The organism is Longimicrobiales bacterium, assembly GCA_028823235.1.
Lineage (GTDB): Bacteria > Gemmatimonadota > Gemmatimonadetes > Longimicrobiales > Gaopeijiaceae > UBA2589.
Genome location: JAPKBW010000002.1, coordinates 173015 through 230685, shown reverse-complemented (window position 1 = coordinate 230685; position 57671 = coordinate 173015). Strand labels below are relative to the sequence as shown.

General features: G+C 61.7%; 55 protein-coding genes, 1 tRNA gene and 2 pseudogenes (2 of these 58 running past the window's edge). 13 read left to right on the top strand and 45 right to left on the bottom strand.

Features of this window, described 5'->3' with window-relative positions:
* Together OSA81_01875 and OSA81_01870 are read right to left on the bottom strand one after the other, a co-directional pair.
* Positions 1-24, bottom strand: a tRNA-Ile gene (locus tag OSA81_01875); it reaches 50 nt to the left of the window's first position.
* A gap of 351 nt (positions 25-375) precedes the next feature.
* The gene (locus OSA81_01870) at positions 376-1887 is read right to left on the bottom strand and encodes a serine hydrolase (protein MDE0897741.1); all 1512 of its coding nucleotides are present in this window, start codon (positions 1885-1887) and stop codon (positions 376-378) included.
* Between the two features lie 201 nt (positions 1888-2088).
* Between OSA81_01870 and OSA81_01865 the strand changes: the two genes are divergently transcribed.
* Both OSA81_01865 and OSA81_01860 read left to right on the top strand, forming a co-directional pair.
* Positions 2089-3390 carry a Xaa-Pro peptidase family protein gene (locus OSA81_01865; protein MDE0897740.1) on the top strand — a complete coding sequence of 434 codons (1302 nt, stop codon included), beginning with the start codon at positions 2089-2091 and terminating at the stop codon, positions 3388-3390.
* A 45-nt stretch (positions 3391-3435) separates the two neighbouring features.
* Positions 3436-4056: a hypothetical protein gene (locus tag OSA81_01860; GenBank protein MDE0897739.1), complete on the top strand. Its 621-nt coding sequence runs from the start codon at positions 3436-3438 to the stop codon at positions 4054-4056.
* A 267-nt stretch (positions 4057-4323) separates the two neighbouring features.
* On the opposite strand, the gene OSA81_01855 is transcribed toward OSA81_01860, so the two are convergent.
* The 4 genes from OSA81_01855 to OSA81_01840 are packed head-to-tail and all read right to left on the bottom strand — an operon-like array spanning position 4324 to position 10048.
* The gene (locus OSA81_01855; GenBank protein ID MDE0897738.1) at positions 4324-4911 is read right to left on the bottom strand and encodes a YigZ family protein; all 588 of its coding nucleotides are present in this window, start codon (positions 4909-4911) and stop codon (positions 4324-4326) included.
* Positions 4912-4943: 32 nt separating this feature from the next.
* Positions 4944-6470 (bottom strand): pyridoxal-dependent decarboxylase, encoded by a 1527-nt coding sequence (locus OSA81_01850; protein ID MDE0897737.1) that lies wholly within the window; start codon positions 6468-6470, stop codon positions 4944-4946.
* Positions 6467-7252 (bottom strand): rhomboid family intramembrane serine protease, encoded by a 786-nt coding sequence (locus OSA81_01845; GenBank protein ID MDE0897736.1) that lies wholly within the window; start codon positions 7250-7252, stop codon positions 6467-6469. Before OSA81_01845 ends, OSA81_01850 begins: the two co-directional genes overlap by 4 nt.
* A 45-nt stretch (positions 7253-7297) precedes the next feature.
* Positions 7298-10048 carry a M14 family zinc carboxypeptidase gene (locus tag OSA81_01840; GenBank protein MDE0897735.1) on the bottom strand — a complete coding sequence of 917 codons (2751 nt, stop codon included), beginning with the start codon at positions 10046-10048 and terminating at the stop codon, positions 7298-7300.
* Positions 10049-10204: 156 nt separating this feature from the next.
* Here OSA81_01840 and OSA81_01835 point away from each other — a divergent pair, with 156 nt between their 5' ends.
* On the top strand, positions 10205-11533 hold the full coding sequence (locus tag OSA81_01835; protein ID MDE0897734.1) for an amino acid permease: 1329 nt from the start codon (positions 10205-10207) through the stop codon (positions 11531-11533).
* 9 nt (positions 11534-11542) lie between these two features.
* On the opposite strand, the gene OSA81_01830 is transcribed toward OSA81_01835, so the two are convergent.
* Positions 11543-11752: a hypothetical protein gene (locus OSA81_01830; GenBank protein MDE0897733.1), complete on the bottom strand. Its 210-nt coding sequence runs from the start codon at positions 11750-11752 to the stop codon at positions 11543-11545.
* A gap of 199 nt (positions 11753-11951) precedes the next feature.
* Between OSA81_01830 and OSA81_01825 the strand changes: the two genes are divergently transcribed.
* The 5 genes from OSA81_01825 (at position 11952) to OSA81_01805 (ending at position 21701) form a co-directional block, all read left to right on the top strand.
* Positions 11952-14036: a M3 family metallopeptidase gene (locus OSA81_01825; GenBank protein MDE0897732.1), complete on the top strand. Its 2085-nt coding sequence runs from the start codon at positions 11952-11954 to the stop codon at positions 14034-14036.
* A gap of 36 nt (positions 14037-14072) precedes the next feature.
* Entirely contained in the window at positions 14073-15080 is a 1008-nt protein-coding gene (locus OSA81_01820; protein MDE0897731.1) for a DUF4837 family protein, read from the top strand.
* A gap of 547 nt (positions 15081-15627) precedes the next feature.
* Positions 15628-19212 carry a DNA polymerase III subunit alpha gene (gene dnaE / locus OSA81_01815; protein MDE0897730.1) on the top strand — a complete coding sequence of 1195 codons (3585 nt, stop codon included), beginning with the start codon at positions 15628-15630 and terminating at the stop codon, positions 19210-19212.
* An 81-nt stretch (positions 19213-19293) separates the two neighbouring features.
* On the top strand, positions 19294-20853 hold the full coding sequence (locus tag OSA81_01810; protein ID MDE0897729.1) for an aldehyde dehydrogenase family protein: 1560 nt from the start codon (positions 19294-19296) through the stop codon (positions 20851-20853).
* A complete protein-coding gene (locus OSA81_01805; GenBank protein ID MDE0897728.1) occupies positions 20850-21701 on the top strand; it encodes a carbon-nitrogen hydrolase family protein in 852 nt (283 codons plus the stop codon). The genes OSA81_01810 and OSA81_01805 overlap by 4 nt, the downstream gene beginning before the upstream one ends.
* Before the next feature lie 3 nt (positions 21702-21704).
* Here the strand turns inward: OSA81_01805 and OSA81_01800 are convergent, their stop codons facing one another.
* The 7 genes from OSA81_01800 to OSA81_01770 form a co-directional block, all read right to left on the bottom strand.
* Positions 21705-22613: a DUF4340 domain-containing protein gene (locus OSA81_01800; GenBank protein MDE0897727.1), complete on the bottom strand. Its 909-nt coding sequence runs from the start codon at positions 22611-22613 to the stop codon at positions 21705-21707.
* Complete coding sequence (locus OSA81_01795) at positions 22610-24829, bottom strand: Gldg family protein (protein ID MDE0897726.1); 2220 nt, start codon at positions 24827-24829, stop codon at positions 22610-22612. The genes OSA81_01800 and OSA81_01795 overlap by 4 nt, the downstream gene beginning before the upstream one ends.
* A complete protein-coding gene (locus OSA81_01790) occupies positions 24826-25758 on the bottom strand; it encodes an ATP-binding cassette domain-containing protein (GenBank protein ID MDE0897725.1) in 933 nt (310 codons plus the stop codon). The genes OSA81_01795 and OSA81_01790 overlap by 4 nt, the downstream gene beginning before the upstream one ends.
* 11 nt (positions 25759-25769) lie before the next feature.
* The gene (locus OSA81_01785) at positions 25770-25898 is read right to left on the bottom strand and encodes a hypothetical protein (protein ID MDE0897724.1); all 129 of its coding nucleotides are present in this window, start codon (positions 25896-25898) and stop codon (positions 25770-25772) included.
* Positions 25899-26044: 146 nt separating this feature from the next.
* The gene (locus tag OSA81_01780; GenBank protein ID MDE0897723.1) at positions 26045-26470 is read right to left on the bottom strand and encodes a hypothetical protein; all 426 of its coding nucleotides are present in this window, start codon (positions 26468-26470) and stop codon (positions 26045-26047) included.
* Positions 26471-26573: 103 nt separating this feature from the next.
* The gene (msrA, locus tag OSA81_01775; GenBank protein ID MDE0897722.1) at positions 26574-27122 is read right to left on the bottom strand and encodes a peptide-methionine (S)-S-oxide reductase MsrA; all 549 of its coding nucleotides are present in this window, start codon (positions 27120-27122) and stop codon (positions 26574-26576) included.
* On the bottom strand, positions 27122-29062 hold the full coding sequence (locus OSA81_01770) for a S9 family peptidase (GenBank protein MDE0897721.1): 1941 nt from the start codon (positions 29060-29062) through the stop codon (positions 27122-27124). The genes msrA and OSA81_01770 overlap by 1 nt, the downstream gene beginning before the upstream one ends.
* A 293-nt stretch (positions 29063-29355) precedes the next feature.
* Here OSA81_01770 and OSA81_01765 point away from each other — a divergent pair, with 293 nt between their 5' ends.
* Positions 29356-29637 carry a hypothetical protein gene (locus OSA81_01765; protein MDE0897720.1) on the top strand — a complete coding sequence of 94 codons (282 nt, stop codon included), beginning with the start codon at positions 29356-29358 and terminating at the stop codon, positions 29635-29637.
* 244 nt (positions 29638-29881) lie between these two features.
* On the opposite strand, the gene OSA81_01760 is transcribed toward OSA81_01765, so the two are convergent.
* A complete protein-coding gene (locus tag OSA81_01760; protein MDE0897719.1) occupies positions 29882-30937 on the bottom strand; it encodes a threonine aldolase family protein in 1056 nt (351 codons plus the stop codon).
* Positions 30938-31083: 146 nt separating this feature from the next.
* Between OSA81_01760 and OSA81_01755 the strand changes: the two genes are divergently transcribed.
* Entirely contained in the window at positions 31084-31761 is a 678-nt protein-coding gene (locus tag OSA81_01755; GenBank protein ID MDE0897718.1) for a peptidylprolyl isomerase, read from the top strand.
* Between the two features lie 7 nt (positions 31762-31768).
* Here the strand turns inward: OSA81_01755 and OSA81_01750 are convergent, their stop codons facing one another.
* From OSA81_01750 to OSA81_01665, 18 genes are all read right to left on the bottom strand, one after another.
* Complete coding sequence (locus OSA81_01750) at positions 31769-34369, bottom strand: M14 family zinc carboxypeptidase (protein ID MDE0897717.1); 2601 nt, start codon at positions 34367-34369, stop codon at positions 31769-31771.
* Positions 34370-34436: 67 nt separating this feature from the next.
* A complete protein-coding gene (locus OSA81_01745) occupies positions 34437-35216 on the bottom strand; it encodes a hypothetical protein (GenBank protein MDE0897716.1) in 780 nt (259 codons plus the stop codon).
* Positions 35217-35260: 44 nt separating this feature from the next.
* Positions 35261-35431 carry a hypothetical protein gene (locus tag OSA81_01740; protein ID MDE0897715.1) on the bottom strand — a complete coding sequence of 57 codons (171 nt, stop codon included), beginning with the start codon at positions 35429-35431 and terminating at the stop codon, positions 35261-35263.
* On the bottom strand, positions 35428-35637 hold the full coding sequence (locus OSA81_01735) for a hypothetical protein (protein MDE0897714.1): 210 nt from the start codon (positions 35635-35637) through the stop codon (positions 35428-35430). Before OSA81_01735 ends, OSA81_01740 begins: the two co-directional genes overlap by 4 nt.
* A gap of 13 nt (positions 35638-35650) precedes the next feature.
* Positions 35651-36004, bottom strand: a complete 354-nt coding sequence (locus OSA81_01730; protein MDE0897713.1) for a hypothetical protein — start codon at positions 36002-36004, stop codon at positions 35651-35653.
* Positions 36001-36249: a hypothetical protein gene (locus OSA81_01725; GenBank protein MDE0897712.1), complete on the bottom strand. Its 249-nt coding sequence runs from the start codon at positions 36247-36249 to the stop codon at positions 36001-36003. Before OSA81_01725 ends, OSA81_01730 begins: the two co-directional genes overlap by 4 nt.
* A gap of 123 nt (positions 36250-36372) precedes the next feature.
* On the bottom strand, positions 36373-37308 hold the full coding sequence (gene mmuM, locus OSA81_01720; GenBank protein ID MDE0897711.1) for a homocysteine S-methyltransferase: 936 nt from the start codon (positions 37306-37308) through the stop codon (positions 36373-36375).
* The gene (locus tag OSA81_01715; protein ID MDE0897710.1) at positions 37301-37888 is read right to left on the bottom strand and encodes a DinB family protein; all 588 of its coding nucleotides are present in this window, start codon (positions 37886-37888) and stop codon (positions 37301-37303) included. The genes mmuM and OSA81_01715 overlap by 8 nt, the downstream gene beginning before the upstream one ends.
* A 40-nt stretch (positions 37889-37928) precedes the next feature.
* Entirely contained in the window at positions 37929-38579 is a 651-nt protein-coding gene (locus tag OSA81_01710; GenBank protein MDE0897709.1) for a peptidylprolyl isomerase, read from the bottom strand.
* A gap of 268 nt (positions 38580-38847) precedes the next feature.
* Complete coding sequence (locus OSA81_01705; GenBank protein ID MDE0897708.1) at positions 38848-39243, bottom strand: cupin domain-containing protein; 396 nt, start codon at positions 39241-39243, stop codon at positions 38848-38850.
* A 7-nt stretch (positions 39244-39250) separates the two neighbouring features.
* Entirely contained in the window at positions 39251-39823 is a 573-nt protein-coding gene (locus OSA81_01700; GenBank protein MDE0897707.1) for a cupin domain-containing protein, read from the bottom strand.
* Entirely contained in the window at positions 39820-40704 is an 885-nt protein-coding gene (locus OSA81_01695; GenBank protein ID MDE0897706.1) for a creatininase family protein, read from the bottom strand. The genes OSA81_01700 and OSA81_01695 overlap by 4 nt, the downstream gene beginning before the upstream one ends.
* Positions 40701-41090, bottom strand: a complete 390-nt coding sequence (locus tag OSA81_01690; GenBank protein MDE0897705.1) for a hypothetical protein — start codon at positions 41088-41090, stop codon at positions 40701-40703. The genes OSA81_01695 and OSA81_01690 overlap by 4 nt, the downstream gene beginning before the upstream one ends.
* Positions 41091-41168: 78 nt before the next feature.
* A complete protein-coding gene (locus tag OSA81_01685) occupies positions 41169-42494 on the bottom strand; it encodes a hypothetical protein (protein ID MDE0897704.1) in 1326 nt (441 codons plus the stop codon).
* Positions 42491-43636, bottom strand: a complete 1146-nt coding sequence (locus OSA81_01680; GenBank protein ID MDE0897703.1) for an NAD-dependent epimerase/dehydratase family protein — start codon at positions 43634-43636, stop codon at positions 42491-42493. The genes OSA81_01685 and OSA81_01680 overlap by 4 nt, the downstream gene beginning before the upstream one ends.
* Before the next feature lie 128 nt (positions 43637-43764).
* Positions 43765-44397 (bottom strand): outer membrane beta-barrel protein, encoded by a 633-nt coding sequence (locus OSA81_01675; protein MDE0897702.1) that lies wholly within the window; start codon positions 44395-44397, stop codon positions 43765-43767.
* Between the two features lie 5 nt (positions 44398-44402).
* A complete protein-coding gene (locus tag OSA81_01670) occupies positions 44403-44927 on the bottom strand; it encodes a GrpB family protein (GenBank protein ID MDE0897701.1) in 525 nt (174 codons plus the stop codon).
* Positions 44924-46156 (bottom strand): serine hydrolase, encoded by a 1233-nt coding sequence (locus OSA81_01665; protein MDE0897700.1) that lies wholly within the window; start codon positions 46154-46156, stop codon positions 44924-44926. Before OSA81_01665 ends, OSA81_01670 begins: the two co-directional genes overlap by 4 nt.
* A gap of 131 nt (positions 46157-46287) precedes the next feature.
* Here OSA81_01665 and OSA81_01660 point away from each other — a divergent pair, with 131 nt between their 5' ends.
* The gene (locus OSA81_01660; GenBank protein ID MDE0897699.1) at positions 46288-46911 is read left to right on the top strand and encodes a hypothetical protein; all 624 of its coding nucleotides are present in this window, start codon (positions 46288-46290) and stop codon (positions 46909-46911) included.
* Between the two features lie 117 nt (positions 46912-47028).
* Here the strand turns inward: OSA81_01660 and OSA81_01655 are convergent.
* The 5 genes and pseudogenes from OSA81_01655 to OSA81_01635 all read right to left on the bottom strand — a co-directional run bounded on the left by OSA81_01655 (position 47029) and on the right by OSA81_01635 (position 50008).
* Positions 47029-47322 (bottom strand): annotated as a pseudogene (locus OSA81_01655) (hypothetical protein).
* A 53-nt stretch (positions 47323-47375) separates the two neighbouring features.
* Positions 47376-47930 (bottom strand): GNAT family protein, encoded by a 555-nt coding sequence (locus OSA81_01650; GenBank protein ID MDE0897698.1) that lies wholly within the window; start codon positions 47928-47930, stop codon positions 47376-47378.
* Between the two features lie 10 nt (positions 47931-47940).
* Positions 47941-48819 (bottom strand): 5'/3'-nucleotidase SurE, encoded by an 879-nt coding sequence (gene surE / locus OSA81_01645; GenBank protein ID MDE0897697.1) that lies wholly within the window; start codon positions 48817-48819, stop codon positions 47941-47943.
* Positions 48813-49640 (bottom strand): carboxypeptidase-like regulatory domain-containing protein, encoded by an 828-nt coding sequence (locus tag OSA81_01640; GenBank protein ID MDE0897696.1) that lies wholly within the window; start codon positions 49638-49640, stop codon positions 48813-48815. Before OSA81_01640 ends, surE begins: the two co-directional genes overlap by 7 nt.
* Entirely contained in the window at positions 49640-50008 is a 369-nt protein-coding gene (locus tag OSA81_01635; GenBank protein MDE0897695.1) for a DUF805 domain-containing protein, read from the bottom strand. Before OSA81_01635 ends, OSA81_01640 begins: the two co-directional genes overlap by 1 nt.
* A 348-nt stretch (positions 50009-50356) precedes the next feature.
* On the opposite strand from OSA81_01635, the gene OSA81_01630 reads away from it, so the two are divergent.
* Both OSA81_01630 and OSA81_01625 read left to right on the top strand, forming a co-directional pair.
* The gene (locus OSA81_01630; GenBank protein ID MDE0897694.1) at positions 50357-51340 is read left to right on the top strand and encodes a N(4)-(beta-N-acetylglucosaminyl)-L-asparaginase; all 984 of its coding nucleotides are present in this window, start codon (positions 50357-50359) and stop codon (positions 51338-51340) included.
* Positions 51341-51382: 42 nt separating this feature from the next.
* Positions 51383-52057: a hypothetical protein gene (locus OSA81_01625; GenBank protein ID MDE0897693.1), complete on the top strand. Its 675-nt coding sequence runs from the start codon at positions 51383-51385 to the stop codon at positions 52055-52057.
* 131 nt (positions 52058-52188) lie between these two features.
* On the opposite strand, the gene OSA81_01620 is transcribed toward OSA81_01625, so the two are convergent.
* The 7 genes and pseudogenes from OSA81_01620 to OSA81_01590 all read right to left on the bottom strand — a co-directional run.
* On the bottom strand, positions 52189-54126 hold the full coding sequence (locus OSA81_01620; protein ID MDE0897692.1) for an amidohydrolase family protein: 1938 nt from the start codon (positions 54124-54126) through the stop codon (positions 52189-52191).
* A gap of 1 nt (position 54127) precedes the next feature.
* Complete coding sequence (locus OSA81_01615; protein ID MDE0897691.1) at positions 54128-54472, bottom strand: hypothetical protein; 345 nt, start codon at positions 54470-54472, stop codon at positions 54128-54130.
* 127 nt (positions 54473-54599) lie between these two features.
* Positions 54600-55274, bottom strand: coding sequence for a hypothetical protein (locus tag OSA81_01610; protein ID MDE0897690.1), 675 nt, complete (start codon positions 55272-55274; stop codon positions 54600-54602).
* A gap of 166 nt (positions 55275-55440) precedes the next feature.
* Positions 55441-55818 (bottom strand): annotated as a pseudogene (locus tag OSA81_01605) (redoxin domain-containing protein).
* Between the two features lie 15 nt (positions 55819-55833).
* Positions 55834-56085, bottom strand: a complete 252-nt coding sequence (locus OSA81_01600) for a hypothetical protein (GenBank protein MDE0897689.1) — start codon at positions 56083-56085, stop codon at positions 55834-55836.
* Positions 56086-56163: 78 nt separating this feature from the next.
* Positions 56164-57177 (bottom strand): cyclase family protein, encoded by a 1014-nt coding sequence (locus tag OSA81_01595; GenBank protein MDE0897688.1) that lies wholly within the window; start codon positions 57175-57177, stop codon positions 56164-56166.
* A 46-nt stretch (positions 57178-57223) separates the two neighbouring features.
* Positions 57224-57671, bottom strand: the 3' portion of a protein-coding gene (locus OSA81_01590; protein MDE0897687.1) for a metallophosphoesterase family protein. 44 nt of this gene lie beyond the right edge of the window; only the last 448 of its 492 coding nucleotides appear in the window; its start codon lies beyond the right edge, outside the window; its stop codon occupies positions 57224-57226.

Genomic DNA, 57671 nt, shown 5'->3' with positions numbered 1-57671 from the left:
TCTAACCAACTGAGCTACAGGCCCTGCAAGTCAGTACCGCAACCATCCCACGACACCGAGCCGCCAAAGCTACTCAGGGCTCAGCGGCGGTTCAACCGCTGCTCTGTCTCAATATTGTCGGGATACAGGGCCTGCTCATCCCACACGCACACACCCTCATGAAACCATCGAAACGCAAGATCGCTGGGGCATCAGAACGTCTCGGGCGACGTGCTGCAGCATTGTATCTACCGAGTCCGACCGCCAACAATGCCACCTGTCATGACCCCGATCCTCACTACTCCTCCCCCGACACGGTCCCTAGAACTCGTGCCTTAGCATGCAAGGCCCATGAGGGTCCCCCGCCCCCCTTATATCATTGAGTACCACTTAGGCTCAACGCGTCGGCGGCACCGCATCCATCAAGATAGCGAAGGCCGCATTCAGAGCATCGCCGCCTGCGCCTGCGCCGGTGTACTTCCCGATCCGCACGACCACGAGGTCGTGCGTCGGGATAATCGTCGTACTCTGACCACCTGCGCCGCGCATGCTGTACGCCGTCTCGGGGAGTCCACTGCCTCCCTCGCCATTCACCCAGAAGAACGCTCCTCCGTATACTCGGCGGCCGTCTGCGTCCCATGCCGGCGCTACGGACGACGCGTACTCGACGAAGCCCTCGGGCAACAATCTCTCACCGTTCCAGACGCCATCCTGGAGGTAGAGATTTCCGAGCCGAGCCCAGTCACGGACTGGCATGAAGGCGAGCCCCTGACCAAGGAAGTTCCCGTGGGGGTCGGTCTCGATGAGTCCGTCACGAATGCCGATCTTGTCGAAGAGCGCCCGCTGCGGGAACGAATGGTAGTCCTGGCCAAGCGTCTCGGCGCCGAGACGGACAAGGTAGCTGCCCAGGACAGGGTCGGTGTTCCGATAACGCCCAATCGTATTGGGAGGCCACTGCTGCGGGCGTGTTGCCGCGTACTCGTATGAGTTTGTCGTCCCGGTGTAGAGGTAGTAGTGATCCGCGTACATGCTCTCGTCGTAATCAGGATCGGCAGGCGCGTTGATCCGCAGCCCGCTCGACATCCGCATGATGTCGCCAATCCTGATTTCAGCGCGCGCGTCACCCTCTCCCTGCCATTCGGGAATCGGTGCGGGATCCCACAGGTCGTAGGCACCTTTCTCGATGAGCGTGCCCACCAGCGTGCCGGTCAGGCTCTTCGTCATCGACCAGCTCTCGAGCGGAGTGTGGATGTCGATTCCATCTCCGTAGCGCTCGCCGAGGATCCGACCCTTGTAGGTCACGATGAGGCCGAGGGTACGCGAGTCCGAAGCCCCGAACCCGACATCCAGGGCCGCCTGGACCTTCTCCATGTCCAACTCCGCCGGCCATGCATCATCCGTGAGCACGTCGCCCATGGGCCACGGCGTCGTCGCTGCGGGCGGCAGCTGCCGTTCAACGTCACTCGGAGTGAAGTAGATCTCGTCTTCGCCGATCGGGTGCGCCACACACCCTTGGTTGCCGTACTTCCTTGCAGAACGGACCACACCATCTGGCAAGGTCAGCGACACCATTTGCCGGTCGTAATCGATGACCGTGTCCACGACATGGTGGCGTTCCTCGAAAGGGCTGATAAAGCCTCCGACATTCGCCGCCGCATCGCGCGCTTCCAGTCCGGTGATGAATACCGCTGAGCAGAGAATTTTCGCGAAGCCTGCCGTCTGGTGATGCAGCGCTTCACCGGGTGGGGGCGTGTACTCCGTGTCTAATTCAAACGACGCTGCTCGCGCGAGCAGAGCTTCGAGCGGTCGATCTTCATCGGTTGAAAGCACTTCTGATTCACCTCCACCACACGCAGAAAGCACCACGACGGTGCAAATGGAAAGCAAGTAGCGTGAGAACTGCGACATAGATCCTCCTGAGAACACGGTCCATCATCCCCCAACCCAGCAACAACGTGGGAATTCGTAGGGCCCCGCGACAGGGTCCTGATCCTCCGATCTTTCAAATTTTGTGTACTCTGAGGCGTGGTGGAGTCCGGAAGTCCAGCGTATGATGCCCGGCTCGACCCACGCTGGCGCCCGGGTGCGCCTGAATTACGGAGTAATCACATGATCTCGCGACGCCACTTCCTCGGAACTACCTCGGCCGCAGCAGCCGGCGCTACTCTCGGCTGCGCGGAGCCCGGCGCTCAGGCAGCGCCGCATACCCAGGGCGACGACCTTCCCCCGTCGATCGCACGACTGACCTCATGGGCCGATCGAGCAAGTCCGATTACGATGGCGGAACGTGCGGGGCGCATTGAGAAAGCGAAGAGGCTGATGAGGGCGAACGACCTCGATGCCATCTTCCTGACGGGCGGCACGTCGATGTCGTATTTCACCAACGTCCGCTGGGGCGGGGGCGAGCGGCTCTTTGCCGTGGTGATCCCGGTCAACGGAGACACCTTCGTAGTGTCGCCCGCTTTCGAGGAGGACCGAGCGCGCGAACAACTCGCCCTCGGGCCGCTCGGAGATTCGGAGATCCGGACTTGGGAGGAACACGAGAGCCCATACATGCGTGTCGTGGAAGGTCTTCGGGATCGTGGTCTCGCAGCGGGCCGTATCGGTGCCGAGGAAACCATGCAGTTCCGGTTCAGCAACGGTGTCGCCGAAGCCGGGCCAGCCCTTCAGGTCGTGAGCGCGACTCCGATCAGCGCCGGCTGCCGTGGCGTAAAAGACGCGCACGAGATCGAATTGATGAAGCTCGCGAATGAGGTCACCCTGACCGCATACAAGGCCGCCTACGAGGCCATGGAAGAGGGGATGACCCAACGCGATGTCGGCGGGCTCATCAGCACTGCGCACAGCCGCCTCGGCTTCCAGGGCAGCGCGAGCGTGCAGACCGGCCAGTGGGCGGCACTGCCTCACGGGTCGATCACCCCTCAGGTCATCGAGCAGGGTACGATTCTCCTTCTCGACGGCGGCTGCGGGGTAGAAGGATACCGCTCCGACATTAGTCGCACGTTCGTCCTGGGTACGCCGACGGACAAAATGAAGCAGGTCTTCGACATCGAGTTCGAAGCTCAGACCGCGGCCTGGAAGGCTGCTGGCCCTGGCAAGACTGGCGAGGACGTTGACGCGGCGGCCCGGAAAGTCATCGAGGACGGCGGATACGGACCCGGCTACACGTACTTCACCCACCGTGTCGGCCATGGGATCGGCATGGACGGGCACGAATGGCCCTATCTGGTGAAGGGCAACCACGAGCCGCTGGCAGTTGGGAACTCGTTCAGCGATGAGCCGGGGATCTATATCCCGGGTGAGTTTGGCGTCCGGCTCGAGGACATCATGGTCATCACAGAAGACGGGGCCGATCTACTGACCCCTCAGAGTCCGTCTCTCGAAGATCCCTTCGGGAATTGGCCCCACTAGAACCGCGTATCGAATCCAACGTTCGGCGTCCCAAACGGAGTTCCCATGCATTTTAGATGTACAATTTTTCGCGGCTCGGCCGCAGCGGCCGCAGCCCTCTTCATCTCCGTCACGGCTCCCCTCGCGGCCCAAACACCGCCAGCCTCCGAGCAGATGGTGGGTGCGTTGCAGGCGGCGCCCGCAGGCGATCGGGCCGATGCGACCGTGTTCGGGTTTGCTGACGACGGCTCGATGACCACCCTTCGTAACGGGACGAACTCGCTGATCTGCCTGGCGGATGATCCGAATCGCGAGGGATGGAACGTCGCCTGCTATCACGAGTCGCTCGATCCGTTCATGGCACGAGGCCGAGCGCTCCGAGCCGAGGGCGTGACCGACTCCGGCGAGCTCGCGACCCGACGCTGGGCCGAAGCGGACGCCGGCACCCTTTCGATGCCGAAAACACCCGCGACCCTCTACGTGCTGATGGGAGACGAATTCGACGCCGCTTCTGAGGCGGTGGAGAATTCGTTCCTCCGCTGGGTCGTGTACACGCCCTGGGCCACCCCCGAGAGCACGGGTCTTTCCCCGGCTCCTTCTGGTCCTGGCGCGCCCTGGCTCATGTTCCCGGGCACAGCCGGCGCACACATCATGATCACGCCACCGCCGCCAGGTAGCGAGAACTAAGAAGCTTTTTGCAGACCCGTCTTGAATTTGTTCGCGCCCTGCCCTCGGGAGTTGTGACTGTCATGGCGGTGCGGCCGACGGCGTGCTGACCCGGGAGGACCTCACAGGCCTCCCGGACAGCAGCTGGAGATCTATGACATGGTGCGAGAGGTCCCCCACAAAGGTCGCCCCGTATTCCGTGGCATCGCTCTCGTGGTTGAAGTCGACCGCTCCGCCGCGACAGAGCGGATCTGCAAAGGAATACGAGCTGGTGCAGAGCGGATCCGGCTAGCCATCCATCTCTTCCAACTGGCCTGAGCCCCGCGTGAGGTCGCCGACCCGCCGGCGCAGTTCGTCAGCCTCCGTGGTCGGGACCCCAAGTTCATACCGAACCTCAGCACCGAACTCTTCGACCAGGACGATCAACTCCATCTCGTCGATCAGACGGTGCATCCCATCGACCTCAGCGTAGCTCACCGTAACACGAAGACTCACACGCTCGACTTTCACGTCGGTGGGAAGATCCTTGAGCGCGAGCACCACCCCACCTGAGTACGCTCGACTAAGTCCGCCCGTGCCCAGTTTCACGCCCCCGTAGTACCGGCTGCTCACTGCCACGACCTCCCCTAGGTCCGCGTGCAGAAGCGTCGTGAGCATCGGGCGACCCGCGGTGCCGTGAGGTTCGCCGTCATCACTCATGCCAATGTGGGCAGTACTCCCCGGAGGGCCGGCGACGAAAGCCCAGCAATGATGCGTCGCGTCGGGATACTCGTTCCTTACCATCGCGATAAACGCGTGTGCAGCGTCGGCATCGGGCGCGTGTGCGAGTGTCGTAATGAAGCGACTACGCTGAATGGTCTCCTCAACCCGATGCACACGCCCGGGAACCGGAAACTGCGACGGATCGCTTATCGCAGCCCGTCCGGGCGTATCTCGGCGTCGGCGTCGCGACCGAGCCGCTCGCTGATCTCAGTGAGCGCGACCACGTCCTCCAGTGTCGTGCGGAAGTTCACGACGCACATACGCAGCGCGTAAACCTCTCCGAGCACGGCGTTCGACACGAACGCCTCACCACCAAGTTCCATTCGCCCCTGAATCGCTTCGTTCAATTCATTGAGGTATGCCAGCACCGGCGGCTCGCTCACACGTGTGGCCAGATCGCTCGGCACGAACCGATACGTCGCGATGCTAAGCGCCGTGCCGAACACTTCGAGTTCGTCGCAGGCAGCAGCAATCTCGACAAATCGTCGGGCAAGCTGGATATCCTCGGAAATCATCCGCACATAGCCTGCTCGACCCACGTGCTTCAGTTGCATCCAGACCTTGAGCGCCCGGAAGCCGCGCGAGTTCTGGATGCCGCGCTCGAAAAAGTTTTTGGCGTCGGCCTGGAAGTAGTAGTAGTCCGGCCGATATGAGAACGTGTTCATCAGCGCGTCGGGGTCTCGCACCAGGATGCACCCGACTTCGAGAGGTGCGTACAACCACTTGTGGGGATCGAGCGCAACGGAATCGGCAAGCGCGAGGCCACGCAGGTCTTCCGGAACGTCTGACGCGGCGGCGGCTGCGAACGCACCGTATGCTCCATCCACGTGGAACCACGCATCGAATCGGTCGCAGATCACTCGGATCCGGGGTAGCTGATCGACTGCCCCTGTGGAGACCGACCCTCCTGTACCCACGATCATCAACGGACGATCACCTGCAAGAACGTCCTCTTCGAGACATGTCTCGAGCTCGTCGATCAAAATCCGATCCTGATCGTCCGTGTCGATCCATCGGATCGAGTCAGACCCCAGCCCACTCAGATCCGCAGCCTTCTGCACCCAGGTATGCGTACCCCTGGCACAGTAGATCCGAAGCGGGCGAGCCTGTGGGTCATCCATGCCACCTCGGCGCACATCCCACGGGGCCTTCGCCGCCCGGGCCGCCCAGAAGCCAAGCATGTTAGCGACATTTCCACCGCTGGTCAGTACGCCATCGCCGCCTGAGGGGAAGCCGACAAACTCTGCGATCCATCGGGTGGCCTGATCTTCGATCTCGCTCGCCATCGGAGAGAGAATCCACCCCCCGAGATTCGGATTAACTGCGGAGGCCAACAGGTCTGCCAAGATGCCTACTGGCGCGGCAGGACCCTGGATGTATCCGAAGAACCGAGGGTGCGAATTGTAGAGAGAGTGATCGATCAGAAGGTCTGTCGTTTGCTTGATCAGCGCAGCGGCGTCCGTGCCACCTTCAGGTAGCGACGCCTCGGCGCGCAGCGCAGCGCGAACGACCTCAGGAGACTCTCCCTTCCCGAGCGGCCGGTCTCGCACACCGTCAATGAGTGCCGCCAAGTCGTCGACGAGCTGATGTCCGATCTTAGCGAATTCCTCACCACTCATGTTGAGGGGTGTAACGCGGCCTTCCAGATGCCCGCCCGAGTTCTTCAGGCTCACGAAGCCGCCATCCGGTCGAGGTACTCCCGCTCACCGGCGGAGAGCTCTCCCGGTCCCTCGGCCAACGCTTTTGCGACCAGCCGTTCGACTTCCTCTCGATTCAACGAGTGCATCCCCGCTGTGGAGATCCCCTTCCATCGCGCGAGCGCCACGCGGTCTCCGACGAAGCCGCTAGGACTCGAATCCGGCCGCATCTTCGACTGGAAGTCGCGGTTGGACGCCCCTCTGCGCCACTCCCACCACTTGATGAACGCGAAGCCCGCCGCCGCACCTCCCAGATGGGCGAAGTGCGCGACGCCGTCGGAAGCTCCGGCCACTCCTTGATAGACCGACATTCCGACATAGCCTGTCGCAAGCACCCACGCTTTGACGGGAATCGGAATCGGAAAGAGAACAAGGACTTCGTGAGGCCAGTAATACGCGAAGCCGACGACGACGGCATAGACCGCGGCAGAGGCTCCGATCATCAGAGCGGCCGGGGCGAGTACGGTCTGGGCAACGGCGCCACCGATTCCGGCCGCTAAGTACAGATACAGGAAGGGTTTCGCTCCCATCTTCGTCTCTAGCCTGGGTCCAAAAATAAGGATTCCCAGCATGTTGAAAAAGAGATGGCCGAAGTCCGCGTGCAGGAACATGTAAGAGACGATCGTCCACGGTCGGAAGAGAGCGATCGGCGGGTAATACGCGAGATCGTTCGCCAGACCAGGACTGGTCCCAGTCACGACAAACACGATCACGTTTGCGATCAGCAGACGCTGAACCCATGGCGACATCATGAACATGCCGAGCCCTACCCCCTTGAGCCCCGTATGTGTTTCAACAGAGCCCTAGCGTCCATCCCGGACTTCTCTCTCCTCTGATTCCTCTTCTTCCTCGGGCGCCGTCCAGAATTCTGTGTTGTCCGGCGTCTGAGCGGCCACCGCGCCTGTGTAGAGTGACGCGTTGAAGAGGATCTTAAAGGTCCCGAAGGGCTGCCCTCTCCACTGAGGCTTCATGCCGATGAGGACGACACGGCCAGCGCCATGTGTGACCTCGAGGGCGGATGCGAAGCCCGACACGTGCTCCTCGCCGAGGAAGTAACCTGACAGCAGGGGGGAGCCCTGATGCGGATATTTCGCCAGAACTCGTCCCGCAAAGTCTTCCTCCGTACTGAAGACGGGGCTGCCGCCGACAAAAATCTTGGCATGCTCCGGCATACCACTCATGACCGGGTGGCTGGCATCAACCATCATCTCCACAATCGCCCCGCCTGCGAAGTACTCGGACCGCGGAATCCCGCGAACCACATTCTTCACTGGAAGATGAAGCTGGTCGATGGCGAAATCGCTGGACCCGTTGAGCGTGACGAGTGTTCCTCCGCTTCGCACGAAAGCGTCCAACTCACGAACGCCTTCAGCTCCCACACCGCCCGCGTACCGAGCCGGAACAGAGCCTGGAGTGCTCCCGTTCAGGATGCTATTCGCCCTGATGTCCGCGAGAACGATGACGTCGTAGCGAGACGCGAGATCCCCCGCCCGCACATCTGCGTTCCTCAGACTGGTGAAGTCCAGCTCATACATCTCGTAGAGCCAGCGCGTAATTCCCTCGTCCATCGAGGGATTCCAGGGCCGATAGAGCGCAACCCTCGGCTTGGCCACCGGGGTCGGAGATGAAGACCCTGCGGTCGCCTGCAACCGGAGGTCGTTCACGAGGCTCTGTCGCTGTGATCCGCTCAGTCCATCGATGACCCACGAGCCGGTGTTTCCAGCAGCGCCATCCGCGCCCGCCGCGCCCGCGACGAAACCGACTCGGCCGCCCATCGCCCAGGCGCGGTTAAGTGCCTTGTAGCCGTTGTTCTCAGCCGCATCGAGGATGAGGGAAGAGCCGCTACCGCTCGCCGTCCCCACCGGAGGCACGATGCCACGCGCGACAGGATTACTGTCGAACCCCACGTCCGGAGGTGTATCCCACGGCTGCGCATCGCCTGGTGCGTCCCAGGGGAGCGGTTCCGTTGCCAGATCGCTCATCGCACTCCGGACGTCGTCGCCCAGAGGCGTGCGAGCCTCGACGACACGCACGTCGAACAGATAGGGGAGTGTCCAACCTGACACGTCGTACGGCTGCTCCGGCGGCCCTTCCGGATACTCGCGCAGATCTGGGTACTCCTGCACGGCAAAAAGCTGCTTTACGAAGTTGGCGTTGGGTTGGCCCATGGGGATGACCCAGGTGCCCGCGGCATGCGTGACGCGGTCCACAGTCACCGGAGATGCGAGTTGCTTCACGTCGATGCCGTTGAAGGCGAGGCGTCGAAGCATCTCGACCGCAGCGACCGGGTCACGCTGATCTTCAGAGATGAAGTAGGCATACGGCGGCGCAGCGCGATGCTCGGCGATCACGTCACGCGCGGCCTGATAGCGGTTGTAGAGTAGGTCGTACTTGTACTTCGCCGCGACATCGAGCACGGACACGGACGATGTAAGCATGTAGGAAACTGCGTCTCCGATTCTCCACCAGCCGCCTTCCCAGGGCGAGGCATAGAGGGATTCGGGGCGGAGATCACGTCGATTCTGCGGGAAATCGTTCAGCGTGTAGAAGTGAGGGGTCGCGTACCGGTAGAGTGCAGTCTCCGTGAGGAGCGAAGCCACGTTGTGGAAGCTATTCGCGTGGTCCGCAAATCCCGGATACCAGTTGTCAAAGCCCGTCCCCATGTGGACGGCACCCTTCTGGCCGCGCTCCTCAAGGGCCGCCGCCATCGACATGCCGATCAGGTTCACGGTCCTCCACATGAGTGGATGAACGTTTGGGCTGATCGGTTCCGCGAACGGCGGAATCCAGATGCGCGTCGGGAAGGGTGACGACTGGTGGTGGTTGTAGACGATTTGAGGTTCCCAGTACCGATCCATGCGAGTGATCGTGCGTGTCTCGATCTGGTTGATCATGTATCCGTCACGGTTGTTGTCGTGACCGACGTACTTCTGATAAAGAAACGGCGTGCCTGCCACTTCGTACTGCGTGCCAACGTTCGAGTAGTACCAGTCCGAGACCATGGTCTGGCCGTCGGGGTTTATGCTGGGCCAGAGAACCAGAATGACATCGTCGAGAATGGTCGCGATCTCCGGGTCATCGTCCCCGGTGACCAAGTCATACGCCAGTTGGATCGTGTGCTGAGCGTGCGCGACCTCACTCGCGTGCATGCCGCCATCGATGTGCACGATCGCCTTCCCTTCCCGGGCGAGAGCCTGCGCATCTTCGTCGGTCATGTCGTCCGACGGATAAGCGAGTTGCTGCGCGATCTGCCGATACCGCTCGGCGTCGCGAAGGTTTTCGGCGGACGAAATCAGTGCGATGTACCAAGGTCGCCCAAAGCTCGTGACCCCGACCTCCCGCATCTCGATGCGGTCCGAGGCAGCGTCGAGAGCCTGGAAGTACTCCATCGACTGCTCGTAATTGGCGAGCTCGAAATCTGCGCCCACCTGATAACCGAGCACGGATTCAGGCCTGGGCACCTGGGCTGAGAGGCCGAGCGCAGGTGCCAGAAACAGCACGAGAGCGAACAGGCCAGGTGCGATGATCGAGATCGGGACGCGAGTTCCGCGCATCAGAGATTCCAAGGCTATGATGTGGAGCTTAAAAGGTCGGGAAAACTGCACCTGCGCAGGCGATCGGGCCACCCCGGGCGCAGGCACGGGCACTGCATCCAAAGCGGCTCCGCGCCTGTACATTCGGATGCGCAATCCACCCACTGCTCCGACCTGATGCCCTCCACGACCGCACCCCATCGCTCTGGCTACGGCTTCTACGCGGCCGCGTCGATCGTGGTCGCGAACATGATCGGGACGGGCGTATTCACGAGCCTCGGATTTCAGCTCGTCGACATTCAGTCGACGTTCCCGCTGCTCATGCTCTGGATCGTCGGTGGCGTGGCGGCGTTCTGTGGCGCCATCACCTACGCGGAGCTCGGGGCGGCGATCCCACGTTCGGGTGGTGAGTACACCTTCCTGTCCCGGATCTACCATCCGGGCGCGGGCTTCGTGTCAGGGTGGATCTCCGCGACGATCGGCTTCGCGGCGCCCACCGCTCTCGCCGCGATCACCTTTGGTGCCTATCTGTCGGCGGTCTTCCCGGCACTGCCGGAGACCGGCCTTGCAGTCTCGCTAGTGGTGGTGCTCTCGCTCGTACACTCCACTACGCATCGGAACTCAAGCGCGTTGCAGTCGGGGTTCACGAGCCTCAAGGTCCTGCTGATCGTCGCGTTCTGCGGTGCCGCACTTCTACTGACTCCAGACCCGCAGCCCGTAGCTCTCCTGCCTGTGGCGGGAGACAGCGGTGCCCTGCTGAGCGGAGCGTTCGCGATTTCTCTGATCTATGTCTCTTACGCATACACCGGGTGGAATGCCGCCACCTACCTGACGAGTGAGCTCGACGACCCCGCCCGCCAGCTACCCTGGATTCTTGGAGGCGGAACGGTCGTCGTCCTCTGCCTTTACGTAGGGTTGAACTACGCGTTCCTGCGAGCGGCGCCCATGGCCGCGATGCAGGGAGAGGTCGAAGTGGGGTACATCGCGGCGACCTACATCTTCGGTCCGACCGGCGCGGACATGATGGGCGTCACGCTTGCCCTGCTGCTGGTATCGACGGTGAGCGCGATGGTGGTCGCGGGCCCCCGAGTCCTCCATGTGATCGGGCAGGACTACACGACGTTTCGGTGGCTGTCGAAGACCAATGTAGATGGCATTCCGACCTATGCGATTTACACCCAGGGCGCACTCGCGGTCTTCTTCATAGTGACGGCTTCGTTTGAGTCGATCCTCGTGTTCTCAGGCTTCATCCTCGGGCTCAACAGCCTCCTGACCGTCGGTGGCGTGTTCATTCTCCGCGCACGAGAACCAGATCTTCCCCGCCCCTACAGGACGTGGGCGTACCCATTGACCCCACTGGTATACATGGGGCTTACGATCTGGATTCTGACCTACCTGGCGCTAGACCGTCCGCTCGAGGCCGGAGTCGCATTCGCGCTGATCGCCGCCGGGACCGTGTTTTATCTGGCGACCGGCGGGACATCCTCCCCCGACCCGGAGGAGTAGCCCGAACGGTCAGGTCCGTGTTGGACGAACGAAACGTCGAACACCGGCGTCATCGTCGTCGTCCCAAAGCTCAGCCGCTTCTTCTTCCTCGTCGTCCCAGTCGTCATCGTCATCCCACTCCTCGTCGTCATCCGCCTTTTCCTCGTCGATCTCATCATCGTCTAAGGCCAAGACCGATAACGGGGCATCGCCATCGTCAAATCGTTCAGTGTCCTTCATCTGCATGCCCTCGTGTCGGGTTGACCCCAGCGATTTCAATAAGGCGTACGAAGTTCGCTCTGGAGCGTGCCGCACCAGATGCGGAACGCTACCATCTGCTCCCGGACCCTGTCGAGCATTTTCATACCCCACTGGGATTGATGGCGTCCGGGGGCCGCATACCTTTCCCGTCCCTGGACCAACTACAGCTCCACGCCACATGACACCGGTACAAAATCCGCTCCTTTCCGGCGACTTCCGAATCCCCTTTCATCGGATTCTGGCTGAACACGTCGAACCGGGAATCAACAACGCGCTGGCGACGGCCCAGTCGGAGGTCGAGGCAATGACAGCCGACGACACAGAGCCGACCTGGTCATCGACCATTGAGCGACTAGATCGAGCCCTTGAGCAGCTATCCGAAGTGGTTGGACCTGTCGGGCATCTGGTGGGGGTCAACGAGTCACCAGAACTCCGCGACGCGTACAACGCAGTCCTTCCGAAGATGTCGACGTTCTGGTCCAGCATTCCACTCGACCGGGGTATTTGGCGTCGCATCAAGGCCTACGCCGCGACCGACGAGGCCCAGGCACTCAAGGGCATCCGTCGGCGGCATCTCGATAAGACGGTGCGCGACTTCGAGCGAGCCGGAGCGGACCTGCCCGCAGACACCAAGACTCACCTGCAGTCGCTCCAGGTAGACCTAGCCCAGCTGCAGCAAAAGTTCAGCGAGAACGTACTGGATGCCACCGGCGCATTCGATCTACTCATTACCGACGAGTCGCGACTTGGCGGCGTACCCGATGCGGCGAAGCGACGCTTCCGCGTAAAGGCGAAAGAGAAGGAAGAGGACGGCTGGCTGCTGACGCTCGAATACCCTTCCGTCGAGCCCATTTTCAAGCACTGCGTTGACCGAGAGCTCCGTCAGGAGATCCTGATCGCCTATACCACGCGCTGTCGTGACGGCGAGTTCGACAATCGCCCACTCATGGCAAAAATTCTTCGACTCCGCGACGAAATTGCCAGTATCCTCGGGTACGATGGCTTCCCAGATTTCAATCTCGCGGACCGCATGGCCGGATCAGGGACACGAGCGATCGAGTTTGAACGAGACCTCGTCGAACGGACCCGCCCCTACTGGGCTCGCGACGTCGATGATCTGAGGGCCCATGCCGCGACACTCGGCATCGACGAGCTCCAGCCGTGGGACGTCTCATTCGTGTCGGAGGACCTCCGAAGGAGCAGATACGACATCGACGATGAGTCGATGCGCCCGTACTTTCCGCTTGGCCGCGTCCTCGACGGCATGTTCGAAATCGCCCATCGCACCTTCGGCTTCCGAATCGTCGAAGCTGTGATCAAGGAGTTATGGCACGAGGAGGTCCGATTTTACGAGATCTTCGACGACGCCGATGTCATGGTTGGCGCCTTCTATACGGACTGGTTCCCCCGCAAAGAGAAGCGGCCCGGTGCGTGGATGAACAATTTTGTGACAGGTGGCCCTCGACCCGAAGGGTTCGCGCCTCACCTCGGGGTCATGTGTGGCAATTTCACACCCCCTGAGGGCGACGCCGAAGCGCTTCTCACACACCGGGAGGTCCAAACCATGTTTCACGAGTTTGGCCACCTCCTCCACCACTGTACTTCACGGGTTGAAATTCCTTCACGAGCCGGAATTCATGTCGCATGGGACTGGGTCGAACTTCCGAGTCAGTTGATGGAGAACTGGACATGGGAGCGTGAGGCCCTCGACCTCTTTGCCCGCCACTACGAGACCGACGAGGCCTTTCCCGACGACTTGTTCGAGCGGATGGTGGCCGCACGACGTTTCCTGGGCGGGTGGGCGCAAATGCGTCAGCTATCTCTGGGGACCGTGGATCTCGCCCTGCATCAAGAACTGGCACCGGCCCTTCGCACCGAGGCCGGAGAGGATCCGGACGCATCAGTCGACGCGCGTCAGGGCGAAGAGACGATGGTGTTTGGACAGGAGAACTTCGCGCAGTTCGCACCCGATCCACACTTCGCGAATCTCCACATTCTGACCTCCTTCTCCCATCTCTTCGCCGGTGGATACGCGGCTGGCTACTACAGCTATCTGTGGTCAGAAGTGCTCGACGCAGACGCATTCACGCGCTTTCGCGCGGAGGGCATATTCAACCGGGAGACTGGACGTTCCTACGTGCAGACCATCCTCTCACGCGGCGACTCAGCTGATCCGGACGACCTTTTCCTGGAATTCATGGGCCGTGAGCCCGACGCCGGTGCGTTACTCGAACGCAATCTAGGACCACTCGCGAGCGTATAGTCAGCAGTGAACCACGAACACCGGAAAGACGGCCGTATGATCTCGACGAAGCGACTCCTGGTAGCAGCACTCCTGAGTTCCATGGGGCTCATCACGGCGTGCAACGAGCGGCCGCTCGCATACGGAGACGTGAACAGCATCATCGCCGTCATGTCGGCTGAGCAGTGGGACATTGTCGGCGAGGACGTATACGACGCCCTCGAGTCGACGATCTCGACCGTCCTGACCGAGAAGGCCTTCACGGTCACGTACCAAGAGCCAGGAGCTGAGTTCTGGGATCGACTGCGCCGCTTCCGGCAGCCGCTCGTGGTCGGGACCCGAGAAGATTTCTGGGTGCAGGACGTTCTCGATTCGGCCTCCAAGCTCATTACCGAGAATGGCCTGCATCAGGTTTACAACGTGTGGTCCAATGGGCAGACGGTAACGCTGATCCTCCTCGGCGACGGATGGGGGGCAGAGGATCTTGCGCCTTATCTGAACGAGGTCAATCGCCTGCTCGATGAGCAGTACAGGTACTACGCGCGGAATCGCATGTACATGTCGGGGCGCGACAGCGCTCTCTCTGATACCCTGTCGATTCAGGCAGGATTTACGATGCTCCTTCCCGACGTCTATCGGTGGGAAGTGATCGACTCCACGTACATCTTCCGAAATGATCAGCCCCATCCATCGGAACTGATTCGCCAGATCGCAGTTACCTGGCGCACCCCGGCCCCGGGACTGCTCGACCGAGAGTCTTTACTGGCCTGGCGTGAGGAGGTCGTAGGTCTCTACAGCGAGCCACAGATGCTCGTCCTCGAAGGGGCTGCAGAGCATGAGATCTCCGTAGATGGCGCACCGGGGTTCGAGCTGCAGGCTCAGTGGAAGAACACACCCGAGCGTCCGTGGCCGGCAGGCGGGCTTCTGATCACACGAAGTGTGACGTGTGACCGTCAGGACCGCACGTACATCCTCGATGCGTGGCTCTATGCGCCGGGCAAGGAAAAGTACGAATACATGATTCAGCTTGAGACGCTGCTCGACTCGTTCCGGTGCTCTGCATAGGGCTGGGAACCATCCGGGCCCGGGGCCGGGATTCAGGGAGAGCCGGGTGCGCTCGCGCTGTGGCCCCTACGAAATGACACTTCGCTTTTACTGGGGCGAGGTCGTGGTGCCTCTGCGGACCACGGTCCCGTAGTAAGAGTCCCTCTTGGCGGTCACTTTCAGTCAAGAATCTTGCGCATGGTTCGGTACTCGTGGTACGCGAGTCCGACGAAGGCAGGCCACGTGACAAGGTGTCGACGGAAATGTGGCCTCGTCTAATCTGATCCGACCCGACAGATCGAATGCGGACAAGTCGATCGGGTCCGTACTCACCAGCGGTAACGTGTATTGCCCTGCCAACGCAGTCGCCGAAGTCACACCAGCGAACAATATGAGGGGAAGTGCATGGATGAACGCGTGCAAGCAAATCTCCGGCGTGTGACGGTCCAAGCCATAGAGGCGTCTACACACCCGTGGAGCACAAGGATCACGCTGACTGGCGCGCCTTGCGGCCCTTGTTACGTTGCTCATCCGTTGCCTCTCCTACCCCCAACCGACCGTACTCGCAGTGAGCTTCGTTCACCTCCACACACACTCTGAGTACTCCCTCCTCGACGGCGCCAATCGCATCGGGGATCTGGTCAGAAAAGCCAAGGAACATGAGATGCCGGGCCTGGCTCTCACAGACCACGGCTGCATGTTTGGTGCTTGGGATTTTCACAAGCAGGCGACAAAAGAGGGACTCAAGCCGATTATCGGCATGGAGGCCTACGTCGCGCCCGGCGACCGACGAGACCGGTCACGATCAGGCCAGGGGGATCGCGCCTACTACCACCTGGTTCTTCTCGCCCGCGACATGCAGGGCTATAAGAACCTGATCAAGCTCTCCTCGCTGGGATACACGGAGGGCTTCTATCACAAACCGCGCGTCGATCGCGAGGCCCTCGCACAGTACAGCGAAGGAATCATCGTTTCGTCGGCGTGCATGGCTGGAGAAGTCGCTCGACATCTCCAAGTGGACAACTGGGCCGGCGCAAAAGAAGCTGCTGAGTGGTACGCGAACCTCTTCGACGGTCGGTACTACCTCGAGGTCCAGGCACATGACTCTCCTGGGCAAGCTGCTCTAAATGAGCAGATCTTCAAGCTCGGCTCGGAGCTCGACCTGCCCGTCGTGCTCACGAACGACTCACACTTCCTCATGCCGGGTGATCACGACGCACATGACGTCCTGCTCTGCATCGGACTCGGGAAGGATCGCGACGACCCGAACCGCATGCACTACGACGACGGACTCTACTTCAAGAGTTCCGAAGAGATGGTCGCGCGCTTCCCCGATCGTCCGGACATAGTCGAGAACACGCTGAAGATCGCCGACGAAGTCGATCTCGTGTTCGAAAAAAAATACTTCCTCCCGGAGTTCCCGCTCCCCGCAGAGCACTCGGACGAGAACGACTTCCTCGAATACCTCTCCATGGAAGGGGCCAAGGAGCGCTACGGCGATCCCCTGCCTCAGGAAGCACAGGAACGCTTCGACTATGAGATGGAGGTCATCAAGGGCACGGGATATGCCGGATACTTTCTGATCACTCAGGATTTCATCCGCTGGGCGAGAGAAAACGATATCCCCGTTGGGCCGGGCCGTGGCTCGGCAGCGGGCTCTCTCGTCGCTTATGCGCTCGGCATCACGAACCTCGATCCGCTCGCCTTCGATCTGCTCTTCGAGCGGTTCTTGAACCCAGAGCGGATTTCGATGCCGGATATCGACATCGACTTCTGCTATGAGCGACGCGGCGAGGTCATCGAGTACACCCGCCAGAAGTACGGAACGGACGCAGTCGGCCAGATCATCACGTTCGGGACCATGAAGAGCCGTGCGGTCATCAAGGACGTGGGGCGCGCATTGAAGTTTGCACCCTTCGAGACCGACAAGATCGCAAAGCTGATTCCGAACGCTCCGGGTCAGGCATTCACGGTGCAGGAAGCGGTCGACAAGCTTAAAGAAGTGAAGGCGCTCTATAATCAGGACGACCGTCACAAGCAGCTCTTCGACTATTCGATCACACTCGAGGGGCTAGCTCGTCACTCCTCCGTGCATGCCGCCGGCGTCGTAATTGCCCCGGGCCCGATCGACGACTACGTGCCGGTCAGCGTCCAGGGCGGAAAGAACTCCGGCGATGACGACGCGATGGTCGTCACGCAGTACGACATGAACGCGCTGGAAGACGCGGGCATGCTCAAGATGGACTTCCTTGGGCTCAAGACACTCACCGTGATTCACGACGCGGTGAACTTGGTGAAGGAGCGCTACGGGAAGCTGGCGAATCCGGAGACCAGCGAAGAGTACGGCACGATTGATGACCTACCCTTGGATGACCCGGCGGTCTACCAGATGATCGCCCGCGGCGGCACATCGGGCATTTTTCAGTTCGAGTCGAACCTCGCGAACGACAAACTCAGAGCGATGCGTTGCGATCGCTTCGAGGATCTCGTCGCTACGAACGCACTGATTCGACCCGGGCCGCTCGACTCGGGCATGACCGACGTCTTCATCAGTCGGAAGCTCGGAAAGGAGGAGGTGTCATTCCCTCACCCGAGCCTCCAGAAGGTCCTCGAGCCGACGTACGGCGTCATCGTGTATCAGGAGCAGGTGATGCGGATCGCGTCAGAGCTCGCCGGGTTCACGCTTGGCGAAGCGGACGTATTGCGAAAAGCGGTTGGCAAAAAGATCTCTGCGTTGATCAAAAAAGAGCTCGGAAAATTCGTCGCAAGATCCGTCGAGAGGGGTGTCGACAGGAAGATCGCCACGGATCTGGCTGACCAGATCGAGACGTTCGGTCGCTACGGTTTCAACCGGAGCCACTCGGCGGCGTACTCCCTCGTGTCCTATCAAACGGCATGGCTGAAAGCACATTACCCGGCTCAATACATGGCCGCGCTGCTTTCCTCCGTACTCGGAACGACCGACAGCGTGGTGAAGTACATCGGCGCGTGTCGCGACCTTCCCCGGTATCTGCCAAAACTGGAAGAGCCCATTGAGGTCCTTCCGCCCGACGTAAACGAGTCGGGCTGGAAGTTCGCTGTGACGCAGGCGGACAAGATCCGTTTCGGGCTCGGCGCGGTAAAAGGCGTCGGCCACGGGGCAGCGCTCTCTGTGCTCGAGGCGAGGGCGAACGGGCGATTCACGTCGCTCTTCGACTTTCTGGAGCGCATCGATATTCGGGCGCTGAACAAGCGCGCCTGCGAAGCGCTCATTGCAGCGGGCGCCCTCGACGACTTCGGCCATCGGGCACAGCTGCTCGGCGGCCTCGACAGCGCCTATGGCGAAGTCCAGGCACGTCAGGCGGAGCAAGAGGCTGGTCAGGCCTCCCTGTTCGGTGAGGCCTCTGGCATGCCCCGATCCGCCCCTTCGCTGCCCAATCTCCCGGAGTGGCCCGAGCAGGATCGCCTCAAACGCGAGAAGGCGGCGCTCGGCTTCTTCATCTCCGGACACCCACTCGATCGTTACAGTGAGATCGTTCGCGCGTTCGAGCCTGTGTCTTCGGCCTCACTCATAGATCGGCCCGGCCAGCTCGTTGAGCTTCCGTGCGTGGTCACGTCCGTGTCCCGGCAGATCTCGAAGCAGAGCAACAAAGAGTGGGGCAAGATTGTCGTCGAGGACTTCACCGGTACCGCGATGATTCTGGCGTTCGGCGACAAGTGGGAGAGCTGCAAGGAGCTTTTCCAGGCTGATGCGATTCTCCTGATTGCCGGCCGAGTCAGCGACCGGGAGGGTGATGATGAGGATCGACCCATATTCCTCGAGGCAGTCCGTCTGCTCGACGACGTCGCAGATGCCGGCGAACTGGCGATACAGATCGAACTCGACGTCGAGTCCAAGGTTACGGACGACGACTTCGAGGTCGCTCGGCAGGTACTGGTCGACCACCCCGGAGCTTCACCGGTCTGGCTCCAGCTTGGCCAAGACAACGATGAGGCAGCGCCGCGTCTTCGTTCGAAATCACTGAAGGCCACACCTGATGCGGAGACGGTGGGCGCGTTAAAAGAGGTCTTTGGACTCGGCCGGGTGCGATTGATCCGTGCCATCATTCCGCAGATCGATACGAGCGCGTCAGACCGTCGGGCTCGCTTCAAGAAGAACGCGGACGACGGGTAGCCGGCGGTGCCCTTCCCCTGACTCGGTGCCGTTGAGAAACTTCTCATCTAGCCCGGTTCAAGGCCTCAAGCCCCGCCAAGCATGACGACTGAACAGATTCTCAGCGCCCTCGGCATCGACGACCACAACCTCGGTGGCTTCGCCGGCGAATGGGTCGGTTCCGGTCCATCGATCGACGTCCACACGCCCATCGACGGAAGTCGAATCGCCAGCGTTCGCGAAGTGACGGACTCCGAGTACGACGAGATCGTCGACTGTGCCCAGGCCGCATTCCTGGAGTGGAGGAAGGTTCCGGCTCCTAAGCGCGGAGAGGTCGTGCGTCAGCTCGGCAACAAACTGCGAGAGAAGAAGGAAGCACTGGGTGCGCTCGTGACCCTTGAGATGGGCAAGATCAAGGCGGAGGGTCAGGGTGAGGTCCAGGAGATGATCGACATCTGCGACTTCGCGGTCGGCCTTTCGCGCCAGCTGTACGGCCTCACGCTCGCCAGCGAGCGCGAGGATCACCACATGCGTGAGCAGTGGCACCCCCTGGGCGTCGTTGGCGTGATCAGCGCCTTCAACTTCCCCGTCGCGGTGTGGAGCTGGAATGCGGCGCTCGCGGCGGTCTGCGGAGATGCGACGCTCTGGAAGCCGTCAGAACGCACCCCCCTTACGGCGATCGCGGTGACGAAGATTGCAGCCGAGGTGTGCGCCGAAAACGGCGTGGACCCGGCGATCTTCTCTCTGATCACGGGACAAGGCGCCACGATCGGTGAACGCATGCTCCACGACCGTCGGGTGCCTCTGGTGTCTGCGACCGGCTCATGCCGGATGGGCAAGCGGGTCGGTGAGGTCGTGGGTAGCCGCCTCGGACGCTCGATCCTCGAGCTCGGTGGCAACAACGCCATCGTCGTCACGCCGCATGCCAATCTGGACCTGGCACTCCCCGGGATTCTCTTCGGGTCGGTCGGCACGGCCGGTCAGCGTTGTACCAGTACGCGTCGAATCATTGTGCACCGATCGATTCGGGATGAACTGGTGAGCCGTCTCGTGAGCGCCTACAAAGACGTAAAGATCGGGAATCCACTCGACGACGACACGCTCATGGGCCCGATCCTCAACCAACCAACGGTCGACGCAATGATGGCGGCCCGCGACAAGGTCGTCGCGGAGGGTGGCGAAGTCCTCTACGGAGGAGAGGTCCTCGAAGGTGAAGACTACCCCGGTGGTCTCTACGTCACCCCGTGCATCGCCGCAGCCCACAACAGCTTCGAGATCGTGCAGAACGAAACGTTCGCGCCCATTCTTTACATTCTGGAATACGGGAGTGCCGACGCGTCTCCCGCCGAGGCGGTTGCCGAGATGGATGAGGCGCTCGCGATCCACAACGATGTGCCGCAGGGACTCTCGTCCTCCGTCTTCACGGACAACTTCCGTGAGGCCGAGTACTTCCTCTCGCACCGCGGGAGCGACTGTGGTATCGCAAATGTGAACATCGGAACCTCGGGCGCAGAAATCGGCGGTGCGTTCGGTGGCGAGAAGGAGACGGGTGGCGGTCGAGAGTCCGGATCTGACGCGTGGAAAGCCTACATGCGTCGGCAGACAAACACAGTGAACTGGAGCACATCACTCCCGCTGGCACAGGGTGTTTCCTTCGGATGACCGACGTGGTCGCGGCGGCGAGCCTCTCCGACGTGGACATGCGTATCGCACTCATCTCAGAGGTCTTTTTCGGCGACCCTGACGCTGCTCACCTGACCAATGTGCTTCACCGTGCGCGCGACGGTGGTGCTGACCTGGCAGTGCTCCCAGAGCTACCGCTCAATGAGTGGGCACCCTACTCGAAGGTTTCGAGAGAGGAAGACGCCGAGTCGATCGACGGTCCGAGGCAGCAACGCATGTCTGAGGATGCGGCCGCATCCGGTGTCGCGCTGGTTGGTGGCGCAATCGTTCGTGACGAAGAGACCTGCACACGTTACAACACCGCGTTCGTGTACGACCGCGTCGGTGTACGACGGGCCAGCTACCGGAAGGTCCACCTCCCGGAAGAGGAAGGGTATTGGGAGACGAGCCACTACGAGCCGGGTGATGCCGCTCCGCAGTTGATCGACTCGTTGCCGCTCCGTGCGGGGCTCCAGATCTGCTCCGATGTGAATCGGCCGCAGGGCTTCCAGCTTCTCGCGGCCCAGGGCGCCGAAGTCGTGTTCGCACCTCGCGCGACACCCCCTGGCTCCTACGATCGTTGGCGGATCGTTCTGAAAGCGAACGCCGTGATGAGCGGCACGTATGTGATCTCCGTGAATCGCCCGCGCCCCGAGCACGGAGCATCGATCGGTGGGCCATCGATTGCGATCTCGCCCTCGGGTGCAGTGATCGCGGAGACGCAGGCCACCGTCACGATCGTCGATCTGTCACGCAATGTGGTCGAGCAGGCCGGGTCCGCCTATCCGGGGTACCTGGCCCGCTTCCCCGGGCTGTACTCCGACGCCTGGAGCCACCTCGCCGAGTAGGCGCTACCCGCCGATGAGATCGAGGTGGGCCGGTGCTATACGCCCCGCCCTGAACGATGAGATTCGGTACAGGTAAGCGTCACTGCTCGTCCGAGCCCATCGGTCGGCCTCACCTGAGCCAACAGTGATTTCGGCCAACATCTCCCCATTTTCGCCGAACGCACGGGTGACGGACACAGACCCCAGCTGAGCGATCGAATCCGTCTCGGCCAAAAAGCCTGTCGCAACCAGATTCGACAGTTCTCCAAGGACGCCCGTGACGGTCGGCACCGCAGCGACCGTTGACCCGTCGATCATCCATGCCGAGTCGCCGCGCACCAGCGTGTACACACCCTCGGTTCGTTCGACCACGATCCGATGGATGGAGGCAGAATCGTTGGCTGTCATCGTCCGGTCGCGCCACGATGACTCATCTCGCCGGGCATTCGCCCCGAGATCACCCCGGAGCAGATAGACCTCATCGGCACCAGGAAGTCTCACGAAACTCGTCCCGAAGCTCCGGCCGTTGTCACCAACAATCAGCGTCCGCTGCTCACCTCCGAACCCGAATGTGACCGTGACTGCGTGTTCTCCGCTGACACCCATTCGTTCATGGTTGTCAGGGTTGGATGCGGTCAGATCGCCGATCTCCAGATTCGGGAATGTCGCCGTCAGTCGTGCGATGGTAGCGGGATCAGCCCGGAAGCCGTTCACGGTCCAAGGCCCGGCCTCATGACTGAGCTCGACCGTCGCAGTCCCGGTCTCCATGGTCAGAGAGGAGACGGACTGATCGTCGATTTCGTCGAAGAAGCCACTGATCTTACCGGACGCTCCGATCGAGCCCGATCCGCCAGAGAGCACGCTCGCGACGAACCACACGCCCGATGCGATCGCGAGAGCTCCAACGAGTTGCTGCAGCGCGCGCTCACTCATGCGAACTCCTCCTTCCAGCGTGCTTCGGCACGCCGCCTGCGGCCTGTTATCCTCAAGAACCCGAGGAGCACGATCAGGAATGGCACCCCAAACAGGTTTCCCCACTTCAGTACGCGCTGGACGCCATCGGACTCGAAAATGAGCCCCGGTGGCACACGGTTCTTCGAGCGGATGCTGATGAGTGCCTCGTCCTGCGCCAACCAGTCGATCGCGTTGGCAAGAAAGAGCAGGTTGCCCGGGTTCGCCTGCATGTACTGAGCCTCGGCGAACGAGGCGTCACCGACGACGATCATCCGGCCGGCGCCATCCTCGGGCACGACCGCAGCGGCCACCGAAAATACGCCGTACGCCTCCTCGGTGAAGGGCCACTCCTGGTCAGGAATGATGGTGGCATTCGGCGGATGAATCGCCGCGTTCTCGGAGGTCTGCCACAGCGAGGTGATCCCCTCGACCCCCGGGTCGATGCTCAGCGCCGCGGCCCAACCCAGCGAAAGCGCGTTCAATCCGTTCGTGACCGGGTGCTCACCGACGGTGGCCACGATCGGCCAGAGCGGATACGGCGAAACGACGTTGAACTGCCCCTGCCGGCCCAGGGATACCCGTTCGCTCGAAGCCATGTCCGCCACGAGGCCCGGCGAGACCGATATTCCTCGGGCTGCCAAGACTGGCTCGAGCCCGGAAGTCGCCGGCATTGCGATGGGCGACTGCTGATTGAGGACGATCGGCTCCACCAATACGAGGGCCGCGCCCCCGGCATCCATGAACGTCTGGATCCGACCCACGGCCGCAGGATCCATCGGCTGCGTGGCACCTGCAATGACGAGAACCTCTGTCGAATCGAGCGAAATAGGCGGCGGCGAATCCCCCGCGATATCGATGGACCGGATGTCGTAGCGAGAGGCGAGGCTCTGGCTCAACCCCGGCACTTCGGTGTCGGACTTCGCACCAAAACCACTCACGAAAGAGATGCCGGGTCGCTCAACCGTCGTCATTCGGTAAATCTGTGACGCGATCTGGAATTCGAGGTCGTCGGTTCGCTGAATAAGCGGTGTCACCTCATTCTCATCCGCATAGATAATCGCGAAGCCATAGTAGCCCTGCCGCACCTCGAAATTGTCGTCCCTCAGGACGTTGAACTCGACCGGGAAGATCCCCAGCTCCGACGCCTCCGCGGCCACGTCTTGGTCCTGACTCGGATCGAGATCCGTCACCAGAAGATTACCGTTGGAGGCGCTACGCATGTCCGCTAGCAGATCCCGCACGTCCCGGAGCTGAATCTGGATCTCAGGTGGCAGTTCCAGAGAAGCGAACAGCTTGATCTGCACGATGTCGTCCAAATCTCTCAGCAACGTCCGGGACCCCTCGGACAGCGTATACAGATTATCCTCGGTAAGGTCGATCCGGCCTCTGATCTTGCCGCCGACGAGGTTTACCACGGCGACCAGTGCGATCGCGACACCTGCGCCGACCCGGATGCGGCCGAACTCTGACCGTTCTGCGCTGAGGCGCTCCCGCCCTACCGCGGACCACGCCAGCATCACGAACAGTCCGCCTGTCGACACGAAATAGAGGACGTCTCTCAGGTCAACAACGCCTCGAGCGACGTTCTCGAAGTGGCTGAGTACCGAGAGCTGCGCGAGGCCGCCACCCACTGCCGGCGAGAGTCCGATCTGAACAATCGGGAGACCGATCAGAAAGAGCGTAAAGCAGACTGCGGCGGATACGATGAACGCGGTGATCTGATTGCGGGTGATGCTCGATGCCCACACCCCGACGGCTGTGAGCTGGCCAGCGAGCAAGGTCGCGCCGATGTACTGCGCTAGCACGATGCCCGCATCCGCCTCGGACACCCAGAGAATACCGAGGGCTGTCGGAACCGTACCCGCGAGCGCGAGGAGTACAAACGCCCAGTCGCCCAGGAATTTCCCGAGAACGACCTCCGCCTCCGTGATTGGCTGAGACATCAGCCAGTCGAGCGTCTTACCACGCCGCTCCTCCGCGAACGAGCGCATCGTAGCGGCCGGAATGAACACCGCGAAGAGCACCGGGAGTAGATCGAAGATAGGGCGCAGTGACGCAATCCCCGTGGCATACATCGTCCGGAATGCCAGGAAGAGCGAGATCGCCAGGAACGCGACTATGAGAACATAGCCCGTGGGCTGATCGAAGTAGCCGCGCAGCTCTCGCCGGGCCACCGTGAGGACAGGGTGCATCATGCGCCCTCCTCAACCGAAGTGAGGGTTCGGAAGAGTTGCTCGAGACTCGCCTGTTCTCTGTGGAGTTCCCACAAAGTCCAGCCCCGGTCACGCGCCATCGTGAAGATCTCCGGGCGCAGTTCACCTGCTTCGCGACAGGTTAGCTCGACGCGTGTCCGGCCCTCGAGCGCCTCGGCGCGATGACTGGAAACACCGGGGAGGCTAGAGAGCGACTGTGCGACACCATCGCCCGCAGCCTCGACTACGTAGCGTACCCCGCCCGTTCGGTTCGCGATTAGCTCCTGTACGGTGCCCTCGGCTGCAAGCTCGCCCTCTCGGAGGATCACGAGCCGCGAGCACGTCGCTTCGACCTCCTGCATAACATGTGTGCTAAGCAGAACGGTCCGTTCTCTGCCGAGAGACCCCACCAGTCGTCGGATCTCGACCCGCTGATTCGGATCGAGTCCCTCGGTCGGCTCATCAAGAATCAGTACCTCCGGCCTGTGCAGGATGGCCCCCGCCAGTCCGATTCTTTGGCGATAGCCCTTCGAACAGTCGCCGATCGGGCGATAGAACACGGATCCGATGTCGGTTTCCGCAACCGCGTCCGCGACGCCGGACCTCGTCTGATCCGGTGACAGACCGCGAAGCTCGGAGACATAGTCGAGGTACTCACACACGAGCATCTCGTCATAAAGCGGATTCGCCTCGGGCAGATAGCCTACGCGACGCTTCGCTCCGGTGAGGTCGTCGGATATCGGAACACCATCAAAGAGCACGGAGCCAGCATCAGGTTGAAGCGTTCCCGTGATCATCTTCATGGTCGTCGACTTTCCGGCCCCATTCGGCCCGAGGAACCCGACCACTTCGCCCCGCTCTACTGTGAAGCTCAGGTCGTTCACTGCGACGACCTCGCCGTATCGCTTTGTCACGCCTTCAACTGTGATCATTCTGTATCCATTCAGCGATTCTTGCCTTCAACGATGTTCGACGGAAGATCAGGGTGCGCGTCGAGGAGGGAGCGCAGCACAGAAACATCACCGGCGTCGAGCGCAGACAATACCTCTTCGAGGTGAGCGTGTTCACCCATGAACTCAGACTACCTGCTCCAGAACCAACACGCACTCGAAGACACCTCCCAGCGATACCACAGCTTGAGACTTTCCATTTCAGCATGAATACCAAAGGCCCCGCCACGCGATGCGCGACGGGGCCCTTTGACCGGTTCAGATCAGATCAGGAACGCTTCTTCCGCTTCCTTGGTTTCCGTCCCTGATTGGGATGCTCCAAGTGCTTCCACGTTTCTCCGCGGCGCAGCATATAGATAGTGCTGGGGGATACGCCGAATTTCCGGGCCCACTCGGCTCCGGAGAGCTTCCAGCTGTCGTTCTTTTCGTCCCAGTCGTCCAAAATTTTCTGTGCCTGCTTGATATTCAGCTCGGCATGGGGGGAGTTTTCACCACGCAGCCACACGTTAGAACCGTACCAGCGGTCGACCCGCTGAATGGGTCCAGGCAGCTTGCGGCCAGTATGACCGAGACAGTAGTGACGCACCTGATCGACCGAGAATTCAGGGTTCATCCGCGAGATCTCGGCGTACAGATATCCGTCTTCGGCGAGTTGTCGCCACTTCACCACCAGCTTCGAGTCAGGCTTGGGCATTGTTACGGCTCTTATTGGGATGGAGGTTGGTTTGATGGGCCACCTGTTCGGCCCGGAAAATCCTCATAAAAGCTAACACGCATTCACCCAGCACATAAAAAAATTAGGGCGCCGTAGCGCTCCCCATTCGGTGTGCAAAACGAGCTCGGAATCTCGCGACCTTAGGTGCGATCACAGCGGAGCAATACGGTTGGCCTCCGTTGCGCTGAAAATACGCGTCGTGGCAATCCTCTGCCGGCCAAAACACATCGAGCGGCGCGACCTCAGTCACGATCGGATCGTCCCACGGACCGTCCTGGTCAACCGCTGCCAAGACAGCCTGTGCTGTCTTGAGCTGTTCGTCTGAATGCGCGCAGATCGCGGAACGATACTGAGTGCCCACGTCCCCGCCCTGCCGATTGAGGGTCGTCGGGTCATGGATCGAGAAGAAGATCTCGAGTAGCTCACTGTATTCGATGATCGAGGGGTCGAAGTCGATCTGGACGACCTCGGTATGCCCGGTTTCGCCGCTGCAGACGTGCTTGTAGGTCGGGTTCTGCACATGTCCGCCGGCATAGCCCGATTTCACTTCGGAAACGCCGTCGACGAGCTCGAAGACTGCCTCAAGACACCAGAAACAACCACCAGCCAACGTTGCCTTCTCAACCGGCATCAGGAAATCACCTTCGGTTCGTCTTTTGAGGGTCGCTCCCACGGCTCCCACTCGATCCCCCGGACGTACTTCTGGATCCATCGGATCTCCTCGACGTCACGGGTCCGCTGGTGACGAGGCTCACGGAAGCCATGCGGCTCCCGCGGGAACCGGATGTAGCGGGTCTCTTTGTCTTGATCCTTGAGGGCCTGAAAGAACATCATGCTCTGGGCTTCGGTGTCGGTCCGATCATTCATTCCGTGAAGAATGAGCGTGGGGGTGGTGATGTTCGCGACGTGCGTCAGTGCAGAGCGTTCGCGCCACGCCTCGGGGTTCTCCCACGGGGTCCCACCGATGTACCAGAGCGACACGTCGTGATTGAAGCCAGGGCCATACTCTGAGGTCCAGTCGGACACCATTGCGCCCACGGACGCACCCTTGAAACGGTCGGTCTGGGTCACGGTCCACCCGCCAAGGATGCCACCGTAGCTCCAGCCGCGCAGCCCCAGCTGGTCGGGGTCTGCGATCCCCTGCTCGACCACCTCATCGACCCCGGTCATCAGGTCCCAATAGTCGCCACCACCGATGTCATTCATGTTGCCGCGGAGCAACTCATCTGTGTATCCGGAGCTCCCGCGAACGTTGGGCGACAGCTGTGCGTACCCGAGGCCAGCCCAGACGTGATTCCGAGCAGAAAACGTGTTCGTGAACACGCCCGCTGGGCCCCCGTGGATGTGCAGCAGAAGCGGGAGTTCGCCGCGCTCGTGTCCTGCGGGAAGCGTGAGAATACCCTCAATCTCCATGCCGTCCGAGCTCTCCCACTGAATCGTCTTCGACTCACCCAATGTCAGCTCGGCAGCAACCCAGGGGTTCGCATCGGTCAACCGAACGCCGCTCGCCCCTGTCGTTGGGCCCGCCCACACCTCTGCAGGCGTAGCCCAATCCTGTGCGACGTACGCCATGCGCATGCGATCTCGCGAATACGACGATGGAGCGAGGGAACCGACAGCCTCGGTCACCTTCGTGACCTCGCCGGATTCGATATCAAGCCGATAAAGATTCGTGTTGGTCCGCTGCAAGCCGCCGAACAGGAGTTCTCGGCCGTCAGAAGTCCACACAAAACCACGTATGCTTCCGTCGAAGCTCGAAGAAACGATGCGCTTCGCGTCGGACTCCACGTCCATGATCCAGATCTTGTCGAGGAGTAACTCCCACTCTCCATCGCTCCTCGCCGTGTATGCGAAGCGGCGCCCGTCCGGGGCCCACGAGAGTCCACCCTCGGGAGAACGGTTGTCGGTCAACAGACGCGTCTCACCAGAGTCCAGATCGAGCAGATGGATCTCCGAAAGGTTGCTCTGGTTTCGGCGATTCTCGTCCCTCGCCGTGTAGAGCACCCGGCGGCCGTTCGGGGAGACGGAGAAGGATGCGATTCGATTTTCTGCCTCGGTCAGACGACTCTCTTCCTTCGACTCGACGTCGAGTCGCCAGAGGTCATTCCACTGACCCACCGTCTGGCCGTTGGGGCCCTCGTCGACAAAGATCGCGTCGTCCCCGTCCTTCCTGTTCTTCTCTTCCTCGTCACTCCGCTTGTGTGCCGCGACAAACACGATGGCCGCACCGTGCTCCGTCCAACGGTACCTCCCGACCGCAGTCTCATGGTCTGAGAGTTTCGTCGCCTCTCCACCCGTCGTGCGCATGAGGAACAACTGGTTCTTCTCGTCGACGGAGCGGGTAAAGGACAACCATTTCCCGTCAGGTGAGAATTGGAATCCGCTCCCCCCTTCTTCTCCGATATACCGATAAGGCTCTTCACTGCCGTCCGACGGGACACGCCACCATGTGGTATTTCGCTCGTTCTCGTCCCAGTCGAGCTCAGATTTCGAGAAAAGCACCCAGCCTCCATCGGGAGACATGAGTGCACCGCCGACCTGAATGAGGTCGAGTGCATCGTCAGTCGTCATGGGCCGTCGCTCTTGAGCGAGGGCTGGGGACGAAAGTAAGAGCGCGGCGAGTGTGACGGAGAGGTAGCGCACAGGAGCCTCCAGGGGGCCTATTGTTCGGAGCAACATCGTCACCCCTGCCCCTAGGCCACACAAGAGGTGCGTCATGGATAAGGCGAGATACGTCGTCGGGGTTCTCGTAGTGGTTGCGGTCGCTCCGGGGATGGTCTGGTGGTTCTTTCTGCACCCATTCGTGAATTTCTGGGGAAGGTCGGTGCGGGAGCCACGCTGTCGATCATGATGGACTCGCAATCGTGCAGGTGGTGCTCGTCCTCGTGAGCTTCTGCGACACCGTGCTCATAGCAGACTATGGCACCCAGCCCGGGCTCCCCTTGCTTGCAATCCTGCTGGGCACTGCCTCGTTCTCGATCACGCTCGGGCGGCGGAGGCATTTGTCGATGCGCATCCTGGTCGGACTCCCCGAGCTGGCTTCGGACGGGTCGACCGGGAAATTGCTCAACGAGGGTATCTATGCCCGGATTCGGGGGGCCGTGTACAACACGCATAACGCACAGCCAGCATCCAACATCTTCTGACTCAGAAACGCCACGAGACGGCTCGCATAACCACGCCCACGGAGCTCCGGTGGTGTGTAGACGTAGCCGACACACACTCCCGGTCCGGTGACCTGTGCGACGGCGATGCTGACGGGTGACCCGCAGCCCGCCCCCGGGCGAGACTCAGGATTAGGCGATATCGCGCTTCCTCTTCTTCGAGCCAGGCGCCGCCACGGTCGAGGAATGCCCCAGGCATTTCATGCAGCCGGACGTCGAACACAGGTCACCCGACTCGGCTAGCCTGCTCTTCATCGAGAACCGTGCTCATGATGTCCACGGCGGCGGCAACGTCGGCATCCGCGATATCGCGGTGAAGAACCGCACGCACGCCATGCTGACCGTTGGGAAGCATGTAAACACCACGTTCATGACACCGTGTGGCGAAGACCCCTGAGTCCATCTTCACTTCGAAGCGCACAATGTTCGACTGGACCGTGCTCGTATCCAGGCCGACCGCATCGTAAGCCGCGAGGCTCTCGGCTAATCGGCGGGCGTTCTCGACATCTCGCGACAGCTCAGCACGATGGTGATCGAGGGCGTACAGGGCGGCGGCCGCGAGGATCCCCGACTGCCGCATACCGCCGCCATACTGCTGCTTAAAACGCCTAGCTCGTTCGATCACCGGCTTCGGACCGACCAGCGCGGAGCCGATAGGCGCTCCGAGGCCCTTGCTGAAGCAGACGTTCACCGTGTCGAAGGGCTCCGAGTAATCCCTCTCCGATACTCCGGAAGCTGCGGTTGCATGCCAGAGACGGGCTCCATCGAGGTGCAGCGTCAGGCCATGCTCACGACCCACCGCGCACACCGCGTGCAGGTGCTCAAGTGACCATACAGTTCCGCCGCCCGAGTTGTGGGTGTTCTCGAGACACAGAAGCGTCGGCGGCGAGGGAAGCGTCGGCGGGTTGAACCGATGTGCCTGCCCCAGCGCCTGAACCACATCTTCCGGTGTGAAGACGCCGCCGGCTCCGGCGAGCGGCCTCATCGTAACCCCGCTGAGAGCCGCCGCTCCACCGCCTTCGTTGAGAACGATGTGCGCATGCCTGTCGAGCAGGACGAGATCACCCGGCTCCGTATGGGTCCGAATCGCGATCTGGTTCGACATGCTCCCCGTCGGCACAAACACGGCTGACTCCTTACCAAGCATGTCCGCGACCCGCTCCTCCAGAGCATTCACTGTTGGGTCGTCACTGTACACATCATCTCCGACCTCAGCGGAGGCCATCGCCTGACGCATGGAGGGCGAGGGCTTGGTGACGGTATCGCTTCTGAGGTCGATCATGGAGTCGCTAGAATGAATGGTTCGCTGTCGACCGAGGTGCCGTACACTCCCGACCGTTCGGCCGAATTGCAAGATGGTGCCGGATGTGCGCACCATTGACGGTCACGATGGGGCTCGAATTCATCGCACACTACGGAGCTGCTGGAATGTCACGATCATTCGCATCAGGATGCGCCCTCCTCCTCCTTGCGCTCGCCAGTGGCTGCGGTGGCGGGTCAGACGGTGACGACGCGACCGCCGTGGTGCGCAGTCCTCTCCTCCGAACGAGTAACTACGCCGAGCAGGCTCCTGACGCGTATCGGGTCGCATTGGAGACGAGCGCCGGGAACGTCGTGATCCAGGTCCACCGCGCGTGGGCTCCCATTGGTGCGGACCGCTTTTACAACCTGGCCGACGGCGGGTTCTACGATGACGTCCGTATCTACCGGGTCCTGGAGAATTTCATGGCGCAGTGGGGGCTGAACGGAGATCCCTATGTAAATCAGGCGTGGAAGAGCGAATACCTCGTCGACGACCCAGCCAAGGAATCGAACACACGCGGAAGCGTCACCTTCGCAAAAGGCGGACTCCACACACGGACGAGCGAGGTGTTCATAAACTACAAAGACAACACTCAGCTCGACGGAGAAGGCTTTGTCCCGTTCGGAGAGGTCGTCGAGGGCATGGACGTCGTCGACGCGTTCTATGCAGCCTACGGCGACGGGCCTCCGCGTGGCGAAGGCCCGTACCAGGCGATGGCGGCTGCCCGGGGCAATCCGTATTTCGACGAAGAGTTCCCCGAGCTGACACGGATTATCAGCGTTACAGTGACCCCCGGGAGTTGACTCTCGCCTAGGAAATTGGCCGGCTGATTCTCCGCTCCATCAAGGCATTGAACAACAGCTTGTAGGTCCCGTGGGTCTGTGCCCGGTGCTGTGTCCGAAAGCCCAGCATGAGGATCGAGCCCTCACCCTTGTCCACCGCGACCATGGCCGCCTTGTTCGCGATGGTCTCCTCACCGAGCAGCCAGCCGCTCTCGAGGATGTCGCGATTGAGGTATGTGCCCAGTCGAGTCACATCGGCGCTGCGTGCACCACGGACCGTTTCGTACACCTGGCCGCCGGCCAGATATGTAGCCAACCCGTACTCCGGCATGCCGTACGTGTAGGGATTCGTGTTGTCGATCTTCATGCGCAGCGTCGCGCCGGGGGCCCAGAATTCGTTGCCCCAGATTCCATCGACTGCGTTTTGGACAGGAATGTCGAAGTCCTCGAGCGCCAGATCACCCGCCTGAGCAAAGGTCACGAGTGTTCCTCCGTTCTCCACGAAAGCGTCGAGCGCCTCCACCCCTTCGTCACCGAAGCCACTCCGGTAGTCAGGTGGCGTCGACTCGGCGTTACCGCCCGCCACCATCATGCTCCGCGAGTCGGCAGGCAGGACGATGACGTCCCAGCGCTCGTGCAGGTCACCGCGCAGAATCTCGGCGTCCATGATCGTGCTGTACGGGTAGGAGAAGTCCTCGAGAAGGAGGCGCGTCCAGCCTTCGTCCATGTTGCCGCCGTAGTGGCGCTGGAACATGCCGATCCGCTGCTGGGACATCGGGTAGGTGCTGCCCGACCCGTCACCGTTGAGCGCAGTAAAGTCTACACCGGTCTCCTCCGCGATGTCGCGGACCGCCGTAGCGTCGGCACCAGGCTCGACGATGAAATCACCCATCCGAAAGCCGTCGCCGTTCGCGCTGGCGCGGCTTACGTCGGCGCCCGCTGCGAAGAGCATGTTCACCGCTTCGAACGAATCGTTCAGGCGGCCATCCAGTACATACCCACGCGCACCCACAGCAACCGTTCCGCTCGGATCGATCTCCGACGTCAACCGGGTCATCGCAGCCACGATTGCCGAACCGACCGGCTCGACATTCACTCCCATGAACTCGGAAATGTTGTCCGTAGTCATGTCGTACGGGCGAATCGGATTGCCCTCACGGTCGCGGGTATAGGTGTTGTCCGGATAGAACGTCCGGCCGAGCAGCCAGCGGATGAGGCCTCTCTTCGGCTGTGCCATCGAAACCACGTAGCTGCCGCTTGTATAGGCATGCCCTTCGTGCTCGAAGTCGCGCGTGGCACGATCCACCGTGATTCCCTGGAGGATCAACTTGTTCACCATTTTCTGCATGGTGAGCGGGTCGTGCTGGTCGGCGGGAATAACGTAGGCCTTCACCTCACCGTCGATGCCGCGCTGCGTCTGCCGCGACGCCTTGTTGTAGGCATTTCGGAGAACCGTCTCGCGATTCTTCGAAGCGAGCTCAAGTGGCGAGAACGTCGCGACGATCTGGCGCTCCACGATGTCACGGACGTGCCACCAGCCGCCTTCCCACACGCTTGGGAACGTGGTCTGCGACTCGTACTCCGGGAACTGACGCGACCCGCCAAGTTGGTCCGGGTGCACATACAACGGAGTCGCCAGACGCGCGCTCGCCGACTCGGTCAGCATCCCCGCAATGTTGTGAAAGGGCGTAATCCAGTGGAAGCCGAAGTGGCCCCAACCGGAGTAGATCGCCGCACCGATCGCGCCCACGAGCTCTTCCTCGTCCATCTTATACGCCATCTGTGATCCGTACCACGCCATCTCACGCCACACGAGGGGATCGGCTTCAGGACGAATCGGCTCGGCATACGGCGGGAGCACGATGCGCGCCGTGAACGGGCCCATCTGGTGGTGATCGATGTAGGCCTGCGGCACCCACTCACGGAACATGATGTTGGCGACGTACTGCGACTCGACGGTGTTCTGCATGAACGCGTCGCGGTTGTTGTCGTGCCCGATAAAGTGGTGATAGAGCTCGGGCGGGTCCTCACCCTCATACTCGGTTCCGACCCACTGATTGTACCAGTCGGTAACGATGATATTGCCGTCCGGATTCATGCCCGGGATCAGAATCGACACAGTCTCGTCGAGGATCTGCTGCATCTCGTCGTCGGTGCGCGTCGCGTAGAGATACATGATCTCCGCTGCCGACTGACTCGCGGCGACCTCTGTGGAGTGCAGCGCATACGACTGCACGAACACGACCTTCCCATTTTCGATGGCGTTGTCGACCTGTGCCTGCGAATGCCCGCGCGGATCGGCGAGGACGGCGTTCATCTCCTTTATCTCATCGAGCTGGGCCAGGTTCTCGGCGGCCGACGCGTAGATAATCAGGAACGGATTCCCGAGTGTCGAGTTTCCCACGTGGTCGATGACGAACCGATCACTCATCGAGCCGATCAGCTCGTAGTACTCAACGAGTCGATCCCAGCGAGCCAGCTGCCTGTCCGCACCCATCTGATGCCCAAAGAACTCTTCAGGCGTTGGAATCGCCTGCGCCACAACCGCGGACGGAATCGTGGCAGTAAGGGCCAACGCTGTGACGATGATCGTCAGAGCGAGGCGAAGGGCGATGCGATGCGACTTCATGAGATATCTCCGGTACACTGAGCGACGGACGAACAGCCTAGAGGCGGCACGGGACGCCGACAAGAGATCAGTGGCTGAGCGGAATTCCCGAGCCCAGCAGGACCACGAACGCGACCGCTACGACGATACCACCTGCGATCACCGGGAGAGACCGCCGAAGCCGGAGTGGGTCGCCTGGAACGGGGTGTCCGCCGACACGCCGACCTGCCACGAGAATCGGCCACATAGAGCCCCAGGTGCCGGCAAGCGCGACGGCGAGCAGGGCTGCGCGAGGGTCTGGACCAAGAAGCGCGGCCACGCCCGCAACCACACCTGTTGCGAGCCATGCGGCCCGAACAAGCCGGAGAGCACGAGCCCGACGATCCATAGCATTGCCATTTCCGATGACGCGGGCGAGCGATGGCACGGTCTCTTTCCAGACCAGGCCCGAGATAAACAGTCCAGTGACGATCAGGCTCGCACGAAGGGGATTCCGATTGGGGAATCGATCGATGATCGCCATCCAGTCTCCGAACTCCAGCAGCGGCGAAAGTACGAGATGCACAGTCGGCAGCCACGCATTGACTGCGAACAGGAGCCAACCAGTGACGGCGACCATGGTGGGGCTTCCCACCCCACGCTGCGCGAGCCTCCATCCGACCAGCGCGAGTATCCCGCTAGCCACCGAACCGCTCACGCCGAGGGCGACATATCCCGCATCGGACAGGCCGGACCAGTCGCCCTGGAGCCCTGTGCTCAGAAGTAAAGTCGGTTCACCCCCAACCGCTAAGGTGGCAAGCAGGCGAGTTGCTTCATGGAGCGCGACGCTAACCGAGACGACCGCAGCAGCAGCGGCAGCCACCGTCAATCGATCTGGAGTGGACGACGACTCTCTCGTATCGATATCGGCCCTCAGGCTTTTTTCTTCTGATCGCGCACAGCGCTTCTCACCGCCTCGTACGTCGTAACGAACTGATCCAGAGGGATCGCCTCGAGGGCGTCGCCGATCACATCGAGTGGCACGTAATCAACGTTCCGAAAGCGGACACGCGACTGGCCCATGTCGTAGCACTTCCCTGTCACGCGGTACTCCGAGGCCGAATGTTCTCGAGCGTCGTCATCAGCGGAGATAGCTGACAGATACACAGCCATAAGGGCACCTGACCGCTGACGATTCCCCAGTTCATCGTTCCTTCGAAGCCTTCGGATAGATGGATAACGATCGTCGCTCGACCCTCAGACAGGAGTTCGTCGAGGTACTCCAGAGCCGCCTTCGCTTCGGACCTCAAGGAATCGCTCCTGTCAGCCCAGGCAGGCGCCGCACTCCGGCGCTTCAGGAAACACAAAGAGGCGTTCGAACGGAATGAATCCGCCACACGCCGTGCAGGTGCCGTACGTCCCACCCTCAAGGCGTTTCAGCGCTTCGCGGATTTGTGACAACTGCACGATCTCCCGACCCCGAAGCCCTTTCGCGAGGCTCTGATTCTGCAACGAATCGATACGGGAGAGTCGACCGACCGCGGACTGGTCCAGCTCCACGGTCTTCATCGCCTCGTCCGTGATTTTCATGCTCTTCGCGAGCTTGCTGAGTTGACGTTCGAGCTCAATGCGAAGCTCGGAGACCTGGTCAGCAGTCAGTGATCCGGGCATCGTCACGCGCCTGCCGCTCCACACTTCTGCCGTTCGTCCACGCTTAACCGGCCCCACTCTTGTGGAATAATCAGAAGGAAGACCACCAGGGACAGCGGCGGAAAGATGTGTCCAGAAATCGAGAAGATCGGCTCGGCTACTAGGTAACCGACGGTGATGGTCACCAGGACTGCGCCGAGGAGAATCAATCCAGGAAGTCTCCAGAGCCCGAGCAGGACCAGGCTGACCCTTATGAGTTCAACGAAAGGCACGCCACACGGCTCCCTGGCAGAACATCAGGCCGATCACCAGTCGGGCGAACAACACGCTCCAGGCTCGGCTTGGACCCAGCTTCTCCACAGTGCCTCCTTGGTTAACAGCAGTCAGGCTGAATCTCAGCGCTCAATATCGTCTCGCAACTCTCGAATGATATCCGGTCCAATCCGGCAACATCCTCCGGTAATCATCGCTCCGGCAGCCCTGACTGCACGCATGCCCTGGACCCACCCGCGCTCGGCTTCGGCGGCTCCAGACCACGTACCGTCCTCGGCATGGTACTGCTCACCTGAGTTGGGATAGGCGATCAGTGGCAGATCAGTGACGGTGCGAGCGAGAGAGATGAGCGACACGACGTGCTTCAGTGACGAGCAGTTCACGCCGACCGCGGCTACTCGATCGTGCGCCGCACAGGCGGACACTACATCAATGAACGCACTCCCGTCGGAAATCGAATCTCCGTCCGGGCACGTGAAACTCAGCCACGCCCAGACACCTGGGTGGTCATCGAGAATCTGGAGAAGAACCTCAGCCTCGAGAGCGCTGGGGATCGTTTCACACGCCATCAGGTCGACCCCCGAACCGGCCAGCAGCGAAAATCGATCGCGGTGGAACGTATCAAGGACGCCCCCCTCAACGCCGTACCGCCCGTCATACTCCGACCCGTCCGCGAGGAACGCGCCATATGGTCCGATGCTCGCCGCGACCAGCGCGTCGCTCGCACCTGCCCGCGCCCGCGCCTCAAGGGCAAGGTCGGACGACCTGAGCAGCGCGCGATGGGCATCCGACTCCCCAAGCCCCGCCGCCCTGAAACCCTGCACGGTAGCCTGATAGCAGGCGGTGGTAATGCAGTCGGCACCCGCCTCGAGATAGGCCGTGTGTACGCCTCTGATCTCTTCCGGCCTCTCGAGGAGCAACCGCGACGCCCACAACCGGGAGTCCAAGTCGAGGCCACGTGCCTCGAGCGCCGTGGCGAGCCCGCCATCCAGAACGACATGGCCCTTCGCCTCGAGCAGGGGGCCAAATGGATTCATCGGCTTCTTCCGATCAGCCATCGCTGGGCAAACTCCACGGCGGCACCACTTCGTTCGACCGCGCGTACGCGATGCTTTGCCCGAGGTGCTCGTGTAAGTGCACAATGGCACGGACCCAAACATCTCCCACTGTGGTGGGCGTACCGAGCACGACCTCTCGACCCAAATCACTCGCGCTTTCAGACATGGATTCCCGGAGGAACACGAAAGACGCGTCGAGAGCCGCGAGCATCTCGTCACGACTCATCTCGCGCTCCTGGTACGTGCGGAACGTGCCCTGATCGCTCGTGACACCGGTCTCGGCAGGGGCTTCCCATCCCATGAGCGCCGGGACGAACCAGTTGTCCGCGGCCACATGAATGAAGACTTCCTCAACCGACCGAACACTGTCCATGGGACGCCAGGTCAGGTCGTCCTCGGGTATCGCTTCGGCAAGGGCGGTGAACTTTTCGTGGGCGCTGGCCATGACACGCTCGAGGCTGGCGAGCTCAGATTGAGCAGCGGCAGGGCCAGTCTCTTCCGTCGGGACTGCGTCTGTGGCCGTGCAGCCTCCGAGAAGGGTCAGAAGCGCGAGGAGAGAAGCCGGATGACGGCAGGCCATGAGATGCTCCGAGCAGAGGATCATGCGGGGTCGCCAAGGTTCAGCGCGGGTCGCCCCGGAGCAAGTTGAGACTCGTGATCGAATCGAGCTCGGGATATTCGCGGTCGAGAAACGGGTTCCCGATGCCGGCGATGGAATCCTCCCATTGCATGGGCGTGTCTCCGTAACCGGCGTAGAGTTCGTCAACCGACTCCATGCCGCTTACCACTCGCCCAACCGGAGGGAATCCAGTCACGCCGTTCCAGGCGAGCTCGTCGAGATCCGTGTTATCGGACCGATTGATGAACAGGATGGCGGACCGGGTCCCTGGGCCGCCACGTGCGAAGCTGACTGACCCTCTCACATTGCTAGACCGGGTGGGTTCATCGGGAAGCCCTTCGGCGATCCACTCGGCATCGATCTCTGGACGGCCACTGTACCCGAACTGCGCATATCGTTCGTTCACACGGTAAATGCGAGATCCGGCCCAAAAGTCGACTTCGGCGAGTTCCAGAACCCGATCCACCGCGGCCGGAGACCAGTCCCTCACGAACTCGACCTCGAAGGGACCGGCACTCGTCTCGAAGGTCACCCGGAAAGTCTCGGGAACGTCAGGTGACGGAGATGCCCCGTCCCCCCCCACGGATCTGCCGGACGCATCGCCGCATCCGGAATACGCGGCAGCAAACAGCAATATGGCAAAAAACTTCACCGCTCGCCGGAGTCCTCGCCTCGGAGTCATCGACCGTACAGGCGACTCAGTATCTGTTTGGAACATCATGACGAATCTGTGAAATGAGAGGCATACGCGGTCAGCCGCATAATCGAAGGGGTCACGATCCAGTATCTGCAGCAACTATTGGGGGACCCTAGCACCTCCTCCGCACCTCAACACCAAACTCCTTGCGGATGACGAGCTTTGACCGGAGTGCTGTCCCCTTCGTGAACCGGCCTTCCGCCTGAACTAGTCGTCCCCCGACCTAGCCGCCTTCGGAAGAGTCCAGCCAAGTCGTGACCTCTCCGGTGTTGATGGCGAGGTGCTCCCCTGCTCCGCCCGGCGCGGCCCCGTGCCAATGCTCCAGGCCGGCTTCGATCACGACCACATCGCCCGGATCGAGCATCAGAGTCTCACCGGCGCGGTCGACCACCACACACTGGCCACTCAGCCCGAAGAGCAGTTGAGATGCGTCATGTGTGTGCCAGTTCGTTCGTGCACCGTCGTAGAAGCTCACCCGATACAGCCGGACAGCTTCCCCGCCCTCACCGCCGAGCAGACGCTGCATGCGCGCGGGAAGAACGAAGTTGGCAGGATCCGCTGAATTGTGTGCAAGTCCAACCGAGTCGATGCGTTTCATGTCCGCGCCTCGCTCGCGCATGCCACCTTCAGCTGCCTTTCAGCCCGACAAGCTGATCGGGGTCAATGCGATACACGATGTAGGTGATCGCTTCCGTGATCTCACTGAAGCCATGGGCGATGCCCGCGGGAATGAACAGGACGTCTCCCGGTGCAATCGCTTGGCTGACACCGCCTTCGATCGTCCCGAACGCGCTCGGCCCGGTGAGCGTCTTCACCATACTGCCGTCTGGGTCTGCCTCCTGGGCATTCATGAGATCCGGCGAGGTGACGAGGATGCCCCGCCCTTCCACCACTCGATAGATCTCTGCTTGATTGTGATGCTGAATCGCGCTCAAACGATCGGTCACGGGCCGACTCACGACGCCGACACCGAAGTTGATGTCGCCTGCGTCGAAGTGGCGGATCTGCTGGTCGCTGACGCGGCCCTCAGGCGCCTGCTCGATCGTCGCCATGAGCTCGGCGGCACTGACATGTGAGGCCTGCACTTGGGCGACCACGGCGGACGGGGCACCTATGGACGCCACCAGCGCCAAGACAAACGCGGCCGAGACGGCCACGCCATTTCCGCCTAGAAAGCAATGATTCAGGTCCTGGGTCATCGGTCGTTCCTCGAAGTGACAGCAGTTCGGATGGCGCGCGCCGTGATCTCGGCACGGTACTGAACGAGACGGCGGCCGTTGGCGATCGTCGTCTCGAGTGGATTGAGGTCGACGCCGTTTATGCTGAAGAGACCTTCATCAATGCGCTGTTGAGCCCTGATTCTCTCTGGATCGGTCGTCGCGATGATCGACGAATAGTGATAGTCGTCGTGATATTCGTTCCGGGTTGCGACACAGTCGTCTGGCTCCTGATGGATGCCCAGCTCCCCCTTCAGAAAGTCACAACTGTAGATATCCTCTCGGTAGTACTCAGGAATGTGATGAACCCGAGCCGGACCATCGGCCCACTCGGCGTTCAGCTGGTCCGCCACGTTCTGCATTCCGCGTGTGTTGCCCCCACTGTCCCCGATCAACACCACATCGGTGAAGCCGTGCGCGGCAAGCGACGACACGATGTCCGTCAGGAGCGCCTCGAAGGTCTCCTGGGTCACGCTGATCGTCGCGTGGTATTGCATGTGCCCACGCGGAGGATCGATGCTGCCCTCCGGGACGAACTTCACGATAGGCGCGACGAGCGCGTTCCCCAGTTCCTGTGCGGTGGCCACGGTCGTCGCGCTGAGCACAAAGTTGTGTTTTCCCGCAGCGACATAGGGTCCGTTCTGCTCGACCCCGCCTGTGCCCACGATGACCGTAGTCATGCCGCCGGCGAGCGCGTCGCGGACATCCATCCATGTCATCTCTTCGATGAGCAGGGTATTCGCGCCCGCGATCGGCCTGGGTGTCGTGAGGTCGGATTGCGCTGCGGCGTTGTAGGCGCCCAAGGTCGATACTACGAAGACCGAGGCAACGATCGAGAACGCACCTGATGCGTATCGTTTCATACTCTCCCTCTGGCAGGAGCAAACGGGTCAAGCAAGATGCGGAATGGCACCTCAAGGCGCGAATCGAGACGGACGAGGCTCTCTGTCAGTCCAAGCCCCTTCAGCTTTCGCACACTCATCTTGAAATGGGCCTTTTCGAGGTCGACATCGGCAGCGAGACCGCCGGCTCGGACACCTGGTCGCCCATCGGTGGCTTCGAGGGTCATTCTCGTCCAGGGCCTCGGCATCCGGCACATCCTGCCTGAGTGCGAGACGTGGATCCAGGCCTGTGAGATGTAGTCCCACACGATAGATCGTGTCGGACGTTCACGACGGGGGACGAGAAAGTGCGTCGAGTAGCCCGGCGCGAGCAGCCACCTCCGGTCTTCACGATCGGTCGCTTCCATCGGTGGAACTGGAGCGTGGTCCGTCTCTCGGCAATCCCTCTCCGGGTCTCCTGCCAAATCAGCACGTGGACAGGGCGCCTACGCTTCAGCGGTGACGGCCTCGCCCCCCGCACCAGCAGCGGCCTGAATTTCCGCCGCGGACTTCACCTCGCCTTCACGGCCGATGCGCAGTGCCACCACCGCCCAGATCAGCGCAGCGGGTGCTGCCACGAGCGCGATCGATCCGATCGTCAGGCCAAGAGCCGCCAGACCGGTATACGCCCAGCCACTCACGAGGTCACCACCTCGGTAGACCGCCGCATCGATGAACGCTTTCGATTTGTACTTTTCTTCCCGTGACACCACGGTGAAGAGCACCTCACGTGCTGGCTTGGACAGGCCGTAGCGGCCGGCGCGATAGGCGACCTGCACGATGATCAGTGTCGTGAGCGTCGGCCACATCCACAACGAGACGAACCCTCCCGCGACCACGACCGGGACGATCGCGAGCGTTACCCCGATGCCCAGCCAGCGAATCACGCGAGCAGTGAGGTACACCTCGAACAGGATCGTGAGGATGTTCACCCACTTGTCCATATTCGCGAGCAGCGCCCTTCGTTCGCCGCGGTCCGTGATCGCTTCGTATACCAGATCCGACTGGGCGAAGTAGAGGATCGTCGATGCGAACGTCATCATCAGTATGAAGGCCGAGATCCCCATGAGGTACGGCGATTGAAAGACTGCCTTCATGCCACTCCAGGCATCACCTGCGAGTGGCTTCTCTGATGCGGTCCCGCCTTCCACCGCACCGGTGCCGAAATTCTTGTGGAGTCCCCGAGCGAGCCAGGAAGCTCCCTCGAGCGGGACACAGGAGATCAGCAGGAGGGTGAATACCGGGACTTGGGTGGCGAGCGCCTCGGTGACCATCGAGCCGACAATGCCGCCTACCGAGGCTCCGATCGCGATAAAGCCAAACAGGCGTTTTGCCTGTTCGCTGTTGAAGCAGTCGGCGACCAAGCCCCAAAAGACCGTGACCACGAACAACGCGAACATGCTCGTCCACACATAGAAAACTCGGTCAATCCAGGGCCGCGCTGCTTCGGGCATGAATACCAGGCTCGCCCAGAAGCCGATCAGACAGGCGATGAAAAACCGATTCGCCATCGGTACGAAAACGCCTCGTGAATACCGAGACGCGATCCAGGAATAGGCCTGGACCGCGACGATCATCACGAAGAAGACGACCGTCCACAGGATCTGGAGATTGCCGCGGTCGGCGGCCGCGATCTCGTCGCGGACAGCTCGCAGGATGTAATACGACAGCATGATCAGAAAGCCGTAGGCCGCAGCCATCAGCATACCTTTCAGCTCACGATCATCCCGGTACTCGACGACGCGGGAGAGCAGGTCGGTCGGGGTCCTCATGCCTGCGAGGCGTGCCAGGCGTCCAGCGCTGCTCGCTCCTTCTCACGACTCATCCCGAAATCGCGATTCGCTCGCTCCTCCGCCGGGCGCGCCTTGTCCCACACGAGCGTGTCTCGCGTAGTCTGCGCGATCGAGCGAAAGGTCAGACCGGTCGCGACCGCGTCGCGGACGTCGACGAACATGAGCGGGTCACCGGGGATCCATGATGGCAGATCATTCCAGGAAGTTACGCCCTGAGCCTCGAGGAACGACTCCGACACCCAGGTGAACTCATGGGGGGTGTCGACCGCCGCACTGATCTGCTCGAGCATCGATCCCATCGACAGCCGCTCTCCTGGACCCGTCGCATTGAAGTCGCCCATCGTGCCGTTCTCAGCGAGGCGGACGATCCATTCGGTCAGATCTCTCTGGTCGATGATCTGGTTCGCGTGGTCTGGATTTCCAGGGGCGAGCACCTCGCCGCCCTCATCGATCCGGACCGGCCAATAGGTAAACCGATCGGTAGGGTCGCCAGGGCCCACGATAAGCCCGGGGCGTACCACTGTAGTCCGGCCGGGGAACGCGGCGTGGACGGTGTTCTCGCTCAGAGTCTTCATGAGGCCGTACGGAGCGTCGTCACCGTCCGACCAGCCCTCCGGAGGATCGATCCGCTTGAAGTCCTCGTCCACCACCGGTTCCATCATGAGGGTCTCGGGGTCGCCGAGCCCATTCAGATCGTAGGCCGAAATGGAAGACACGAAGATGTAGTGCTCAGCGGCATCGGCCAGCAGGGCCGTGCTCTTCTGCACCCACCGGTAGTCCTGAGCGTTGTTGTCCAGCACGACGTCCCAGCTCCGTCCTTCGAGCGCGACGTGATCGTCGTTTCGGTCCCCGATGAGATGCTCGACGCCGTCCGGCAGCACCATCTCTGAGCGGCCGCGGGTGAAGATCGTGACCTCGTGGCCTCGCTCAGCCGCGTAGCGAACCATGTTCGGACCGATAAAACCGGTACCGCCCAGCATAAGAATGCGCTTTGGCGTGGGCGCCGTCGAAGCCGCTGCGCCTGGATCGGACTCGCTCGCACAGCCCGCACTTCCACCAAGCGCGAGGCCGGCTCCGACCACGCCGGTAGTACGAATAAAGTCTCTTCTTGTCGGGCTCATCGTCTGATCCTCACGCTTCGGAGCCTGTGGCGCCGGGTTAAGGAAGCCGCGCTGGCTTCCGTGTCATGATACCGCGGCGTCCACCATGCCCGCGCGGCCCGGGTGCGGCAAGCCTCCCATCGCCTTCCTCAGTCCCGCGGTCGGGGAATGCCAACTCTCGCTACGAACTCGGCAGAGCGGTTTCGCACGGATACGAAATTGCCGGAGTATGCGTCACTCAAGCCCTCGTAGAGCCGTGCTTCGACTTCGACCTGGTACCGCTGCCCGACCGTCATACCGAGTCCGACCCCACCGGTCACACCAAACACGGTTCCGTGATCACGAAAGAGAACCGGACCGAGACCCGTGTCGAGTCGGCTCCGCAGAAGAAGGTCAACCGACGGGCCACCCCCGACATGAAGCTGCACAGGACCGACATGTAGTGTGAGGCGTGGCGCCACGGTCAGCGTGGCGTATTCGGAGCGCACCGCGCCCTTGATGGGATCCCCAGGCGTCTCCGGGGCCAGATTGTTGCCGCGCTGAACGATGAGTGCCTCCGCCATCACGGAAAACCACGACACGGGCGTCTTGGCATGAACGAACGCACCCACGATAAATCCTCCAACTGCTTCAGTCTCGGATTCGGGCTGCCACACCCCGCTGCTCATGTTGTAACCGGCGATCGCTCCAATCGTCGACGGCGCGTTCTGAGCTCGGGCGTCCGGCGCATAACCCAGGCAGACCAGCAGCATGGTCGCGACCAGAGAGAGAGAAGGGTACACAATCTTCAATGTGATACCTGCTCGAGAATTCGTGTGATGAACGGGTCCTTCGCTTCGGTATACGCGAGCCGTTCGTTTCGGTGCCGGTCAGCGAGAGCCTGCTTGAGTGCCGCATACTCGTTCGCTACGTCGGGATGCCCTCGCAGATAATCACGGAAAAGTAGATGTCGCGCCCATGTCGAGTCGCCAAACACGCAGCAGTGGACATGATGACTGCGTGGCCGAGCATGCGGGCGACGGAAGTAGCGACGATGGGGTATGTCTGCCTCGAACTCGGGCACATACTGGTAGCCGAGCAAGGCCATCGCGTCGACGCGGGCTTCCGCGTCTGCCAGCCGCGGGAGTCCAACGCAGATATCGATGATGGGCTTCGCAGCGAGGCCCGGCACGGATGTGCTCCCCACGTGCTCGATCTTCACCGTGGTGTCCGCGAAAACCGGGGCTAGACGTGCCTTCTCGGTGGAGAAGGTTTCGGCGCACGCCGGGTCATGCCCAACGACCTCGAAGGGCCGAGCAACCCGCCGGCTCACCCCCCGTACCCTCTCCTCACTCCATCTGCGACCGAGTCCCACTCGTAAGCGAGTTCAACCCGGCGGAGAATCTCCGCTGCCAGAGCCGACCCCTGGTCACCGTTGGTCATCACAGCGACACCGTAGCCTTTCACCTTGTGGGCAATAAGGTTCGCCCGGAATCCCCAGTTGCTCCCGCCGTGCTCGAAGTACCACCCCTCACCACGCTTCGAGACGATGAACCCGACCGCGAATGGCCCCACGCCGACCGGAGACAACATCTCCGAAACGTGCGCCTGATCGAGCACCCTGGTCGACGTGCCCCGATACGTGTTCTGTACTTCGATCGCAAAGCGGGCCAGGTCGCTCGGGGTCGTCCAGAGTCCGGCTGCTGCTCGCTCCGGATAGACATGCCACTTCGGCCCCATGGACGATCCGGTTTCGTCATGCGCTCTCGCCGCGTTCACATCGCGAGCCGGATCGATCGGCTGCTCGTACGAGCTGTTCGTCATTCCGATCGGGGTGAGTACGTCTGAGGTCATGATTTCTTCGAACGGCCGACCACGCGCATCGGAGAGTGCCAGTTCCATGACCGTGACCCCGCCGCCGGAATACTCGTAAAAGGTCAGGGGCTCACGCTCCATGAAGAGCGAACCGACGTTGGACAGATCGTGCCCCTCAAGGATCTGCACCGAGGTCGGGACCTGTGTGCCCGGATCGTAGCCTGGGAAGCCGAAGCCATCACCGAGCCCCGACGTGTGGCTCGTGAGTGACCGAGCTGTCACGGGTCGATGATCCGTGAAACCGCCTCCGTCGAGCGTCCAGGACTCGAGGACATCGTTGATGTCGCCGTCGAGCGTGAACATGCCATCCTGTACCGCCCGCATCGTGGCCATGGCTGCCACCGGCTTACTGATCGAGGCGGCCTGGAACATCGTTTCGACATCGACAGCGCGACCCGTTTCTACATCGGCGACCCCGTAGCCCTTTGCCCAGAGAATCTCAAAATCCTGAATCACGGCAATGCTCATGCCCGGGACGCCGAGGTCCTGCATCAGTTGGTCCAGCGTGAGATCTCCGTAGCCCTGCTCACCGACCTGTGACTGGACACCCTCGACCTGTGCCTGAAGATCGACCGACTGAGCCTGGCCACAGGCTGAGCCAACCGCGGTGGCTGCGATGCATATGGACAGACCGACGCAGCGGGTCATCCGCTTCGGCCAGAGCCGGCCAGAGGTCCAGAAAGTCATGGGCGTCGTCTCGGAATCAGGGGACAGTGGAGGACGCTCACGATGGGCGGCGGCTCATCGCCGGGCAACCAGCCCGTGCCCCGTTGTATCAGGCCACGTACCTTTTTCGCCCATTTTCAATAGGAGGCACAATGATCCGTCGATTTTCGATGGCAGCCCTCGCGCTCCTGATCGCCGTTCCACTGGCCGCTCAGGATCTTCAACTTCGCGTGGACAAGAGCACGAATGCCGCAGACCCGGACGACGTACCTGAGGTGACCATTGCAAACGTCGGCAATGGTTTCCAGATCAACACCGGTCCGGCCGCCCTGGTCTGGGACGATGCGAACACGGCGACCGGCGCGTACACGCTCTCGGCGACGTTCACACTTCAGGAGCCGAGCGGACACAACAATTACTACGGCCTGTTCTACGGTGGTGGAGCGCTCGAAGGCGAGCGTCAGAACTACATGTACTTCCTGATTGGTCAGAACGGGAGCTACATCGTGAAGCACCGAGCCGGTAACGAAACCGTCCACGACCTCCAGGGTCGGACCCCGCACGATGCAGTCGTCCAGCCCGGAGACAGCGGCACGTCGGTGAACGAGCTCGAAGTTCGTGTCAGCTCCAGCGAAACTCAGTTCGTCATCAATGGAAGTGTCGTGTTTACCGCACCGAAAGAGGGGATGGCTGGCCGGACGGATGGCATCTACGGAGTTCGCGTCAACCACAGGATCCCTGGCGTGCTCGTAGAGGGCCTCGGCACCTCCCACTAGTGGCAACCGATCACATCCAGGGCTGACTCTTTGTGAGATCGATGGAAGAAGGCCCGGGACGCGCAGCGTCCCGGGCCTTTGCCGTTCTATCCCTTCGGACCGGACGGCCCCGATAACTCAGAGCATCGTTTCGGCCATGAGATCGGCGTTGTAACCGACAATCAGACGATCGCCCGACCTGAAGGTCGGAGCCCGCAGCTTACCGGATCGTCCAAGGAGAAGAGCGAGGAGTTCGTCATCAGACGGCCGCTCCTGGGAAAGGTCGACATAGAGCGACTTCTTTCCTTTTGCCACATGCAGGTGCGTGACGCCGTCGAGAACTCCGAGGGCCGCGGCCCCCTCAATGGGGTCTCGACCGGTGCTCTGGATCTCACCATCGGGGATTTGATTCTGCTCAAGAAACTCTTGAGTGCGTTTGCAGCTTGTTCAGCCAGGGCGGTGGTAGCGCCACTCGAGACTGCGAGTCATCTGTTGCTCCGTTCGAGGAAAGTTCTCCATTCCAGCTCGAGAATCCCCCAAATCATGCTATCCCTCAAGGCCCCCCGTATATTCTGTTCCCTCCGGAGCTGGCCTTCGAGGGTCATGCCGCACTTCCGGAGCACCCCGACAGACCCCGTGTTGTCAGGGTCACACGACGCCCAGATTCGCTTCAGGCCCAGCATGTCGAAGCCCATCGCGACCATCGCGAGTGCCGCCTCCGTCGCGTATCCCTTGCCCCATGCCGGCTTTCCGTAGGCGTATCCCAGCATCGCGAGATGGGCATCCGCAGATGGTAGGTAGATCCCCACTGACCCCACGGGTTCGTCCGTTTCCTTGGGCACGACTGCGAACACGAATTCGAGTCGGGGCTCGGCGGCGGCGCGCTCCAGGTTCCGCTCGATGAAATCTTGCGTCACCTGGGCCGTGTTCGGCCCCCACGGGAGGTATTCGACGACCTCAGGATCAGAGCCGTATGCATGGACCGCCGAGAAGTCTTCTTCGTCCAGTTCACGCAGGATGAGGCGCTCGGTCTCGATCATCGAAACTACCCTAACGCTCGATGATCAGTCTTTGCAGCAACGGCTCCCAGCTAGCGGATCCGAGATCCAGGTTGCCGTCCAGCACACTGATCGTCACGAACCCAGCCGCCACCAGGGCGACATCAGATCCTTCCTCCGCCTGCTCGACGTTCCCGGGCGCCAGCTGCACGCGCGCTGGGCCTTGGTCGCCGCCTACGGAGAACAGCTGACGAAATCCGCGCACACTCGATACGGTAGCGAACCGAACTCCCTCAGGGTCGTCGGCACCCACGGCCGGGTAGTTCACGTTTAGAATCGTGCGGGGAGGCAGGAGGCCCGCGCCACCAGACTCGGCCATCTGTCGGACCAACTCGACGAGAAATTCTGCGGCCGGCTCGAACGCGTCGATCGTACTCGAGAAACGGCGAGCTCTCTCGCCCTCGCTCAGATCCACCTCGACCGACAGCGCGATAGCCGGCACGCCTGCCCTGCTGGCCGAAAGCGCTGCCCCGATGATGCCTGATGCAATCACGTTCGCGCCGACATTTTGCCCGAAGTCGGCGCCCGTGATCACAAGGTCCGGGGGATTGGCCCGAAGTACGTGAACCAGTCCAAGCGTCACGGCGTCGACCGGCGTCCCATCAACAGCCCACACACCCTCTTCCTGAGGGTAGTAGTCGATGGTCCCGCTCGTAGTCAGAGAGGCGCCGCTGCCGCTTCGATTTTCGAGCGGGGCGACGACCGTGACCTGATGTCCGGCGGCGAGAAGAGCCGTGCGGACTGCGATCAAGCCCTCGGCGTCGTATCCGTCGTCGTTAGCGAGCAGAATATTGAGGCCGCTCGGAGCACTCACCGGCGCAGCAGCCACAACGAGCGCCGCGATCAGCGCGCCGAAAGATCTCGTCAGCACGAGGGCGCACCCCCACTAGGACGGAAGGTCCAATCAAACTCTCTCGTGTACATGTGCACTGCGTTCTCCAAGGTTACGACGACCCCGATCCGGTCCATGTCGATCGACTCGATGTATTCGTTCGAACACTGATAGCCGTCCACGAACAGTGCTCCGCATTGTCCCTTTCGTGTGGGCGTTTCACCAGGGCCCTCCGCCGCACGCTCCACCGCCTCGTTCTGTCGTTCCCATCCGCTCCGTGCGAGATGTCCAGGAGCGCCAACCGAGCCAACGCATACCCTAGCCCCATGGCTCACGGGAATGTACAGGTAGCGCAGTGTCTCGGTGACGTCTTCTGCCTTGAGCTTCGCCTCTTCGAGGCGCCAGCCCTGGATCGAACGATAGCCGGGAAGCGACGCTGGATGTTGTCCGAACTCGAGGGTAAGGAAGTCCTCTAGCTTCTCGTTCTGGACCGTCACCTGAAGCGGGTCCAGCCTGAACGGCTCGGGCCGCATCTCGAAGTCGACTCCGTATACGCCGCCTTCTTCGACCGCGAGCAGCGGCGACTCGTTTTCAAAGTACCCGAGCCGCTCCACGATCATGATGTACTCGCCGCCCTCAGGCACGGTGAGGACGTAGTTCCCCTCTATGTCGGCAGCCCACACCTGTATGGGCTTGCGTTCTCTATCGAGCAGGAAGATCGCCGCCAAACCCACCGCGGCACCGTTCTCCGAATCGACTACTCGTCCGCGAATATCCTGAGCTTCGAGGCACTCCGCGGAGAGAAATGCAGAGAACACAAGCATCCCCACTCCACCCGCACACCACTTCCAGCGCCCCATCAGTCGAGCACCTTCGCCGCCTGGAGAGGATCCGCGCCGAACTGATTCGCGCCCTCGGTGCCCTTCACGAAAAGGAGGACGCAAGAGAGGTACAGGTTGTATAACGGGATGAGGAAAAGGAGCCCGTGCCAGCCGGGTCGATCGAGGTCATGTAGTCGTTTGATCGTGATGCAGATCGCCGCCCAAACCCCAGCGGCGATCACGCCAAAGCCCGGCAGAGCCAGAAACAGCATTCCCAGGACGCCCGCGAGCGCAAAGATGCTGATGCCCGCTGTGAAGATGGCAGCGTCATCGAGCACCACATGCCACAGGTACCATGCCCGATTCGCGCGACCCTGCGTCGTGAACAGATCGACCAGTCTATCCATGAGACGCTCCTGATTGGTTCCCAGCATCCTGTCCGCCGGATACGGTCGCGTCCAAGGTGTCATTCGCCGCATTCGGAAGCGAGAAATGATCGATGATGCGAGCCGCTGTTTCTTCTACGCTCAGATCGCTGTTTTCTATCAGTGGCTGATAGGGGAGAGGGGGGTCCCCCTCTGAGTTCAGCTGATGACGAGAGTGGTTCGTGAGCACACGAACCCGGGAAGCCGCAACGTTTCGTATTGGTCCGCACTCACTCTCCAGGCATCTGGTCACCCGAGCACGCTTGCCGTGCGCAGAGCGAGATCGGTAACCTCAAGGGGTCGCCTCCCTCGCTGACTCACGCGCCCCGTATGACTGACCGTCGCACGTTTCTCCGTACCTCCGCGCTGGGCGCAGCTGCCGCTCCTACACTGCTGCACGGCTGCGCGGCCATCGACCAGGCGGCCGAGATCGCAGACCCGGTCCGACCCGTCGCCCTCTCTACCTGGAATCACGGCCTCGCAGCGAACGATGCCGCGTGGCCAATTCTTTCGAGCGGAGGGAGTGCCCTCGATGCGGTCGAGGCCGGTGTGCGTATCCCCGAAGCCGATCCAGAGATCACGTCAGTCGGCTATGGTGGCTGGCCAGATCGATACGGTCAGGTCACCCTCGACGCATGCATCATGGACGAGCGGGGTCGATGCGGGTCGGTCGCCTTCCTCAAGGACATCATGCATCCCATTTCCGTGGCGCGTCAGGTCATGGAAAAGACGCCTCACGTAATGCTCGTTGGCGCGGGCGCGCTGGATTTTGCGCTGGCGAACGGATTCGAGCAGGAAAACCTGCTCACCGAGCAGTCCCGGGCTGGCTGGGAGCAGTGGAAAGCCGAAAACGGTGAGACGCTCCCGATGATCAACGTGGAGAACCACGATACGATCGGAATGCTCACGATCGACCAGGCGGGGAATCTGTCCGGCGCCTGCACAACCAGCGGGGCGGCGTACAAATACCACGGTCGCGTCGGTGACTCGCCGATCATCGGAGCGGGGCTGTACGTCGACAACGACGTCGGAGGAGCGACCGCGACGGGCTGGGGCGAGGCCGTGATCCGGGCGGTGGGATGCTTTCTTGTAGTCGAACTCATGCGGCAGGGCCACAGTCCTGACGAGGCCTGTCGCCTCGCAGTCGAGCGAGTGATCGAGAAGAACCCGGACTGGCAGGAAATCCAGGTCGGCTTTCTGGCCTTGAACAAGAACGGAGAGTGCGGGAGTTTCTGCATCGCTCCCGGGTTCGACTATGCCGTCTACACGCCCGAGTCAGGCAATCAGCTCATCGACGCTGAAAGCAGGCTCTAGACTTCAGTCCTCCATATCCGCACTAACCCTTCTACGATCGCCATGACGCCCGAGCGCAGTTACTCCGACGACGAAGTCTCCAAGATCCTGGATCGTGCGACGGAGACCCATGTCCAACGCGCATCGGGTGACGGTCCGGCAGAAGGCCTCTCGCTCTCCGAGCTCCAGCAGATCGGAGATGAGGTCGGGATCCCGAAGGACGCAATTCGCAGTGCGGCAGCCAGCCTCGACAGACCAGCGGCCAGTTCTGCCCCTGAGCAGTCGTTTCTTGGAGCCAGGACGGGCGTGGGTCGGTCCGTGACATTGCCACGGGCGCTCACCGGGGCCGAATGGAATCGGCTCGTCGTCGACCTGAGAGAGACCTTCGGTGCGAAGGGCACGATCGAGCAGGACGGTGCCTTCAGGCAGTGGACCAACGGGAACCTGCAGGCCCTGGTCGAGCCGACGGACGGTGGCGAGCGTGTAAGGCTGCGCACCAGGAAGGGCTCCGCCTATTCATTAATGGCATCGGGCGGGCTCATGGCTTGCGTCGGCGCAGGCGGGCTTCTGGGCGGGCTCGGCGGAAGTCCCGAGGAGATTATCGTCCTGGTCGCCCTGGGCGCTGGTGGACTGGTGCTGCACATGGGAAGTCGCCTCAGTCTGCCGGCGTGGGCTCACACCCGTGCGCGTCAAATGGAAGACATCATCAACCGCCTGACAACGAACCTCGACGAGTGAGATTTCCTTCGACTTCGTCGAGGCCGAGAGCAGCATAGCGGTCCCGCGTTTCGATCCAGAGCGCTATGGACTCCTCGGCCTGCGCCTCGCGGCCATCAGTTGGCCGAGGAATTCTGGGACGGTCGGCATGATCAGAAATTCGGCAGGGTCACATCTCCGGTGACCGTCGCCATGATCGGCTCCATGCCCTCAATCACTACCATCAGGTTGATACTGCCCGCTTCCGTGGTCGGGTCAGCCGTATCCAGCACCACGAACGCGCTTCGCTCATCGCCCCCTGCGGTCAGTCCCCGGACCGTGAAGCTGGCCCAACCATCGGTGGTCTGAAGGACACCCCAGTTCGTGGCGACGAAATCGACACTTCCGTCCTCCGCCGTAAGGTGGAAGTCACCCTCGGCGACCCGCGTCCCGGCCATCTGACGGACGGACATTTCCAGCTCAAACCGAGACGTCCCGCTGTCGACAGTGCCTCGAGCCACCACGCGCTGAGCCTCACCCAGGCTCATCGGCCGGGCAGGCATATTAGCCGACCGGAGGAGTCCCTTCCCCGCGCGTTGACTGATCGGTGCTCCGTCACGAAGCGCCCACGTGCCGTTCACAAACACTTGATGAACACCCTCTGATGCCGCGGTCGGGTCCATGAAGGTCGCGTGATCAATCACCGTCTCGGGATCAAAAACTACGACGTCAGCCGCCATCCCTGGGGCGAGATAACCACGGTCGATCATGCCCACAGTCGTCGCAGGCAGTCCCGTCATCTTCCGGATCGCATCTTCCCAGGACAACACACCAAGCTCCCGTACGTAGCGGCCCAGGGCGCGCGGAAAGGTGCCATAGTATCGAGGATGCCCTGCGGGCCCGGCGGTCGCATCGCAGTCGCATGCGATCGAAGACGTCGGATGCGCCATGATCGCAGCCAGGTCTTCCTCGCTGCCAAAGCGGAGAATCGCGCTCGGACTGTCGTCAGACTCCTGGAGCAGTCGGACAACGGTCTCCCCCCCCGACGTCGCGCCCATTTCCTCCATGACGTCGGTCAGTTCGGTTTGCGTCTCCGGCAGGAATACGCCGGACGGACCACCGAACCGAAGATCCAGAGCTTCGTTGGCCTCCCGGATAATTCGGCCGCGCAACGCGGGATCACCGAATCGGGACAGGACCTGATCGCGGGTGCCGGCCTGCGCCCAACTGGGGATGATGAGCGCCATGAGTGAAGTCTGCCCAGCGAGGTACGGATACACGTCCGCCGCTGTATACGCGCCGCGGTTCGTCGCCTCGGTCATCATGGCGAGGACGGCGGCAGAGGTGCCCTGCTCGCTACCCTGGATCTTCATGTGCGTGATCAGCGGCATAAGCCCTGTCGCCTCACCGATCTCGACAGTCTCCCGCATGCCCACGAGCGAGCTGTAGCCAGTCTCCGGCGTCGTTCGGTCGTGGTTCGTGAAGAGAGACCGCCATCGCCCGGTCCGGGAGAGGACCGCGATCACATCTTCCATACGAGCGAAGTACGCCGGCGTGTAGTCGAGCCCGGCTGAGACGCCCCAAGCACCGGCCTCGAGTCCGGCCTCGACCATCGACGCCATCTCCTCGATCTGAGACGCATCAGGGCGGGTCTCCTCTCGTCCATTCACCTCGGCCCACGCTGAGTTGAATCCGATGGTGGGCCCGATGTTCACGGCGAGGCCAAGCGCCTCTGCTTCAGTGACCTGTGCTGAGATATCGAGCGGGCCTCCCCCGTCCGCGTTCAGGATGATGGTCGTGACACCCTGCGCAAGGAGGTTCGCGGCGGTTGGTGCGGCATCGAGGCGATTGTGACTGTGGAGATTGATGAAGCCCGGACTCACAAACATCCCCGTGGCGTCCACCTCCTCGACAGCGCTCACTCCGGAAAGATCGCCGACCCGAGCGATCGCCTCACCCGAAATCGCTACATCTGCCATGTACCTCGGCGTTCCGGTCCCATCCAGGACCGTCCCATTTCTGATGATGATGTCATACTCGGGCGCCCCACCGCAGGCAGTGATGAATGCAAGCAGGAGCAGTGCGCCCCAAAGCTTCGTTGCGTTCGACATTTCAGATGCACCTGCAGGAGACGAGAGCGACGATGGCCACCAACACGACGGCCGGAAGGACCAGCAACACGGAGCGAACCATTGCGGTTTGCTCGACTTCGAAAAAGGAGATATCCCCAAGGAGCGCTGCACCGGGAGACAGCGTGCCAACGATGGCCCCGGCTCGCACTACGGGAGCTTCGATGGTCATCACGGTCCCGTCGCTCGTGGTAATGCGGGCGCGCTCCGGCGCTTCACTGGTCACGTAATCCGCAGCAGGCGTCGTGACCGGCTGCCAAGTGACGCATGCGCCGAGCAAAGCAGCCAGGAGGAAGACCACGGGCAAGGTCCAAAGTCGTGGTAACACGATGGGCTCCAGAATTGAGTTGGACGACAATCTGTTACGGTGAAAGGTCGGAGGCGAATTCCAGCTTGCCGACCACGCGTGTCGGGGCCTAGGCTCGACGTCCTTCGCCCGGCAGCGTGATCACGAGTCAGGCCGTATCCGTCCGAGAGCGCCACGCGCCCGCGAGCCAGCCCACCACGACAAGACCCACAGACCCAACACCTACCAGAAGCAGACCCCTGATCCAGCTGTTTGGCACGAACCCTCGAGTGACCATGAAGAGCGCGAGGCCCGTGGCGCCACCCAGGCCCCAGCCGAGTTTCTCGACAATGTGAGCCCCTGCCAGAAGCGCTGGCGAGGAGCGCCGCCCCAGCACCATGGACGCCGCATTCCAGATGCGATCTGCGTCCCAGCAAAGCAGGTAGGTGAAGGACACGACCATTCCCGCGCCGATGTACACGGTGTTGTGGAAGCCTACGCCCCAGGTGATGAGGAAGATGCTGACCGCGATCGGAAGGGCGAGGATAGCTCCGACCGTCGCGGTCGCAGGAACCAGCAGCATGACGGCTGCGGCGATCTGCGAGAACCCGATGAAATGCCACCACGGACCGGTCTGATACATGGCTTCGAAGAAGAATCCGACCGGGTCCGTCACCGGCAAAATGGTAAATCGGTTCCCGGTCGCCTTGACCAGGCCGGTCGGGATGAATGCCATGGCCAAGAGAATCCGATTCATCAGAGTGAACCGGGAAAGCCATGGCTGCGAGCGCGCCCATGCGTGCGCACCTGCGAGGGACTCGGGAATGGGTTGGGGTGTCGTCATCACACTTCCGCCGAATCTGAGCGTGCCGTATTGCTATGCCTGACGTAACCCACCGAGGTGAATTTCGCCTCTTCCCCGACTGCGAGCGCAGGCGGATATCGATGTCGGCTGCCTGCGTCGCGACCTAGCCGCTTATCCTGGTGACGCACACAGAGTCAGGGCGTCTTCATGGGATCGCCTGAAGGATCTCAGACGGTTCGGGGCGCTGCGTATAGTCCGGATGGACAGAGGCGTAGACCACAGTCCCGTCCGTATCAATGACACAGGTCGCAGGAATGGGGAGTTCCCATGACTGGTCGCCGTTGAAGCGGGAGAGGTCGATCTTGAGTCTCTCTGTATAGAGGCTTCGCAACTCGGCGCCGAGTTCAAAGGTCAAGCCGTAGTCGCGCGCCACACCGAGGCCGAGATCGAGGAGTACCGGATATTCGACACCGTCTTCCTCGACCCACTTCCGCGCATACGGTTCGAGCTGAGGGGAGAGAGTCAGAAGGGTGGCTCCCTTCTTGGTGAATTCCGGCAGCAGTTCCTGGAGAGCAACCTGCTCAAGGTGACAGTAGGGTCACCAACGGCCCCGAAAGAAGCTCACGATGGCCGGACCGTCCTTGAGCACGGAGCGCAGGCGCACAGTCTCCCCGTCGAGGTCGGGTCGCGCGAACATCGGAGCCGTGTCTCCCTGTTTCACCACCGACTCCATGATCGGCGATGCTGCGAGCTGTTCGGTCGCACGGTTCATGATCGTGGTCGCGACCGGATCTCGGGCGGCGTCTTTCTCCGCGCGGAGGTCGGCAAGGGCCTGTCTCAATGTTGGCATGAGCTTCTCAGGAGAGGAGAGGAGGTGGGGGGGAATCGAAAGACTGCAAGCATACTCATGCTCGCAGCAGAGTTCCTCCTATTCGAACATCACGATCGGGTTCAGAGGTGAGCCCGACGCGCCTACCAGCCGGAGTGGCGAGGCCATAAAAAGGAACGTCCAACGGTTGCGCTCGGCAGCCGCTTCGGCGACCGCCGCGAGGTCCAGATTGTCGAAGAGCGGCATGCCCATCGCCACGATCGTGACCTGATGCAGGGGATCACCCACACCTTCGACAAGGGAAGGTTTGCGGTCGTTCGCGCCATCACCGCCGAGAGCCGCTACTCCACGCTCGCGGAGCCACCTACCGATAGATGGATGAGGTCCCGCTGACGACTGGCGGACCGACCAAGGTCCCAGGGCTGCCTCTCGAGCCCACCGCCCCGTGCGAATAAGGAGGACGTCGCCTTCCGAGACCTGTATCCCGGTCCTCGCCTCCCATGCCTCCAAGTCCGTGACCGTGACGACATCGCCAAGGTCGAGATAGTCGACGCCTCGCAGGCGCGGGATATCGATCAGAACCGCGCGAGTGACAATCCCGTCACTCATGTTCTCGACCCCGAGACTGCTGGCTCCCTCGGTCGACACCGTCTCCAGTCCGAATCCGTTGTAGAACGACCCATCGAAGGCGAAGTGTGACAGGGCATCGAGATGCGAATAGGCGTATCCGTGGTAAAGAATATCGACACGGTCGAGCGCGCCTGATGCCGGATCGCCCATGAAGGGAATGTGCTCGACCTCGAGCGGACGGATCGCGTTCTCATCAGGGCCTGCAATCAGGTCATGCGCCAGAGACACGGTGACCCCGTCCACGACCAGATCAACCGCTGCAAGTCGGTGTGCTGGAGTGATCAGGTTGAGTGTGCCCAACTGATCATCTGCACCCCATCGCCCGTGATTCGACACCTCCGCCATCCAGGCCCGGAGCACATCGGCGGACACGGTTTCGTGGGGGTCGAGTTCCTGGGCCTGGAGCGGTTGCGCCGCCGAGACTACGAGCACGGTGAGAAGGAAGACGCTCCGCCAGCTCCTCACGTCACTGGACTTCGTCATCTGCTGCTCTCCTTCGCGAATATTCTTCCCTCAATGCACCGCGCCATTAGGGGACCTCGCCCAGATCCAAAATCTCCGCCGTGACGTTGCCATCGTCATCGATGGTCAGTCGTCCCACTGTGACCGGCAGTGAAAACCTTCGATGACCGGCCGCGCCCGGATTGAAATAGAGCACGCCCCCTCGCTCCTCGATCGCCGGTCGATGCGAGTGACCGTGGATCACGACCCGCATGCCCGCCTCACCCGCGTCGAGTTCCAGCTCCGCTAGGTCGTGGAGGACGTACGCGAGCGGTCCGCCCGCATCACTGCCCTCGGGCCCCAGTGAGACGACCTCCGAAACCGGTAGAGACTGGCCGAACGGGCCGTAGTCCGTGTTGCCACGTACAGCGTGGACCGGTGCCACCTCAGCGAGTCGCTCGAGAATTTCCGAGTCCCCGACGTCACCGGCGTGAATGATCACCTCGCTCCCTGCGAGCGCATCAAGTGCTTCTGAA

Coding starts and splice junctions, on each gene's coding strand:
- OSA81_01870 (MDE0897741.1), bottom strand. CDS start 1,887: ATGTCGCAGTTCTCACGCTACTTGCTTTCCATTTGCACCGTCGTGGTG.
- OSA81_01695 (MDE0897706.1), bottom strand. CDS start 40,704: ATGAAACGATACGCATCAGGTGCGTTCTCGATCGTTGCCTCGGTCTTC.
- OSA81_01685 (MDE0897704.1), bottom strand. CDS start 42,494: ATGAGGACCCCGACCGACCTGCTCTCCCGCGTCGTCGAGTACCGGGAT.
- OSA81_01845 (MDE0897736.1), bottom strand. CDS start 7,252: ATGTTCATGATGTCGCCATGGGTTCAGCGTCTGCTGATCGCAAACGTG.
- OSA81_01625 (MDE0897693.1), top strand. CDS start 51,383: ATGACGCCCGAGCGCAGTTACTCCGACGACGAAGTCTCCAAGATCCTG.
- OSA81_01840 (MDE0897735.1), bottom strand. CDS start 10,048: ATGCGCGGAACTCGCGTCCCGATCTCGATCATCGCACCTGGCCTGTTC.
- OSA81_01770 (MDE0897721.1), bottom strand. CDS start 29,062: ATGACGACTGACGATGCACTCGACCTCATTCAGGTCGGCGGTGCACTC.
- OSA81_01690 (MDE0897705.1), bottom strand. CDS start 41,090: ATGGAAGCGACCGATCGTGAAGACCGGAGGTGGCTGCTCGCGCCGGGC.
- OSA81_01635 (MDE0897695.1), bottom strand. CDS start 50,008: ATGGATAGACTGGTCGATCTGTTCACGACGCAGGGTCGCGCGAATCGG.
- OSA81_01790 (MDE0897725.1), bottom strand. CDS start 25,758: ATGATCACAGTTGAAGGCGTGACAAAGCGATACGGCGAGGTCGTCGCA.
- OSA81_01800 (MDE0897727.1), bottom strand. CDS start 22,613: ATGAGTGAGCGCGCGCTGCAGCAACTCGTTGGAGCTCTCGCGATCGCA.
- OSA81_01750 (MDE0897717.1), bottom strand. CDS start 34,369: ATGAAGTCGCATCGCATCGCCCTTCGCCTCGCTCTGACGATCATCGTC.
- mmuM (MDE0897711.1), bottom strand. CDS start 37,308: ATGGCTGATCGGAAGAAGCCGATGAATCCATTTGGCCCCCTGCTCGAG.
- OSA81_01830 (MDE0897733.1), bottom strand. CDS start 11,752: ATGAAGGACACTGAACGATTTGACGATGGCGATGCCCCGTTATCGGTC.
- OSA81_01795 (MDE0897726.1), bottom strand. CDS start 24,829: ATGATGCACCCTGTCCTCACGGTGGCCCGGCGAGAGCTGCGCGGCTAC.
- OSA81_01665 (MDE0897700.1), bottom strand. CDS start 46,156: ATGACTTTCTGGACCTCTGGCCGGCTCTGGCCGAAGCGGATGACCCGC.
- OSA81_01805 (MDE0897728.1), top strand. CDS start 20,850: ATGACCGACGTGGTCGCGGCGGCGAGCCTCTCCGACGTGGACATGCGT.
- OSA81_01860 (MDE0897739.1), top strand. CDS start 3,436: ATGCATTTTAGATGTACAATTTTTCGCGGCTCGGCCGCAGCGGCCGCA.
- OSA81_01810 (MDE0897729.1), top strand. CDS start 19,294: ATGACGACTGAACAGATTCTCAGCGCCCTCGGCATCGACGACCACAAC.
- OSA81_01760 (MDE0897719.1), bottom strand. CDS start 30,937: ATGATCGACCTCAGAAGCGATACCGTCACCAAGCCCTCGCCCTCCATG.
- OSA81_01715 (MDE0897710.1), bottom strand. CDS start 37,888: ATGGCCTGCCGTCATCCGGCTTCTCTCCTCGCGCTTCTGACCCTTCTC.
- OSA81_01630 (MDE0897694.1), top strand. CDS start 50,357: ATGACTGACCGTCGCACGTTTCTCCGTACCTCCGCGCTGGGCGCAGCT.
- OSA81_01835 (MDE0897734.1), top strand. CDS start 10,205: ATGCCCTCCACGACCGCACCCCATCGCTCTGGCTACGGCTTCTACGCG.
- msrA (MDE0897722.1), bottom strand. CDS start 27,122: ATGCCGGTTGAGAAGGCAACGTTGGCTGGTGGTTGTTTCTGGTGTCTT.
- OSA81_01755 (MDE0897718.1), top strand. CDS start 31,084: ATGTCACGATCATTCGCATCAGGATGCGCCCTCCTCCTCCTTGCGCTC.
- OSA81_01780 (MDE0897723.1), bottom strand. CDS start 26,470: ATGCCCAAGCCTGACTCGAAGCTGGTGGTGAAGTGGCGACAACTCGCC.
- OSA81_01785 (MDE0897724.1), bottom strand. CDS start 25,898: ATGGGTGAACACGCTCACCTCGAAGAGGTATTGTCTGCGCTCGACGCC.
- OSA81_01640 (MDE0897696.1), bottom strand. CDS start 49,640: ATGGGGCGCTGGAAGTGGTGTGCGGGTGGAGTGGGGATGCTTGTGTTC.
- OSA81_01680 (MDE0897703.1), bottom strand. CDS start 43,636: ATGAGCCCGACAAGAAGAGACTTTATTCGTACTACCGGCGTGGTCGGA.
- OSA81_01620 (MDE0897692.1), bottom strand. CDS start 54,126: ATGTCGAACGCAACGAAGCTTTGGGGCGCACTGCTCCTGCTTGCATTC.
- OSA81_01600 (MDE0897689.1), bottom strand. CDS start 56,085: ATGCCAACATTGAGACAGGCCCTTGCCGACCTCCGCGCGGAGAAAGAC.
- OSA81_01610 (MDE0897690.1), bottom strand. CDS start 55,274: ATGACGACACCCCAACCCATTCCCGAGTCCCTCGCAGGTGCGCACGCA.
- OSA81_01865 (MDE0897740.1), top strand. CDS start 2,089: ATGATCTCGCGACGCCACTTCCTCGGAACTACCTCGGCCGCAGCAGCC.
- OSA81_01650 (MDE0897698.1), bottom strand. CDS start 47,930: ATGATCGAGACCGAGCGCCTCATCCTGCGTGAACTGGACGAAGAAGAC.
- OSA81_01595 (MDE0897688.1), bottom strand. CDS start 57,177: ATGACGAAGTCCAGTGACGTGAGGAGCTGGCGGAGCGTCTTCCTTCTC.
- OSA81_01660 (MDE0897699.1), top strand. CDS start 46,288: ATGATCCGTCGATTTTCGATGGCAGCCCTCGCGCTCCTGATCGCCGTT.
- OSA81_01820 (MDE0897731.1), top strand. CDS start 14,073: ATGATCTCGACGAAGCGACTCCTGGTAGCAGCACTCCTGAGTTCCATG.
- OSA81_01705 (MDE0897708.1), bottom strand. CDS start 39,243: ATGCGCGAGCGAGGCGCGGACATGAAACGCATCGACTCGGTTGGACTT.
- OSA81_01700 (MDE0897707.1), bottom strand. CDS start 39,823: ATGACCCAGGACCTGAATCATTGCTTTCTAGGCGGAAATGGCGTGGCC.
- OSA81_01825 (MDE0897732.1), top strand. CDS start 11,952: ATGACACCGGTACAAAATCCGCTCCTTTCCGGCGACTTCCGAATCCCC.